The 57,671-nt window shown below is 40.4% G+C and carries 55 protein-coding genes and 3 tRNA genes (2 of these 58 cut by a window edge); 39 read left to right on the top strand and 19 right to left on the bottom strand.

Annotation, left to right across the window (positions count from 1 at the left end):
- From FUA25_RS12805 to FUA25_RS12760, 10 genes are all read left to right on the top strand, one after another.
- On the top strand, positions 1 to 918 hold the 3' portion of the coding sequence (locus FUA25_RS12805; RefSeq protein ID WP_147757304.1) for an iron-containing alcohol dehydrogenase. 243 nt of this gene lie to the left of the window's left edge; the window shows 918 of its 1,161 coding nt (coding positions 244-1,161); its start codon lies beyond the left edge, outside the window; its stop codon occupies positions 916 to 918.
- 35 nt (positions 919 to 953) lie between these two features.
- Positions 954 to 1,634, top strand: coding sequence for a type 1 glutamine amidotransferase domain-containing protein (locus tag FUA25_RS12800; RefSeq protein WP_147757303.1), 681 nt, complete (start codon positions 954 to 956; stop codon positions 1,632 to 1,634).
- Positions 1,635 to 1,855: 221 nt separating this feature from the next.
- Positions 1,856 to 3,169 carry a sigma-54-dependent transcriptional regulator gene (locus FUA25_RS12795; RefSeq protein WP_147757302.1) on the top strand — a complete coding sequence of 438 codons (1,314 nt, stop codon included), beginning with the start codon at positions 1,856 to 1,858 and terminating at the stop codon, positions 3,167 to 3,169.
- A 261-nt stretch (positions 3,170 to 3,430) separates the two neighbouring features.
- A complete protein-coding gene (gene kdpF, locus FUA25_RS13515; protein ID WP_147757392.1) occupies positions 3,431 to 3,508 on the top strand; it encodes a K(+)-transporting ATPase subunit F in 78 nt (25 codons plus the stop codon).
- Positions 3,509 to 3,519: 11 nt separating this feature from the next.
- Positions 3,520 to 5,214: a potassium-transporting ATPase subunit KdpA gene (gene kdpA / locus FUA25_RS12785; protein WP_147757301.1), complete on the top strand. Its 1,695-nt coding sequence runs from the start codon at positions 3,520 to 3,522 to the stop codon at positions 5,212 to 5,214.
- A 17-nt stretch (positions 5,215 to 5,231) separates the two neighbouring features.
- Positions 5,232 to 7,274, top strand: a complete 2,043-nt coding sequence (gene kdpB, locus FUA25_RS12780) for a potassium-transporting ATPase subunit KdpB (protein WP_147757300.1) — start codon at positions 5,232 to 5,234, stop codon at positions 7,272 to 7,274.
- 24 nt (positions 7,275 to 7,298) lie between these two features.
- On the top strand, positions 7,299 to 7,856 hold the full coding sequence (gene kdpC / locus FUA25_RS12775) for a K(+)-transporting ATPase subunit C (RefSeq protein WP_147757299.1): 558 nt from the start codon (positions 7,299 to 7,301) through the stop codon (positions 7,854 to 7,856).
- Between the two features lie 44 nt (positions 7,857 to 7,900).
- Positions 7,901 to 8,983: a porin gene (locus FUA25_RS12770; protein ID WP_147757298.1), complete on the top strand. Its 1,083-nt coding sequence runs from the start codon at positions 7,901 to 7,903 to the stop codon at positions 8,981 to 8,983.
- 43 nt (positions 8,984 to 9,026) lie between these two features.
- Entirely contained in the window at positions 9,027 to 10,139 is a 1,113-nt protein-coding gene (locus FUA25_RS12765) for a sensor protein KdpD (RefSeq protein WP_147757297.1), read from the top strand.
- Between the two features lie 58 nt (positions 10,140 to 10,197).
- Positions 10,198 to 11,907: an ATP-binding protein gene (locus FUA25_RS12760; protein WP_147757296.1), complete on the top strand. Its 1,710-nt coding sequence runs from the start codon at positions 10,198 to 10,200 to the stop codon at positions 11,905 to 11,907.
- An 11-nt stretch (positions 11,908 to 11,918) separates the two neighbouring features.
- Here the strand turns inward: FUA25_RS12760 and FUA25_RS12755 are convergent, their stop codons facing one another.
- Positions 11,919 to 12,671, bottom strand: coding sequence for an alpha/beta hydrolase (locus tag FUA25_RS12755; protein WP_228411708.1), 753 nt, complete (start codon positions 12,669 to 12,671; stop codon positions 11,919 to 11,921).
- A 241-nt stretch (positions 12,672 to 12,912) separates the two neighbouring features.
- Here FUA25_RS12755 and FUA25_RS12750 point away from each other — a divergent pair, with 241 nt between their 5' ends.
- Positions 12,913 to 13,098 carry a hypothetical protein gene (locus FUA25_RS12750; protein WP_147757294.1) on the top strand — a complete coding sequence of 62 codons (186 nt, stop codon included), beginning with the start codon at positions 12,913 to 12,915 and terminating at the stop codon, positions 13,096 to 13,098.
- Between the two features lie 86 nt (positions 13,099 to 13,184).
- Here the strand turns inward: FUA25_RS12750 and FUA25_RS12745 are convergent, their stop codons facing one another.
- The gene (locus FUA25_RS12745; protein WP_185146714.1) at positions 13,185 to 14,138 is read right to left on the bottom strand and encodes a M23 family metallopeptidase; all 954 of its coding nucleotides are present in this window, start codon (positions 14,136 to 14,138) and stop codon (positions 13,185 to 13,187) included.
- A gap of 210 nt (positions 14,139 to 14,348) precedes the next feature.
- On the opposite strand from FUA25_RS12745, the gene FUA25_RS12740 reads away from it, so the two are divergent.
- The 4 genes from FUA25_RS12740 to FUA25_RS12725 are packed head-to-tail and all read left to right on the top strand — an operon-like array spanning position 14,349 to position 17,929.
- A complete protein-coding gene (locus FUA25_RS12740) occupies positions 14,349 to 15,347 on the top strand; it encodes an NAD(P)H-dependent glycerol-3-phosphate dehydrogenase (protein ID WP_147757293.1) in 999 nt (332 codons plus the stop codon).
- 11 nt (positions 15,348 to 15,358) lie between these two features.
- Positions 15,359 to 16,864 (top strand): malate dehydrogenase (quinone), encoded by a 1,506-nt coding sequence (gene mqo / locus FUA25_RS12735; RefSeq protein ID WP_147757292.1) that lies wholly within the window; start codon positions 15,359 to 15,361, stop codon positions 16,862 to 16,864.
- Positions 16,865 to 16,907: 43 nt separating this feature from the next.
- Positions 16,908 to 17,297 (top strand): hypothetical protein, encoded by a 390-nt coding sequence (locus FUA25_RS12730; RefSeq protein ID WP_228411707.1) that lies wholly within the window; start codon positions 16,908 to 16,910, stop codon positions 17,295 to 17,297.
- A 17-nt stretch (positions 17,298 to 17,314) separates the two neighbouring features.
- Entirely contained in the window at positions 17,315 to 17,929 is a 615-nt protein-coding gene (locus tag FUA25_RS12725; protein WP_185146713.1) for a DUF1684 domain-containing protein, read from the top strand.
- A gap of 2 nt (positions 17,930 to 17,931) precedes the next feature.
- On the opposite strand, the gene recO is transcribed toward FUA25_RS12725, so the two are convergent.
- The 4 genes from recO to FUA25_RS12705 are packed head-to-tail and all read right to left on the bottom strand — an operon-like array spanning position 17,932 to position 22,570.
- Positions 17,932 to 18,618 (bottom strand): DNA repair protein RecO, encoded by a 687-nt coding sequence (gene recO, locus FUA25_RS12720; RefSeq protein ID WP_147757290.1) that lies wholly within the window; start codon positions 18,616 to 18,618, stop codon positions 17,932 to 17,934.
- Positions 18,618 to 20,858, bottom strand: a complete 2,241-nt coding sequence (locus tag FUA25_RS12715; RefSeq protein WP_147757289.1) for a hypothetical protein — start codon at positions 20,856 to 20,858, stop codon at positions 18,618 to 18,620. Before FUA25_RS12715 ends, recO begins: the two co-directional genes overlap by 1 nt.
- A 1-nt stretch (position 20,859) precedes the next feature.
- Positions 20,860 to 21,810, bottom strand: a complete 951-nt coding sequence (locus FUA25_RS12710; protein ID WP_147757288.1) for a bifunctional metallophosphatase/5'-nucleotidase — start codon at positions 21,808 to 21,810, stop codon at positions 20,860 to 20,862.
- A complete protein-coding gene (locus tag FUA25_RS12705; RefSeq protein ID WP_147757287.1) occupies positions 21,803 to 22,570 on the bottom strand; it encodes a 5'-nucleotidase C-terminal domain-containing protein in 768 nt (255 codons plus the stop codon). Before FUA25_RS12705 ends, FUA25_RS12710 begins: the two co-directional genes overlap by 8 nt.
- Positions 22,571 to 22,678: 108 nt before the next feature.
- Between FUA25_RS12705 and dapA the strand changes: the two genes are divergently transcribed.
- From dapA to FUA25_RS12660, 10 genes are all read left to right on the top strand, one after another.
- Positions 22,679 to 23,551, top strand: coding sequence for a 4-hydroxy-tetrahydrodipicolinate synthase (gene dapA / locus FUA25_RS12700; RefSeq protein ID WP_147757286.1), 873 nt, complete (start codon positions 22,679 to 22,681; stop codon positions 23,549 to 23,551).
- A 54-nt stretch (positions 23,552 to 23,605) separates the two neighbouring features.
- Positions 23,606 to 24,100, top strand: coding sequence for a GNAT family N-acetyltransferase (locus tag FUA25_RS12695; protein ID WP_147757285.1), 495 nt, complete (start codon positions 23,606 to 23,608; stop codon positions 24,098 to 24,100).
- A gap of 303 nt (positions 24,101 to 24,403) precedes the next feature.
- Positions 24,404 to 24,961: a helix-turn-helix domain-containing protein gene (locus FUA25_RS12690; protein ID WP_147757284.1), complete on the top strand. Its 558-nt coding sequence runs from the start codon at positions 24,404 to 24,406 to the stop codon at positions 24,959 to 24,961.
- Between the two features lie 28 nt (positions 24,962 to 24,989).
- The gene (locus FUA25_RS12685; RefSeq protein ID WP_147757283.1) at positions 24,990 to 25,442 is read left to right on the top strand and encodes a response regulator; all 453 of its coding nucleotides are present in this window, start codon (positions 24,990 to 24,992) and stop codon (positions 25,440 to 25,442) included.
- Positions 25,443 to 25,519: 77 nt separating this feature from the next.
- Positions 25,520 to 27,223 carry an ATP-binding protein gene (locus FUA25_RS12680; RefSeq protein ID WP_185146712.1) on the top strand — a complete coding sequence of 568 codons (1,704 nt, stop codon included), beginning with the start codon at positions 25,520 to 25,522 and terminating at the stop codon, positions 27,221 to 27,223.
- 39 nt (positions 27,224 to 27,262) lie between these two features.
- On the top strand, positions 27,263 to 29,461 hold the full coding sequence (locus tag FUA25_RS12675) for an ATP-binding protein (protein WP_147757281.1): 2,199 nt from the start codon (positions 27,263 to 27,265) through the stop codon (positions 29,459 to 29,461).
- A gap of 1 nt (position 29,462) precedes the next feature.
- On the top strand, positions 29,463 to 30,008 hold the full coding sequence (locus FUA25_RS12670) for a biliverdin-producing heme oxygenase (protein WP_147757280.1): 546 nt from the start codon (positions 29,463 to 29,465) through the stop codon (positions 30,006 to 30,008).
- 256 nt (positions 30,009 to 30,264) lie between these two features.
- Positions 30,265 to 30,438 (top strand): DUF5670 family protein, encoded by a 174-nt coding sequence (locus FUA25_RS13510; protein WP_410493483.1) that lies wholly within the window; start codon positions 30,265 to 30,267, stop codon positions 30,436 to 30,438.
- 10 nt (positions 30,439 to 30,448) lie between these two features.
- The gene (locus tag FUA25_RS12665; protein WP_147757279.1) at positions 30,449 to 30,682 is read left to right on the top strand and encodes a hypothetical protein; all 234 of its coding nucleotides are present in this window, start codon (positions 30,449 to 30,451) and stop codon (positions 30,680 to 30,682) included.
- A gap of 92 nt (positions 30,683 to 30,774) precedes the next feature.
- The gene (locus FUA25_RS12660; protein ID WP_147757278.1) at positions 30,775 to 31,467 is read left to right on the top strand and encodes a hypothetical protein; all 693 of its coding nucleotides are present in this window, start codon (positions 30,775 to 30,777) and stop codon (positions 31,465 to 31,467) included.
- Positions 31,468 to 31,475: 8 nt separating this feature from the next.
- Here FUA25_RS12660 and recG read toward each other — a convergent pair whose 3' ends face one another.
- The 6 genes from recG to FUA25_RS12630 all read right to left on the bottom strand — a co-directional run bounded on the left by recG (position 31,476) and on the right by FUA25_RS12630 (position 41,327).
- Positions 31,476 to 33,566 (bottom strand): ATP-dependent DNA helicase RecG, encoded by a 2,091-nt coding sequence (recG, locus tag FUA25_RS12655; protein WP_147757277.1) that lies wholly within the window; start codon positions 33,564 to 33,566, stop codon positions 31,476 to 31,478.
- A gap of 128 nt (positions 33,567 to 33,694) precedes the next feature.
- Entirely contained in the window at positions 33,695 to 34,228 is a 534-nt protein-coding gene (locus FUA25_RS12650) for a thioredoxin family protein (RefSeq protein ID WP_147757276.1), read from the bottom strand.
- 38 nt (positions 34,229 to 34,266) lie between these two features.
- The gene (locus FUA25_RS12645; RefSeq protein ID WP_147757275.1) at positions 34,267 to 35,778 is read right to left on the bottom strand and encodes a peptide MFS transporter; all 1,512 of its coding nucleotides are present in this window, start codon (positions 35,776 to 35,778) and stop codon (positions 34,267 to 34,269) included.
- 104 nt (positions 35,779 to 35,882) lie between these two features.
- Positions 35,883 to 37,388: a peptide MFS transporter gene (locus FUA25_RS12640; RefSeq protein ID WP_147757274.1), complete on the bottom strand. Its 1,506-nt coding sequence runs from the start codon at positions 37,386 to 37,388 to the stop codon at positions 35,883 to 35,885.
- A 132-nt stretch (positions 37,389 to 37,520) separates the two neighbouring features.
- Complete coding sequence (locus tag FUA25_RS12635; RefSeq protein ID WP_147757273.1) at positions 37,521 to 39,182, bottom strand: peptide MFS transporter; 1,662 nt, start codon at positions 39,180 to 39,182, stop codon at positions 37,521 to 37,523.
- Between the two features lie 18 nt (positions 39,183 to 39,200).
- Positions 39,201 to 41,327 carry a S9 family peptidase gene (locus FUA25_RS12630; RefSeq protein WP_147757272.1) on the bottom strand — a complete coding sequence of 709 codons (2,127 nt, stop codon included), beginning with the start codon at positions 41,325 to 41,327 and terminating at the stop codon, positions 39,201 to 39,203.
- A 118-nt stretch (positions 41,328 to 41,445) separates the two neighbouring features.
- Between FUA25_RS12630 and FUA25_RS12625 the strand changes: the two genes are divergently transcribed.
- Together FUA25_RS12625 and FUA25_RS12620 are read left to right on the top strand one after the other, a co-directional pair.
- Entirely contained in the window at positions 41,446 to 41,910 is a 465-nt protein-coding gene (locus tag FUA25_RS12625) for a hypothetical protein (protein WP_147757271.1), read from the top strand.
- Positions 41,911 to 41,921: 11 nt separating this feature from the next.
- On the top strand, positions 41,922 to 42,107 hold the full coding sequence (locus FUA25_RS12620) for a DUF6496 domain-containing protein (protein ID WP_147757270.1): 186 nt from the start codon (positions 41,922 to 41,924) through the stop codon (positions 42,105 to 42,107).
- Positions 42,108 to 42,175: 68 nt separating this feature from the next.
- Here the strand turns inward: FUA25_RS12620 and glgP are convergent, their stop codons facing one another.
- Positions 42,176 to 43,831, bottom strand: coding sequence for an alpha-glucan family phosphorylase (gene glgP / locus FUA25_RS12615; protein ID WP_147757269.1), 1,656 nt, complete (start codon positions 43,829 to 43,831; stop codon positions 42,176 to 42,178).
- 95 nt (positions 43,832 to 43,926) lie between these two features.
- Entirely contained in the window at positions 43,927 to 44,763 is an 837-nt protein-coding gene (locus FUA25_RS12610; protein ID WP_147757268.1) for a DUF3667 domain-containing protein, read from the bottom strand.
- 126 nt (positions 44,764 to 44,889) lie between these two features.
- On the opposite strand from FUA25_RS12610, the gene FUA25_RS12605 reads away from it, so the two are divergent.
- On the top strand, positions 44,890 to 45,690 hold the full coding sequence (locus tag FUA25_RS12605) for a hypothetical protein (protein ID WP_228411706.1): 801 nt from the start codon (positions 44,890 to 44,892) through the stop codon (positions 45,688 to 45,690).
- A 4-nt stretch (positions 45,691 to 45,694) separates the two neighbouring features.
- On the opposite strand, the gene FUA25_RS12600 is transcribed toward FUA25_RS12605, so the two are convergent.
- On the bottom strand, positions 45,695 to 46,054 hold the full coding sequence (locus FUA25_RS12600; protein ID WP_147757267.1) for a nuclear transport factor 2 family protein: 360 nt from the start codon (positions 46,052 to 46,054) through the stop codon (positions 45,695 to 45,697).
- 196 nt (positions 46,055 to 46,250) lie between these two features.
- Here FUA25_RS12600 and mtaB point away from each other — a divergent pair, with 196 nt between their 5' ends.
- Complete coding sequence (gene mtaB / locus FUA25_RS12595; protein ID WP_147757266.1) at positions 46,251 to 47,600, top strand: tRNA (N(6)-L-threonylcarbamoyladenosine(37)-C(2))-methylthiotransferase MtaB; 1,350 nt, start codon at positions 46,251 to 46,253, stop codon at positions 47,598 to 47,600.
- Here the strand turns inward: mtaB and FUA25_RS13290 are convergent.
- Positions 47,597 to 47,752: a hypothetical protein gene (locus FUA25_RS13290; protein ID WP_185146711.1), complete on the bottom strand. Its 156-nt coding sequence runs from the start codon at positions 47,750 to 47,752 to the stop codon at positions 47,597 to 47,599. The two genes, mtaB and FUA25_RS13290, sit on opposite strands and share 4 nt — an antisense overlap.
- A gap of 31 nt (positions 47,753 to 47,783) precedes the next feature.
- Entirely contained in the window at positions 47,784 to 48,509 is a 726-nt protein-coding gene (locus FUA25_RS12590; RefSeq protein ID WP_147757265.1) for a hypothetical protein, read from the bottom strand.
- Positions 48,510 to 48,566: 57 nt separating this feature from the next.
- Between FUA25_RS12590 and FUA25_RS12585 the strand changes: the two genes are divergently transcribed.
- On the top strand, positions 48,567 to 49,001 hold the full coding sequence (locus FUA25_RS12585) for an RNA-binding S4 domain-containing protein (protein ID WP_147757264.1): 435 nt from the start codon (positions 48,567 to 48,569) through the stop codon (positions 48,999 to 49,001).
- Here FUA25_RS12585 and FUA25_RS12580 read toward each other — a convergent pair.
- A complete protein-coding gene (locus FUA25_RS12580; protein ID WP_147757263.1) occupies positions 48,979 to 49,494 on the bottom strand; it encodes a shikimate kinase in 516 nt (171 codons plus the stop codon). The genes FUA25_RS12585 and FUA25_RS12580 overlap by 23 nt on opposite strands.
- A gap of 101 nt (positions 49,495 to 49,595) precedes the next feature.
- Here FUA25_RS12580 and FUA25_RS12575 point away from each other — a divergent pair.
- The 3 genes from FUA25_RS12575 (at position 49,596) to FUA25_RS12565 (ending at position 49,930) form a co-directional block, all read left to right on the top strand.
- Positions 49,596 to 49,668: transfer RNA gene (locus tag FUA25_RS12575), tRNA-Lys, on the top strand.
- A 39-nt stretch (positions 49,669 to 49,707) separates the two neighbouring features.
- Positions 49,708 to 49,790, top strand: a tRNA-Leu gene (locus FUA25_RS12570).
- A 67-nt stretch (positions 49,791 to 49,857) separates the two neighbouring features.
- Positions 49,858 to 49,930: transfer RNA gene (locus FUA25_RS12565), tRNA-Lys, on the top strand.
- A gap of 95 nt (positions 49,931 to 50,025) precedes the next feature.
- On the opposite strand, the gene panC is transcribed toward FUA25_RS12565, so the two are convergent.
- Entirely contained in the window at positions 50,026 to 50,874 is an 849-nt protein-coding gene (gene panC / locus FUA25_RS12560; protein ID WP_147757262.1) for a pantoate--beta-alanine ligase, read from the bottom strand.
- Between the two features lie 171 nt (positions 50,875 to 51,045).
- Between panC and FUA25_RS12555 the strand changes: the two genes are divergently transcribed.
- The 6 genes from FUA25_RS12555 to gldM all read left to right on the top strand — a co-directional run.
- Entirely contained in the window at positions 51,046 to 51,816 is a 771-nt protein-coding gene (locus tag FUA25_RS12555; RefSeq protein ID WP_147757261.1) for a glycogen/starch synthase, read from the top strand.
- Positions 51,817 to 51,827: 11 nt separating this feature from the next.
- Positions 51,828 to 53,360, top strand: coding sequence for a DUF4270 family protein (locus FUA25_RS12550; protein ID WP_228411705.1), 1,533 nt, complete (start codon positions 51,828 to 51,830; stop codon positions 53,358 to 53,360).
- A gap of 30 nt (positions 53,361 to 53,390) precedes the next feature.
- Positions 53,391 to 55,244, top strand: coding sequence for a glutamine--fructose-6-phosphate transaminase (isomerizing) (glmS, locus tag FUA25_RS12545; RefSeq protein WP_147757260.1), 1,854 nt, complete (start codon positions 53,391 to 53,393; stop codon positions 55,242 to 55,244).
- A 108-nt stretch (positions 55,245 to 55,352) separates the two neighbouring features.
- Positions 55,353 to 56,765: a gliding motility lipoprotein GldK gene (gene gldK, locus FUA25_RS12540; protein ID WP_147757259.1), complete on the top strand. Its 1,413-nt coding sequence runs from the start codon at positions 55,353 to 55,355 to the stop codon at positions 56,763 to 56,765.
- Positions 56,766 to 56,797: 32 nt separating this feature from the next.
- Positions 56,798 to 57,490 (top strand): gliding motility protein GldL, encoded by a 693-nt coding sequence (gldL, locus tag FUA25_RS12535; RefSeq protein WP_147757258.1) that lies wholly within the window; start codon positions 56,798 to 56,800, stop codon positions 57,488 to 57,490.
- 46 nt (positions 57,491 to 57,536) lie between these two features.
- Positions 57,537 to 57,671 carry the beginning of a gliding motility protein GldM gene (gene gldM / locus FUA25_RS12530; RefSeq protein ID WP_147757257.1) on the top strand. It continues 1,434 nt past the right edge of the window, so the window shows 135 of its 1,569 coding nt (coding positions 1-135); it begins with the start codon at positions 57,537 to 57,539; its stop codon lies off the right edge, out of view.

Below are 57,671 nucleotides of genomic sequence, written 5' to 3'. Positions count from 1 at the left end.
AAAGAAGAAAACATCACTTATCTTTTAGCAGTTGGTGGCGGTTCCGTAATCGACGGAACTAAATTTTTATCCGCCGCAGCTTTATACGAGGGCGAAATGCCGTGGGATTTACTGACGAATAAAAAACCGGTGACCGAAGGATTGTCTTTTGCAACCGTGTTGACACTTCCTGCGACCGGTTCTGAAATGAATTCGGGATCCGTAATTACGAGAGCGGAAACCAAAGAAAAATTGGCTTTCGGCGGACCGGGAATGTTCCCGCAGTTTTCTGTTTTGGATCCGGCAGTCATTAAATCGATTCCACAGCGTCAGTTGGCCAACGGAATTGCAGATGCATTCACGCACGTAATGGAACAGTATATGACGTATCCGATTGGCGCAAAACTGCAGGACCGTTTTGCCGAAAGCATTATGCAGACTTTGATTGAAGTGGCGCCTGCCGTTATGAAAAATCCTGCAGATGAAGAGGCAGCAGCTGATTTTATGTGGAGCTGTACGATGGCGCTGAACGGTTTGATTCAGCAGGGCGTTCCCGGGGACTGGGCAATCCACTCCATGGGACATGAATTAACAGCAATGTACGGAATTGATCACGCACGGACTTTGGCAATTTTAGCCGGAAATCATTACCGCTACAATTTTGAGACTAAAAAAGAGAAATTGGCGCAGTACGCAGAACGCGTCTGGAAAATTACAGAAGGAACTTTAGAGGAAAAAGCCCACGCCGGAATCGACAGAACTGACGAATTCTTTAAATCCTTAGGTATTGATATTCAGCTATCAGAATACACAAAAAAATATGCAGAAACCGGCGCTGCTGTTGCAAAACGTTTTACAGAACGGGGTTGGTTGGGACTTGGTGAACATAAATCACTCGCACCTGCTGATGTTCAGAAAATCATCGAAATGAGTTACTAGAAAACTTCTTTAAAAATATAATCAAAAAAATACTTATGAAAATACTGTTTGTTCTTACTTCCCACTCAGAACTGGGAAACACCGGCGAGAAAACCGGATTCTGGATCGAAGAATTTGCAAGTCCTTACTACTATTTGGTGGATAAAGGCGTTGAGGTGATCTTGGCTTCTCCAAAGGGCGGTCAGCCACCAATTGATCCGACGAGCGATAAACCGGAAAATCAAACGGAATCTACGGTCAGATTCAAGGCGGATGCTGAACTTCAGGAAAAATTAGGCAATACGCACAAACTGTCGGAAGTTTCTGCAGCAGATTACGACGCGGTATTTTATCCCGGTGGGCACGGACCTCTTTGGGATTTGGCCGAAAGCGCGGATTCTGCAAAACTGATCGAAAATTTTTACAACAGCAATAAACCCGTAGCATTTGTATGTCATGCTCCTGCCGCTTTGAAAAATGTGAAATACACTTCAGGTAAACCATTGGTAAAAGGCAAGAAAGTAACAGGCTTTACGAACACCGAAGAAGCTTTGGTAAAACTGACTGACGTAGTGCCGTTTTTGGTGGAAGATATGCTGAAAGAAAACGGCGGAATCTACAGCAAAGCAGGCGATTTTGAAACGTATGCTTTGGAAGACGGCTTGTTGATCACGGGTCAGAACCCCGCTTCGTCTGAAAAAGTAGCAGAATTATTATTGAATCAACTTCAGAAATAAGCTGGTTTGATTTAATGATGCATAAATGTTCCAAAGTGAAAATCGCTCTGGAACATTTTTTTGAAAGGTAAAACCACGTTGCGTTACTTCGTTATACTTTGCCGAGTCGGAAACCCCCACAATGTAATTCTTCCATTAGAACTTCCGTGACCCCTTTGCGCTTAGCGAGGCCGAAGTTTTTGGCTCAAAATCATTACTTTTGTTCTAAACTGATTGCTGCCGTGAAAAACAAAATTCTTATCATCGATGATGAACTAAAATTGCTGAAACTTCTTGGAATGATTCTTTCCAACGAAGGCTACGACGTCTTTCAGGCATCTTCCGCAAGATCCGGAATCAATATGCTAGGTAATCACTCAATCGATTTGGTGCTGTGTGATGTTCGGCTGCCTGATGCATTTGGCGTTGATTTCGTAAAAGAAATTAAAACAAAATATCCGCACATCGAAATTATATTGATGACGGCTTACGGAAACATTCCCGACGGCGTTCAGGCCATGAGGAACGGTGCTTATGACTATATTGTAAAAGGCGACGACAACGAAAAAATTATTCCGCTGGTTTCTAAAGCGCTGGAAAAAGTGAAAGATAACATCAGAAATCAACAGGAGGATAAAGCCGGTTTCAAAACCGATTTTTCTTCCGTCCTGGGTAAGTCCGAAAGCTTTCTTTATGCAAAGATGCTTGCGGAAAAAGTTGCCCATACCGATACAGCAGTGCTTTTAACTGGGGAAACCGGCACAGGGAAAGAAGTGTTTGCTCAGGCAATTCATCATGAAAGTTCCAGAAGGAACGGTCTTTTCATGGCCGTCAACTGTTCTGCCTTTGGAAAGGAAGTCCTCGAAAGCGAACTGTTTGGTCATAAAAAAGGCGCTTTTACGGGAGCGGTTTCCGATAAAAAAGGGTTGATTGAGGAAGCGCAGAACGGAACTTTATTTCTGGATGAAATCGGCGAAATGCCTTTGGAGCTGCAGTCGAAAATGCTGCGGGTTTTGGAAAGCGGAGAATTTATTAAAATGGGGGACACGAAAATTTCAAAATCAAATTTTCGGCTGATTGCCGCTACAAACCGCAATTTGAAAGAAGAAAGCCGCCTTGGAAATTTCCGCGAAGATCTCTATTTCCGTTTGAACGTCTTCGAGATTCACCTTCCGCCGCTGCGCGAAAGGAAAGAGGATATCCGGGATCTCGCCAACTTTTTTATCGGTAAATTTTCTGCCAAAATGAATTTGAAAAATATAAAAATCACTCCTGATTTTTATAAAAAGCTGGAAAATAATCCGTGGAAAGGGAATATCCGCGAATTAAAAAATACACTCGAGCGCAGCCTTATTTTAATGGAAAACAATCAGCTTTCAGCCGACAATCTGCCGCATTCTGAAAGCATGAATTCCTTCGCGATGTCTTCTGTGGAAAAAGAGCATATTCTGAAGGTGCTGCAGTACACCAAAGGAAATAAAGCTGAAGCGGCCCGCCTTTTAGATATCGGGATTGCTACTTTATATCGGAAACTCGAGGAATACCATTTAAAATAATATCCCGAAACATCTCTCAAATTGAGAATCAAGCCTGTCATTTTGATAGGCTTTTTTGTGTTTGGCAAGCTGATTATTTTTGTTAATATTTTATTAACCATGTAGTTATGTGTTTTAGGACTTGTTTTTGGCATTAGGGTTATCATAAATTTAAAATCTAAAACTTAAAAAATGATGATGACTGTGTTATTAACCGCCGCCGGAATATTAATTTTCTTCCTCCTGGCAAAATCTGTTAACTTTTTTGATAAAATCTAAACCATGTGGACCTTGTTTATCCTTTCAATCGCAGCATTCGGATACATGTGCTATGTTTTGCTCAAACCCGAAAAATTTTAAATTAATACAAGATGAATACAGAATTACTGGGACTCGTCCTGATGTTCGTTGTCACGTTACTTTTGGCAATCCCGCTTGGGAAATATATTGCTAAAGTATACGGTCACGAAAAAACGTTTTTGGATTTTATACTGGATCCTGTTGAAAAATTCTTTTTCCGTCTTTCCGGGGTGGACCCGCTGAACGGCTGGAACTGGAAAAAGAATATGAGGGCTTTAATTGCCATAAATTTTGTTTGGTTTTTACTGGGCATGGCCATCTTAATGAACCAGCAGTGGTTGCCTTTAAATCCCGACAATAATCCGGGAATGAGTGCTGATTTGGCTTTTAATACCACGATTTCTTTCATCGTCAACTGTAATTTGCAGCATTATTCCGGAGAGAGTGGTTTAAGTTATTTCGGTCAGCTGTATTTAATGTTTTTACAGTTTGTCTCCGCAGCAACCGGAATGGCCGCGTTGGCGCATGTTTTTGTTGCTTTCAAGGAAAAAACGACTGAAAATTTAGGAAACTTTTTCGATTTCTTCATAAGGTCAGTAACGCGGATCTTAATGCCCCTTTGTTTGATGGTAAGCTTGATCATGTTGCTTAATGGAAGTCCGATGACTTTCAACGGAAAAGATCAGATCACGAATGTGGAAGGAAAAAGTATCGAGGTGTCTACAGGCCCCGTTGCCGCCTTTGTTCCAATCAAGCATTTGGGAACGAATGGGGGTGGTTTTTTTGGAGCAAATTCCGCTCATCCTTTGGAAAATCCTAACTACATGACCAATTTCACCGAAATGGTTTCGCAAATGCTGATTCCTTTTGCTTTGGTTTTTGCTTTTGGATTTTTTATTAAAAGACGAAAATTAAGCTGGACAATCTTTGCAGTCATGTCCATTGGGTTTTTATCGTTGATGGCGATGAATGTTGCCTTCGAAAATGCAGGAAATCCGGCGCTGAAGGAAATGGGTGCAAACATTTCACTGGGAAACATGGAGGGAAAAGAAATTCGTTTTGGCTCCTCCGCCTCGGCCTATTGGAGCATTGCCACAACCGTCATTTCGACGGGTTCGGTAAATTCCATGCACGACAGTTACATGCCGCTTTCGGGAATGAATATGCTTCTGGCCATGATGATCAACAGTTTTTATGGCGGAGTAGGCGTGGGAATTCTCAATTATTTCGTCTTTATAATTCTGGCTGTTTTTATCAGTGGTTTAATGGTCGGACGAACTCCGGAGTTTTTAGGCAAAAAGATAGAAGCCAAGGAGATGAAAATTGCCATGGTGATTGCGCTTTTGCATCCGCTCCTAATTCTGGCAGGCACGGCACTCACGGCTTATCAACCTGCGTTCGGCACTGCCACTTTAAACAATCCTTCCTTCCACGGATTTAGTGAAATGCTTTATGAATTTACATCAGCCTCCGCCAACAACGGTTCCGGATTCGAAGGATTAGGGGACAATACCCCGTGGTGGAATATTTCCACAGGAATTGTCCTCGCGCTGTCAAGGTTTCTTCCGATAATCGGCCCTGTGGCGATTGCGGGACTTTTGGCTCAGAAAAAATATATTCCGGAAGGTGCCGGGACTTTAAAAACAGATACGCCTACTTTTGGGTTACTGACTTTGGGAGTGATATTGCTGATCGCTGCTTTAGCCTTTTTCCCCGCATTAACATTAGGACCAATCGCAGAATATCTGACCGCGGTCGCCAAATAATTTTTGACAATAAAAAAATGAAAACAAAAAGTAACCAAAATCTTTTTCAAAAAGATTTAGTCAATGAAGCGCTGAAACAGTCTCTTATAAAATTGGATCCACGGGTGATGATTAAAAATCCGATTATGTTTTTGGTGGAAATAGGAACGGTGGTAATGGGCGTTGTTTCTGTCTGGACATTATTGGGAGAAAAAAGTCAGGGGAGTTTCGGCTACAACTTCACCATATTCCTGACACTCTTTTTAACAGTTTTATTCGCAAATTTTGCTGAAGCTATTGCCGAAGCGCGCGGAAAAGCTCAGGCCGATACTTTAAGAAAAACCCGCGAAGAAACGCCGGCAAAATTAATACTGGAAAATAAACGTGGCTTTGATGTGGAAACCGTTCAGAAAATGTCCGCAGAAATGCAGCTGGGCGACATATTTCTTTGTGTTGCAGGTGATCAGATTCCGATGGATGGAGAAATCATCGAAGGTTTGGCGACCATTGACGAAAGTGCCATTACCGGAGAAAGTGCTCCGGTGATCCGTGAAGCGGGTGGTGATAAATCCTCCGTTACAGGGGGAACAAAAGTACTCTCCGACCGGATTAAAGTTAAAGTGAATACAAAACCCGGCGAAAGTTTTCTGGATAAAATGATTGCGCTGGTTGAAGGGGCATCCCGCCAGAAAACACCGAACGAAATCGCCTTGACCATTTTATTGGCCGGATTTACGTTGGTCTTCATCATCGTCACAGTAACATTGAAACCATTTGCTGACTATTCCCAAACTCCCATTACCATTGCAGCTTATATTTCTCTTTTCGTCTGTTTGATTCCCACAACGATCGGCGGATTGCTTTCAGCAATCGGGATAGCAGGAATGGATAGGGCACTCAGGGCAAATGTGATTACAAAATCGGGTAAAGCCGTAGAAACTGCCGGCGATATTGATGTATTGCTGTTGGATAAAACGGGAACAATCACAATTGGAAACAGAAAAGCCACAGAATTTTATCCCGCAAACGGAATTTCATTGGAAGAATTCATAAAGGCTGCCGCTTTGAGTTCAATGGCAGATGAAACGCCTGAGGGAAAATCTATTGTGGAACTCGCCGCTTTGCCACCGGAAAATCTGGTTGTAGAAAATCCGACTTTTATAGACTTTTCTGCGGAAACACGAAGTTCAGGAATCAATTTTAACGGAACGGAAATAAGAAAAGGAGCCTTCGATTCCATCAGAGACCTGACGTTAAAGGCAGGAAATACTTTTCCGGAAGAGACCGAAGAAGCGGTTAAAATGATCTCCAGCAATGGCGGAACGCCTTTGGTGGTGCTGAGAAATGGGTTGGTGTTGGGCGTGATCGAATTGCAGGATATCATCAAAACAGGAATGAACGAACGCTTCCAAAGACTAAGAAAAATGGGGGTGAAAACCGTAATGGTGACAGGAGATAATCCATTGACCGCAAAATTTATCGCTGAAAAAGCAGGAGTTGATGATTTTATCGCAGAAGCCAAACCGGAAGACAAAATGAATTACATTAAACGTGAACAGGAAAGCGGAAAATTAGTAGCCATGATGGGCGACGGAACCAATGATGCTCCCGCTTTGGCTCAGGCCGATGTTGGGGTAGCCATGAACAGCGGAACTCAGGCTGCAAAGGAAGCCGGGAATATGGTCGATTTGGATAATGATCCCACAAAACTCATCGAAATCGTAGAAATTGGCAAACAGCTTTTAATGACTCGTGGTACGCTAACTACTTTTTCAATTGCCAATGATGTCGCCAAATATTTTGCAATTATTCCTGCACTGTTTATCACGTTTATTCCGGCCCTGCAGTTTTTAAACATCATGAATTTGCACAGTCCCCAAAGCGCAATTTTGTCCGCGGTTATTTTTAATGCCGTCATTATTCCGCTTTTAATTCCGCTTGCTTTGAAAGGCGTAGCATACAAGCCGATTGGTGCCAGTGCTTTGCTGCGGAGAAACCTTTTGATCTACGGCCTTGGTGGCATCATCGTACCATTTCTGGGAATTAAACTCATCGATATGATGGTTTCACTCTTTATGTAATTTCTAAAAATTAACTTTAAAAAAATGAAAAAATATATCAGACCAATTTTGGTGCTTACTGTTGGCATGATGATGTCAGTAGGAGTTTATACCGTGATCGTCTTTGGTTTAGGGAAAATTACGCCCGATAAAGGGTTGGGCGAACAGATGAGCGTTAATGGCAAAAGACAGTATGCTAACGTTGGTCAGCAGTTTACGCTTCCCCAATATTTTCACGGCCGGCCATCTGCCGTACATTATGATGCTGCCGGAAGCGGTGGAAGCAATAAAGGACCCAACAATCCGGAGTATCTCGCGGAGGTTCAAAAAAGAATTGACACTCTAATGATGGAAAATCCCGGCATGACGGAAGTTGAAATCCCGGTGGATTTAATAACGGCCAGTGGCAGCGGATTAGATCCCGATATTTCTGTAGAAGCAGCAGAATTTCAGATCGATAGAGTGGCAAAAGCCAGAAATATTTCCCCGGAAAAAGTGAAAGAATTGATTCAGCAGACTGCCGCAGATGAAAATCTTATTTTCTTTGCGCCACAGAAAGTCAATGTATTAAAACTGAACGCAGCTCTGGACAATCTGAAATAAAACCAGACTTAAAATAAATTTAAACAATATACCTTTTGTTACTAATGAAAAAATTAATTGTATCAGCATCTCTTTTGACTTTCGGAATTTTTGCAGCGCAGGAACAAACAGAAACTGCAGCTCCTAAACTGACTTTTTCCGGTTATGCAGAAATCTTTTACACCTATGATTTCAATCAGCCCGAAAGTCATATCCGCCAGCCATTTTTGTACACGTACAACCGTCATAATGAGTTTAATTTGAATTTAGGATTGGTGAAAGCAAATTACACTTCAGAAAATACACGCGCAAATCTGGCATTAATGGCCGGGACATATGCTCAGGACAATATGGCTGCGGAACAAGATCTATTAAAAAACATCAGTGAAGCAAACATTGGTTTCAAAATTTCAAATAAGAAAAATATCTGGATCGATGCGGGCATTATGCCTTCTCATATCGGCTGGGAAAGTGCCGTTGGGAAAGATAATTTAACGTTGACCCGAAGTATCGCTGCCGAAAATTCGCCTTATTTCGAGACCGGTGCCAGGATTTCCTATACCTCCGACAACGGTAAACTCTTCCTCAGCGGCCTGGTTCTGAACGGCTGGCAAAGAATAGCCCGTGCCGAAGGAAATCAGACTTTAGGTTTTGGGCATCAGATTACCTACAAATTTTCGGATAATTTCAGTCTGAACAGCAGTTCATTTATTGGAAATGATAAACCCAGTGCCGAAAAAAAGATGCGGTATTTTCACGATTTATATGCTAATTTTAATCTCGGACAAAAATGGTCCGGAATTGCCGGTTTCGATATCGGTGCAGAACAAAATGCCAAAAGAAGCCACAAATACAATACCTGGTATTCTCCGAATCTATTGTTGCGTTACGCAGTAACTGACCGTACCCGGATTGGTGGCAGAGTAGAATATTTCAACGATGCTAAAGGGGTGATCATCGGAACAGCTGCGCCAAATGGTTTTCAAACGTTCGGGTATTCCTTGAATATCGATCATGAAATTTATAAAAATATCTTGTGGCGAACGGAAGCGCGCGGATTTTCTTCAAAAGATGCTGTTTTTGTAAAGGACGGTTGGCCGGAAAAAACAGATTTCTTTGTGACAACAAGTCTTTCTGCCTGGTTTTGAAACTGAAAAAACTAAAACTTAATTTCTTAATACCAATGTAACCATGTCTTCAGCTGAACATTTCCTCGAACTCATTCAGCGGTCCAAACGCGGTAAATTCAAGATTTACATTGGAATGAGCGCCGGTGTGGGAAAAACGTACCGCATGTTGCAGGAAGCACATGCTTTGCTGAAGCATGGTATTGATATTAAAATTGGTTATATCGAGCCTCATCTCCGCGAAGAAACCATCGCTTTGGTGGAAGGTATTCCCGAAATCAAACGGAAATCTATTTTCTACAAAGGAAAATATTTGGAGGAAATGGACGTTCAGGCCATCCTCAATGACCATCCTGAAATTGTTATCGTGGATGAATTGGCCCATACCAATGTTGAAGGAAGTTCCAACAAAAAAAGATGGCAGGATGTGCTGGAACTTTTGGAAGCCGGGATCAATGTCATCAGTGCCGTCAACATTCAGCACATCGAAAGTCTGAATGAAAGTGTTAAAGGCATCATTGGAATTGAAGTGACAGAAAGGGTTCCTGATAAAATTTTAGCATTGGCAGATGAGGTGGTGAACATTGATTTAACCGCAGATGAGTTGATTTCCCGTTTAAAAGACGGAAAAATTTATCCAAAAGATAAGATAGCAATTTCATTGCAGAACTTTTTTAAAAGCGACCATATTCTGCAGTTGCGCGAACTGGCGCTGAAAGAAGTTGCCACTCACGTGGAGAAGAAAGTGGAAAACGAAGTCACGCGCTCCGTTGACCTGCGTTCCGAAAAATTTCTTGCCTGCATAAGCAGCAATGAGAAGACGGCAAAATCGGTCATCCGGAAAACAGCCCGTTTGGCAAGCTACTACAACAGCAGATGGACGGTTCTGTACGTGCAGACACCAAAGGAAAGTCCGGATAAAATTGCGCTGGACAGGCAAAGGCATTTGATCAATAATTTGAACTTTGCGCGGGAAATGGGAGCCGACGTTGTGCAGCAGAACGGTCAGAATATTTCAAAAGCCATTCTGGATTTTGTGCAGCATAATCAGATTACAACCGTTTGCATCGGCAAACCGCATCTTAATTTTTTTCAGCAGATATTTAGAATGAACTGGTTTCATAACTTTGTAAATGATATGATGCGGGAAAAGGTGGATATTATTATTTTATCCTGAGCAGGAATGGTGCAGCTGAATTCCCACAAAATCCAAATAATTTCTTTTGATTTTTAAAATGAAAATTAAAACCAAAATCACCCTCGGTGTTGGACTTTTATTTCTGATGATCGTAATATTATCGGTCATTAGCGCGGTTTATATTTCAAAACAGAAATCCGACACGCAAAAGATTCTTACCGCCAATTACAATTCTTTGGAATACTCCAAAAACATGATGTTGGCTTTGGATAAAATCTCGGCAGATGCCACACAGATTCAGACCTTCAGAAAGAATTTGGCGCTCGAAAGCAGGAATATTACGGAAATCGGCGAAAAGGATTCTTATCAGGATGCAGTGGCTCATTTCGAAAACTTTTTAAAAACGCGGAACCCCGAAAGTGAAAAGTTGATCAGAAATGATCTGGCGGAAATAATGCGCCTCAATATGAACGCCATTGTACAGAAAAGTGATAAGGCCATTGCTACTGCACAAACCGCTACCACCTGGGTAATATCCCTGGGAACGATATGTTTTATCATCGCCTTTACTTTGCTCTTTAATTTACCCGACAATATAGCACGTCCGATCCGCGAACTGACCGAAAGTATAAAGCAGATCGCCAGCGGGAATTATCATGAACGCGTTCATTTTCGGGGAAGCGCTGAATTTGAAGATCTGGCCAATTCCTTTAATTCCATGGCCGAAAAACTGGATGAATATCAGAGCAGCAGCTTATCTAAACAGTTGATGGATAAAAAACGCGTCGAAATGCTGATTTCAAATATGCATGATCCGGTGATTGGTCTTGATGAGAAAAATCAAATCAATTTTATTAATGATGAAGCACTAAAGATTTCGGGTTTGGTCCGCGAAGAGTTGATCGGAAAAACCGCTCCGGAAATCGCCGTGAATAATGACTTATTAAGAGAATTATTGCGGAATGCTGCATTGGAAGAGAAATCAGAAGCACCAATGAAAATTTTCGCCGATAATAAAGAGAGTTATTTTGAACAGGAAATCATTCCGATCAGCATTATTCCGACAGGTGAAACGGAAAAAAAAGACGCCGGGAAAGTTATTTTACTTCGGAATATTACAGCGTATAAAGAGCTGGATTTTGCCAAGACCAACTTTATCGCCACGGTTTCTCATGAACTGAAAACACCCATTTCTTCAATGAAAATGGGAACACAGTTGCTGAAAAATGAAAAGTTTGGAATGCTCAATGAACAGCAGAAAGAACTGCTGAGAAGTATTGAGGAAGATGGAGAAAGGTTGCTGGATATCACCGGGGAACTCCTGAATTTGTCGCAGGCAGAGAGTGGCAATATCCGGTTGAATTTTACAGATTGTAACGTTTCAGCATTGGTGAACGCAGCAATTTCAAATAATGCGGTCATCGCAGAAAATAAGGAAATTGAAATTCTTACCGATTTCAGAACCCGCGAAAGCGACACCGTAAAAGCCGACTTTGACAAAACAGTGTGGGTACTCAATAATTTTCTGACCAATGCCATAAAACATTCTGGCGCCGGACAAAAAATCATTATTTCAACGGAACGCATCAAGGATAAAGTCAGGTTTTCTGTTCAGGATTTCGGCAAAGGCATTGATCCGAAATACCATTCCAGAATTTTCGATCGGTATTTCCAGGTTCCCGAAGATTACCTTAGTGGTACAGGGTTAGGTTTGGCCATCAGCAAAAATTTCATTGAAAAACAGGGTGGCGAAATAGGCCTGGAAAGCGAAATCAATAAAGGAAGCACTTTCTGGATGATGCTGTAATTGCAGTACTGCTAGCGTGCAGGTTTTTTTATAAAATTCGTGGTTTCTGTAAAGCGTTTGCTCCAGGGCCAGAAATACTGCAGGATCATCGGAATATGGCTTTTATTGATCATCACAGGTTGTACCTCCGGTTGAAATTCATGCAGTTTTTTCAGAAAACGCTTGTTCGCTGTTTTAATGGAAGGGTAGGTATTGGACCCAACGTAAATGAGAAAGGGCGGTGAATGTTCCGTCAGGAAATAAATGGGAGAAGCTTCATACCATTTTTGCGGGTCCTTGCTCCAGGTTTTCACATAATCGTTTTGGTTCTTGGGTGGATTTCTTTCCAGATAGTATTTCATATCGATTCCGGCGGCATCATTTAAAATAATCCCTGAGATGGTATGGTAGGGAATCCCGAATTTTGGATTTAAAACCGCCGATCCGACTAACTGTCCGCCTGCCGAATGGCCGGTGACAAAAATCTGTGTTTTATCGCCGTGATACTTGTCGATATTCTGCTGTACCCATTTTATGGCCGCCGCGATTTCCATGGTCATTTCATTTACATTGGCTTCCGGACTTAAAGTGTATTCCGGAATGACCGTCACCACATCTTTCTTTGCGAAATTCCGGCCGAAAAATCCGTAGGTATTTTTGTTTCCTGAGTTCCAGTTGCCGCCGTGAACAAAAATCAGCACAGGGAGTTTCTTGTTTTCGGAATGACTGGGAACAAATATATTGAGTTTAAGATCTTTCTTTTGTGCAGATTGACCATAAATCACATCTTTATGTTTTAAAGACTGGCAGCTGATGAAAAATAAAAAGCAGAAGCTGAGATAAAAAAATTTGCGCATGTCTAAAAATACGGTAAATCTCTGAATTTGGTTTTAATTGCGGGGAGACGGAAACGCCGATGAAGCAGTCACCTAATAACAACCTCAATAAGATCAGAACTAAAAGCAGCGGCCAATGTAACAATGGTTGAGATTTTGACACAAATTGTTAGCCTTTAAACAGAAAAAGATGAAAAAATTAACAAGAAGAAAGTCACTGATCCTCATATCAATTGGAATGTTCGTCACTGCAGCATCGCAGATCTTCTTTCACTTTGTAGGATTACCGGACTTGGCCAAAGGTTTATTTTTTGGTTTCGGAATTGGAATATTGCTGGTGGCGCTGATTTTTGGCAGTTTTAAAGCTGCCAGATAAAGTTACGTTTTCAATCGCTGACGATGGGACGGGAGCCCAAAAAACGCCCCGCAACTGCGGGGCGTTTCACTCTTTATCTCAAACGCTTATAAATTCATAAAAAGTTTAGGATTCACCGGCCTGTTGTTTTTATGCACTTCATAATGAAGGTGTGGCCCGGTGGAACGCCCCGAGTTACCGGATCTTGCAATCACCTGGTTTACTTTTATCACATCATTGGTCTCTACCAGAAGTTCAGAAAGATGTCCGTAAAGTGTAGCAAGACCGTTTCCGTGCGACACAATCACGCAGTTGCCGTAGCCGCCTTTTGTTCCGGCAAAGATAACAGTTCCGGATGCAGCACATCTTACATCCGACCCATACGGAACCGCAATGTCCAGACCTTTATGAAACTGCATCTGATCGGGCTCGGCAGGAGCATTATCGGCAGCCTGTACTACCGATTTGGAGGAGACGGTTGCAGCATTTGTGCTTTTTACCACCTTCACTTCTTTAATGACTTTCCCCAGGCTGTCTTTGATCTGAACCACTTCGGTAACGGGTTCTGCGGCGACCGCTAATCCCGGAACAATGGATTTTACGGACGCCAGCATCACTCTTTTAACAGGAATCGGGTTCTTTCTCGTACCGAAATTGGAGGAAATATAGCCGTCAGTCGGCAAGCCTAATGGAACCTGCTGCAGTTTGTTCTGAACGTCAACCAAATACTGACTGTAACGGTTGCTCTGTTTGGCAAGATAGACCGAGTTTGAAATGCTGTCCTGCGCAAGAATGGCGATTTTTCCGTCGGTAATATTTTTGGAAGCGAGGAAGGAATTCAGCTCCCGCACGGTATTGTCAACCAAAGAAAGGTCGGTCTTTATTTTCTGATAATCTACACTGTCTTTCTGAGTATTGATCTGCACGAGGTTCACTTCATAGGACTTGTCATTTTTTTCGGAAAATAGTTTTGCCAGTAGCAATCCCTGTATAAAAACCACGGCTAAAAGTCCGCCCAAAATCAGATTGATGTTCTTTTTATTTTTTAAGTAACTTTTCATTTCTTGTTTAACGTTATGGTAAGTTTCAGTCTGCAAAATTAATCAAAATGTTGAAATCCGAAACGCACGTAAAGTAAAACGCAGATTTATCCTTAAAATTACCGCTTTCGGCGTTAAATTTTTCATAAAAAAAGATGACGCCGGCATTTCAATATGAAAACGTTTTTTTCACCGTAACACTTTTGTATATTTGTATTTCAAGGAAATGTTATGACAAAAAAAGGGGACCAGAAAGTAGGGGTAGTAGGGAGCGGAAGTTTTGCCACAGCCATTGTAAAAATGCTTTTGGAAAACTGCAAAACGGTACACTGGTGCGTGCGGAATGAATTTGTAAAAGGTGCTATTCAGCTCAGAGGCCACAACCCAACCTACCTGACGTCGGTGAGTTTCAATGTCAAAAATCTCGTGCTCACTACCGATATCAACGAACTCGTTTCAGAATGTGATACAGTGGTGTTGGCAACTCCTTCCATCTACTTATCGGATACGCTCGAGAAAATGACCTGCGATTACACGAATAAAATCTTCGTTTCGGCGATTAAAGGAATTGTACCGAAAGTGAATGATGTGGTTGCCCACTATCTCCGGGATGAATTTAAAATCGGTTTCCGGAGCCAGGCCGTTATTGCTGGTCCGTGTCATGCGGAAGAGGTCGCCATGGAAAGGCTGTCTTACCTCACGATTGCCACGGTTGAGGAGAACCAGAAGATGCTGAACAGCATGTTTTCTTCCGATTTTATTAAAGTGAACTCGAGTGTGGATATCCTCGGAAACGAATACAGTGCAATCCTTAAAAACATCTACGCCATCGGTGCCGGCATTGCGAGCGGTCTCGGGTACGGCGATAACTTTACCGCGGTTTTTGTTTCCAATGCCATCCGTGAAATGGAGGTTTTTCTTGAAAGTATTTATGAAGAACCGCGCGATGTTAATGAAAGTGCTTATCTAGGCGACCTTTTGGTTACCGCGTATTCACTTTTTTCCAGGAACAGGAGTCTCGGCAACCTGATTGGCAAAGGATACACGGTGAAGTCCGCCATCCAGTCTATGAACATGATTGCTGAAGGATATTACGCGGCAGATTCCATTTACTGCACGGCGAAAAGCAAGAAAATGAATACTCCGATCATCAACACGATTTATGAGATTCTTTATGAAGAGAAAAGCGCGGAAAAACTCTTTCAGAAACTCACCGCCAAACTGAATTAACTTCTTTTTTAATGAAAAAACTTTCAGCAAACAAAACTCCGAAACCAACATACGATGTGGTTTTAATTGGCGGCGGAATAATGAGTGCTACGCTCGCCACTTTACTTCATGAATTTGAACCCGAGCTTAAGATCGCTATTTTCGAAAGGCTCGGAAGATTCGCCAAAGAAAGTTCAGCTGCCTGGAATAACGCCGGAACAGGCCATTCCGCTTTTTGTGAACTCAACTATACGATTGAAAAGGAAGACGGCAGCATCGATATTTCAAAAGCCGAAAGCATCGCCGAGCAGTTCGAGATTTCGAAACAGTTCTGGTCTTACCTTCTCGATAAAAAATATATTGATGATCCTAAAGGTTTCATCAATTCCTGTCCGCACATGAGTCTGGTTTTTGGAGAAAAAGACGGAGCTTTTCTGAAGAAACGTTTCGAGAAAATGACGCAGTCTCCCCTTTTCAGACAAATGCAGTTCAGTGATGATCATAAAACGCTGAAAGAATGGATTCCTTTGATCATGCATCAGCGAAATGAAAACGAAAAACTCACCGCCACCAAAATGGATCTGGGAACCGATGTAAACTTCGGAACACTGACCAGAAAAATGGGCCGCTATCTGGCAGATGATTCAAACGTTGAGGTTTTTCTGTACCATGAAGCCAAAGATCTGGATTTATTGGAAAACGGAAAATGGAGAATTGATATTAAAGACCGTATTCAGCATCATGATCAGGAAGTTACTGCGGATTTTGTATTTATAGGAGCCGGCGGATATGCGCTGCCGCTACTGGACAGTTCAGATATTCCTGAAAGTGAGGGTTATGGCGGTTTTCCGGTTTCCGGAGAATGGCTCGTGTCGCATAATCCCAATCTAATTGAAAAACATCAGGCAAAAGTATACACACAGGCCAGTGTAGACGCGCCTCCAATGAGTGTTCCGCATTTGGATTTAAGAATTATCGACGGTAAAAAAGCGCTTCTTTTCGGACCCTTCGCAGGATTCTCTACAAAATTTTTAAAGAACGGCAGTTATCTGGACCTGCCTGAAAGTGTTAACTTCAGAAACATCCGGTCTCTTTTCGGAGCGTGGTGGCATAATCTGGAATTAACCCAGTATCTGGTAAAACAGGTGGTGCTTACGAAAGCGCAAAAAATGAAGCATCTTCGGGAGTTTGTGAAAGATGCCAGGGAAGAGGATTGGGAACTGAAAATCGCCGGACAGCGCGTGCAGATCATCAAAAAAGATGAAAAAGAAGGCGGTCGTCTCGAATTCGGAACTGAAGTGGTGGTGAATAAGTCCGGGACGATTGCTTCCCTTTTGGGCGCGTCTCCTGGAGCTTCTACAGCAGCGTATGCCATGATTCAGGTGCTTGAAAAATGTTTTCCGGAGAAACTTCAAAATGCATGGCGCGAAAAACTTCTCGAAATCATCCCGACTTACGGACAGAAACTTTCAGAAAACCCCGAACTCACCGAAAGAATCAGAAATTACACGAAAGACAAACTCGAACTGGACTATTAGCATAAAGAATGATCTCGCAACTGCTGATCATTGATCGCCGATCATGGAAACCCTAACCAAACCAAAAATTGCAGAAGAAATTCTGGAAGCCTTCCGGACTCAGGTGGAGCAGGAGAAACAGGTCATTGTGCATTGCTGTTTTCCAGCGACTCCTTTCTTTGGAAATCTCATCAGAATTTGGCGATCAACCGTTTTGATTGACCGGAATTCGGGCCACCGTTCGCATCTCATTCATACCGAAAATATCGCTGTGTTTCCAGACTGGACTGAAGTTCCGGTGATGAAGGATTACTGGTTTACGCTTATTTTCTCAGGACTTCCGCGCGACTGTGCAAATTTTGACCTGAAAGAAGAAATTCCGGAAGAAGACGGCTTCTATGTTCCGAATATCCAGCGGAATGGCACGGATGTGTACAGAATTACCGTTACTTAAATTATATACTTTTACTCATGAAAAAACTGACTATTTTATTTCTGTTTATAAGCATTTTCGGCTTTTCGCAACCCGCAAAAAAGCAACTTTCAGAAATTAAAAAATTCCAGACCGAACTTAACCGCGAATATAAAGATGCTAAGGAATCACCTCTGCGCGGCGACAATTTTACTGATTTTAAGGAGCATCCGTTTTTTCCTGTTAATTTGAAATATCGCATAACAGCTAATTTCATCAAAACTGAAAATGCAGTGCCATTTCAGATCCAGACTTCCTCAGGCAAGACAAAGCCATACAGAGAATACGGAAAAGCCACCTTCAAGCTGGACGGTAAAGAATATACACTAACCCTTTTCCAAAGTTTGGGGCTTATTACACAGAAAGGGTATGAGGATTATCTTTTTCTACCGTTCCGCGATGCAACCAACGGTAAAGAAACATACGGAGGCGGAAAATATATGGATCTAAGAATTCCGAAAGGCAAAGAAATTATTCTGGACTTCAATAAATCCTATCAGCCGTTTTGTGCGTATAATGCATATGATTACAGCTGTCCTGTTGTGCCGGAAGAAAATACTTTGCCGGTAAAGATAGAAGCAGGCGTGATGTATGAGGATGTTTATCACCATTAGCGTTATTCAAACATTTGCTGCACAATTTCAAGAGAAGTTGGGATCCTGAAATCGGTGTAATGATAGTGATAGTAAATCAAAATGCTTTCGAGAAGATCTTTACGGGCGGTGCTGCTCAGCGTCACGAAATAGGGATCTTCAGCTGAAATTAAAGCTTTCCAAAGATCTGAAATTTCAGTACCAAAAACAGGATGCAGCTGTTCGCTGAAAAAACTTCCGGTCTCAGGATCCAGATAACTTTCCTGTGTGACCAAGGGCAAAAGCCCCTGAATTTTCAGGATTTTAATTAAAAAGATGAGATGCGAACGGTAATTTTTTTTCTCAAGCTCATCCAGAAACCTTAAAATTTCATCATAAATATTTTTCTGTTGGTTTTCATTGCGCAGGACCTGATTCAGGAAATCAGCGACAAAAAAAACCATCATATTGGCTTTTACATCAGTGTAAAATTCAGGATTTTCAAGCAGTTCAATTTTTGAAACCGTTTGAATGGACCCGTTCCTATGAGGACTGAGCGTAAAATTAAGCTCGTTTAAAGGCAGGAGATAGGCTTTCTTTTTATTTTTTGATGAGTAGATTCCGCGGGCAAAATAGCTCTGAAATCCTTTTTCTCTTGTGAAACAATGCAGAACGGCATCGTTGTCGCCATATTTTATATACGAAAGCAAAAATCCGTTTTGCGAATCCATCAGTTCACAACCGCAATTTTTGCAGTGGCCTTGTCGGTTCCATCTTCATTTGTCATCAGCACAAAATAAATGCCCGAAGCAACCCGTCTTCCTTTTTGGTTGTTCAGATCCCAGCTGTAAAAGCCGCCTCTTGCCACTGCCTGATGAACGAGATTTCCGGCTGCATCGGTAATGCGGATATTGGTTTTCATCGCCAATCCTCTTATTGTGACATTTCCTTTGTAATTGGCAGTTACCACAGGATTCGGATACACCAATACGTTTCCGAAATTGGAGTTTACACCAACTACATCACTTTGGTACACCACAATTCCGTCTAAAGTAACGAAATATACTTTACCGCTTTTTGGATCCACTTTTATGTCGGTAATGCTGTTGGTAGGAATCGGGGAATTTTCTTTGGTGAAATGTTGAATGGTCTGTTCTCCGTTTGGGCTCAGCATATAAGCGCCACCGCCGTCAACAGAAATCCATTTGTGGTTTCCGGAATCCACTTCGATCTGGAGAATAGTGCTGTCCCTGAATACTTCTTCAGCAACACCATTCTGTTCGATAACAATAGCCTCAGTTTGAGGTAAGGCATCTGAAACAACACTTGAAGGGTCAGAAATCACCCTGAGCCCGGATCTGGTTCCAATCCAGATGTCATCATTTTGATCTACGGCCACCGACACAGTCCCGTTGGAAGGTAAATTGTTGTCGGTTCTCAAGATTTTAAAGGGAGCAGCCGGATTTGAAGGATTATTATCATATTTTTTGATGATTAAGCCACCGTCTCCAAAATACGGGCATGGAATGTAGAGGAAGCCATCTTTTGTCAGAGGTTTCTGTACACCACCTGCATTCACCACTTCAATCAAAGAGAAATCATCAGCTGAAGGGTTGTAAAGGTAATAACCGGCGTTTGCTGTAGAGTTTTCAATAAGGGTTACACTCACTATCAGATTGTTGTTTTCGTCGAAAGCAATACCCCCTGGTCTGTTGTAGACTGGGTTGGAGTCATTGTTTTTATATACTTTTTTAAAAACATTATTTTCCATTTTGTAAATCCCTTTTTCATTTGGGAAAAATGAATAATTGGTAAAATACACCAATTCTGGATTTACGGGATTGGGTACAGCATCCAAAATATTAAATGTGATAGGATTGTTTAAAAAATAGTCGGGATAATTCCATTTGCTACCGTCAAAATGGTAATAGCCTAAATCTCTGTAAATACCAGTGTTGTATGCATCTCTTCCCCCAGAGGAAACCCAGAGCTGATCATTCAGTAAAGAAATTTTATAGGACTCATTTTTATAGGGACCATCAGGACGATACGATTCATTATTGATATTTTTTATCCCCGAAAGTTTGGTGCCTCCGTAAATTTTTCCTCCCGCCAAAATGCCCGTGTTGCAGTCTTCATTAATCGTGGAGGTATTCTGCAGTTGACCGGCAGTGCTGAAAGTGTAAATTTTCTGATTATCAGTAACAACTATATTCTGGCTCGTGACCACTACATCACCAATATTAGTAAACGTTTGAGGAATGGGGGAGAAAATTCCGCCGTTTTCATAATAAGCCACTGTAGCGGAAGAAGCGGCTGCAGTGCTCTCGGAATCTATCTGTTTGAAAATTCCGGCAACGGCAGTTGTCCAGGTTGAATATACCGGAAATGTAACGTTGATATCGTGACTTTTCAACCCGGTGTCTGTGGCCGAATATACTTTGTCACCTTTTATAGTCGCTTCATTAGAAGCTGTAAAAACGCCACCGCTGATAAAAAACGCCGATTGTGCGAATTCCTTCGTATTCAGATTAAATACAGAAACTCCGTAATTCACGGAAATCACTGCTCTGTCTCCTGAAATCGAAATATGATTGATTTTTTTGTCGCCGTTATATCCTGTAGCAATTGGAATATCGACCACATAAGTAATTCCTTCGGGAGTAATCACATCCATGGAGCCGTTCCGGTAGCCCACCAAACCTATTTTTGTATCCGGATTGTAATCAAAAGCCGAAATCTTTACTTCATGAAGACCGTTGGCTTTGGAAAGTTTGGTAATTTCACCTGATGAAGGCGTGTAGAAAAAGATTCCGTTTTCGGTAGCGGCAATAATTCTGCCGTGATCTTCTTTCATGGCCAGGACATTGTTGTAAGAGAAAAGATCTGCCCATCTTTTTGAAGAAATGGATTGAGCAGAGATTAAGCTGATACCTGCGAACAGGACAAAAAACAGAGTTGTATTTTTCATTTTAAACGGTGATGCTTTCATCAATAACTTGATTGTTCCACGAAATATTTTTCACGTTTTTATTTTCATCCAGATAAAAATCAATTCTCCCCAAAAGCAGGCCGGCCCAGCCTACCTGATTCACAAGAACATTTTTCCCTTTTCTGTTCATGAAAGTTTGCGGTTCCGGCAAAAAGGTGTGGGTATGACCGCCGAGAATCAAATCAATTCCATCGGTTTTTGCAGCCAGAATTTTATCGGAAATTTTTGTTTGATCTTCTTTATAATCATACCCCACGTGGGACAGGCAGATGACCAGATCACATTTTTTATCATTTCTCAGCATATCTGAATACTGCTGTGCAATTTCTATAGGATTATGATAGACGGTTTCTCCATAATTTTTTTTGCCCACCAAACCCGCAAGTTCAATGCCGACCCCGAAAATCCCGACCCTGATTCCGTTTTTATTAAATATTTTATACGGTTCAGTCGCTCCGTCTAAAATAGTGTTTTTAAAATCATAATTCGAGCAGATAAAAGGAAATTTTGCATTCGGAAGCACTTTTTTAAAGCCTTCCAAACCATTGTCGAAATCATGATTTCCCATTGTGGAAGCATCGTAACCCATCATTGACATGAGTCTGAATTCAAGCTCTCCGCCAAAAAAGTTGAAATACGGCGTTCCCTGAAAAGTATCTCCGGAATCTAGTAAAAGCAGGTTTTTCTCTTCTTTTCTGATATTCTGAATTAAAGCAGCCCTCCGCGCAAAACCACCCTGATTGGGATTTCTGGTGTAGGTAGAATCGAAAGGTTCAATCCGGCTGTGTTGGTCGTTTGTATGAAGTATCGTGAGCTTGTGTTCGGTGATTTTATTGGAAAACAGTGGGTTTTCTGCCAGAAGCAGATTCGGCAGCAGGCTCATTGCCAATGTTCCGCCGCCAACCGTTTTAATAAATTGTTTCCTATTCATTGGAGTTGTTCTTCTTGTTTCTGAAAATTAAACGGACATCTGTGGGAGCATTGATTTGGGGATTTTGTTGGAATTTATCCAGAAAAAGATCGCGCATCTTAATTCCGGTAACCATCATTTCGCCTTTCCCGAAAAAACTCATGTTGTCGCCGCCCAAAGCCAGATAATCAGAGGTTGCGATATAATAATCACGGTTCATCTCAATCGGTTTTCCGTTGATAGACTGTTTCAGTACAGTTCCGTTATCAGTTTCAATAGTAAGATGGGAAACAGGATTGTTCTTCTGGTTTTTTGCGTAATAATCAAAAAGCCCCTGCAAATCAGAACCTTTCATCTTTACTATTACGATCTCATTTTCAAACGGCATCACTTCGTAAATATGTTTTGTAAGAATATCGCCTTTGCCAATTGTAGAACGGATTCCGCCAACATTGATGACGGCTGCGTCAATAGCTGGCTTTTTGTTTTTCTGAGCCCATTCCTGAGCGCCTTCCAGCGTGTAGTCGGCCAAAAGGTTTCCGAGATTGCTGTTGTCGCCCTGTTTGTTCAGATCTACGGAAGTATAGGAAATTTTGGTGTTCATTTTCCCTTCCAGTTCAGCTTTATACGGAGCAATGACTGAAGCGAAAGCTTTGTCTTCCGGCAAATCTGCTGAAATGGAGATGTTTTTTTCGGTCTTGATGTTCGATACACTCAACGCCGTTTTACAGGAACTGAGCGACAATAACGCCACGCCGATATATAAAAATTTGTATTTCATGCAGTTGTAACTTCTCAGCAAATATAAAGATATGAATAGAAACTTATGGTTTTTTAACATTTTTTCTTGCATAAAATTTCCTAAATTTGAACTTTAATTTTAAGAATTATGACGAATTTAAAAGGAGTGGGTGTTGCACTGATAACGCCGTTTAGTGAAGATTTATCGGTGGATTTTGACGGTCTCGCCAAACTTATTGATTTCAACATTGAAAACGGCATCAGTTATCTGGTGGTATTGGGTACAACGGCAGAAGCAGCCACCCTTTCTGAAGATGAAAAAAAACAGGTAATCCAGCACATTATCAAAGTTAACAACAGCAGGGTTCCGTTGGTCTTAGGAATTGGCGGAAACAATACGCTGGAAGTTAAGAAACAGATCGAAAGCACTGATTTATCTGCTTTTGAAGCGGTTCTTTCGGTTTCTCCTTATTACAACAGACCGAATCAGGAAGGGCTTTACCAGCATTATAAAATGTTGGCTTCCACCGGAAAAAAGATCATCATCTATAATGTTCCGTCCAGAACGGGTCAGAATATTGAAGCTTCAACCACATTGCGTCTGGCTGAAGAATTTCCTAATTTAGTCATGATTAAAGAAGCGGCGCCGAATATTCTGCAATATTTCGATATCCTGAGAAAAAAACCGCAACATTTCAGTCTGGTTTCAGGCGACGATGAGTTTACGCTTCCCGTAACCCTTGCCGGCGGAAGCGGGGTTATTTCTGTAATAGGACAGGCGTTTCCTAAAGAATTTTCAACGATGGTTCAGCTTGCTTTCGAAGGAAAAGTGAAAGAAGCGTATGAAGTGCATAACCGACTGGTTGAAATAACGCGTATGATTTTTGCTGAGGGTAATCCTGGCGGAATTAAAACGGTTCTGGCTGAAAAAGGGCTGATAAAAAATTATTTGCGTTTGCCTTTGATTCCGTCGAGTGAAGGTCTGCAGAGACAAATACGGGAGGAAATGAATAAGATTTAATTTCAGGGTTGATATTTAAACTCCGGCATTTTCGGAGTTTTCTGTTTTTATTATATGATTCAATTTAAAAAGGCGGCAAAACAGGATATTCCTCTTATCCAGAATCTGGCGGAAGCCTCCTGGCTCAATGCATATGGTGAAATTCTTTCATCGGAGCAGATTAAATTTATGCTCGATACAATGTATTCTGAAGAAGAAATTTCAGCGCATTTAGGAAATCCAAATTATCACTATTATATCATTGATTATGGAGTTGCTTCGGTAGGGTTTCTGGGATTTGAAACGCATTATGAGCATTTAACCACCAAACTTCACCGTATTTATCTGATTCCGGAAGCAAAAGGGAAAGGTATTGGAAAAAGAGCGATGGATTTCCTTAAGGAGAATGTAACCATGGCTGGGGATAGCAGAGTTATTTTAGCAGTAAACAAAGCTAATCCTGCTAAAATATTCTATGAGTCGCAGGGTTTCAGTGTTTATGAGGAAGGGATTTTTGATATTGGGAAGGGTTTTGTAATGGATGATTTTTTGATGGAATATCTTTTCTGAATCAGATTCTGTCGGAGACCTGAGCTTAGTTATCAATTTGGGACAATATTATTTAGAAAAAACAGGTTTTCAATCCTTAAAAATTAATTTGCCCCCTTAAAACTCAGAAATCCATAGATTAAAATGTTTTATCTTTAGCATAATTATATTGCCTATATTTTAACTTTTTGGAATTATTTTATTAATAAAATTAATAAAAACAGGTTAAAATGTTTTTTATGTAAAAATAAAGATTAATTGCATAATATATTTTGTTTATTATTTAGCGTATCTTTGACGCCGGTAATTTTTTAATATTCATAGGTGAAAATATTTGTAAAGTTTGATTTCAATTCCGTGTGTAAAAAGGTGCTCGAAGAGCAGCTTAATTCTCTGGATCTGAAATACAGGTCTCTGAGTTTTGGGGAAGTGGAATTTATGGATCCGGTTTCTAATGAGCAGATGGAAATACTTACAAATAATCTTAGCGCATATGGCATCGAGATTCTTGAAAACCAGAAATCAGCACTTGTTCAGAAAATTAAAGATGTGATTACAGAGATGGTGTTTTCGGAAGTTGATGTAAACGTAAAAGCCTCGGTTTATCTTGCTGAAAAACTGAATCACAGTTACGGATATCTCTCCAATTTATTTTCCGAGATGACTTATACCTCGATCGAAAATTTTATCATTTTACAGAAAATTGAACACTCAAAAAACTTAATCATCAACAGTGAACTTACCTTGACTGAAATTGCGTACCGACTGAGCTATTCCAGCGTAGCGCATCTCAGTACACAGTTTAAAAACACAACAGGCTTTACCCCCTCGCAGTTTCAGAAGTTAATTTCAAAGAGGCGGGAACTGGCCAATAAAAAATAGAAATACGCTTTTAGCTCCCTTGAATAATATGAACAAAGAATATATCCACATTATTTTAGCAGATGATGATGAAGATGACCGCCTTTTTTTTACAGATGCATTCAGTGAACTGAAAATGTCAACAAAAGTACAGACTTTTAAAGATGGAGTGGAACTTCTGGACTACCTCAACGCGAAGGATTCTATCCTCCCACAGCTCCTTTTTCTCGATATGAACATGCCGAAAAAAAACGGACTGCAATGTCTTCACGAAATAAAGGCAAATCCAAAATTTAATAATATGGCTATCGCCATTTATTCAACTTCTTCTACCGAAGAACATATTGAAGAAACTTTTCTGCACGGTGCCAATATTTACATCAAGAAACCCAACGATTTCAAAATTCTGAAAAAAATCCTTGCCGATGTGGTCACAATCAACTGGCAATATCATACCTCAGGCCTTAATAAGGACAATTTTTTATTAAGATATAACGGATGAAACCCCGGAATATAAACACATCCTCCTTTTTCCTTATTTTAATCTTTGTTGCTTCTGCAGCATTGATTTTCTTTTTAATGGGTTTATCCTACAAGCAACTTGAAAAACTCTCCCATCACACCAGTTGTGTAAACCGTTCCTATGAAGTTTCTCTGACACTGGAGAGACTTTCCGCTAATATTAAGGATTTAGAGACGCAGAAGAGAAATTACATTCTGAACCCTAATCCTGCTATTCGTGCAGATATTAATAAAAAGATTTCAGAAATTAATGCAGGTTTTAAACGGCTGAAAACGGAAATTAGTGATAGTCCTGGGCAAATAAAAAATGAAAAAATCCTGTATGGTTACGTTCAGGATCAATATATAAATATTCATAAAATTTTCCAGAGAGATTTCCGAAACGAAGATCCGGCAGAACTGAAGCAGAATCTTTTGGAAGGAAAAAATGTGATGACAAAAATCAGCCGGAAAATAGAGAATATGATTGCTGTAGAATACAATCTTTTAAAGAAAAGAAAAAATGACTTCAATATTACCCAACAGTCAACTCCTCTTTTTATCTATTTAATTTCTCTTTTTGCTTTAGGTCTGCTGGCTTTTGCATTCTATAGAATCTTTACCGATGTTAAGGAGCAGGAAAAAGCAAACAGCAGGCTTCAGATTGCGTTAAATGCCTCCAATCTTGCGGAGATTGTGGGGGGCTTTGGAGTCTGGATTCTGAATCTCGAAACCCAGACTTACCAATTTTCCGATAATCAGTACCGCCTTTTGGGCTATTTACCTCAGGAATTCAAGTCGAATTTTGATTTTTTATTAGACCATGTTCATCCTGATGACCAGGCTGAAATGGAGCAGAAAACCAAAACGTTGACGTATCAGACAGATTCAAGCCCTTTTATATTCAGGGTGTATAAAAAAGACGGATCACTGCGCTATTTCCAGACCACGGGAAGAATTATCAACCAAAAAGGCGGCGAGAAAGTTTTCCTCGGAATCACCTCGGATATTACGCCCGAAATTGAGTCGAAACTTCAACTCGAAGAACAGAACAGGATCCTTGAAGCCAACAATCAGGAATTAATGGCCTTTAACTATGTGGCAAGCCACGATTTACAGGAGCCGCTTCGAAAAATAGAAACCTTCATATCCAGACTTACGGACAAAGACGGCATGAACCTTTCGGAATCCGGGAAGAATTTTCTCGGAAAAATGCACAGTTCGGCCGGAAGAATGCGAACACTTATTGAAGATCTGCTTCTTTTTTCCAGAACAACAAGGGCTGAAAAGATTTTTGAAAAAACGGATCTCAACAATGTAATGCATCATGCCCAGGAAGAACTTCAACACATGATCGAAGAAAAAAAAGCAGTAATTTCAGTGGATCAGCTTCCTGTAATGGAGGTGATTCCGTTTCAAATCAGACAGCTTTTTATCAATATCGTCAGTAATTCACTGAAATACTGTAAAGATGAGATTCCGGCATTTATAGAGGTGAAACATGAGGTAGTGCAAAGTAAGGATGAGGTGTTGCTGCCCAATAACAATCAGACTTTTCATAAATTTACTTTTTCAGATAATGGAATCGGCTTTGAGCAGAAGTATGCCGAGAAAATCTTTGATGTTTTCAACCGTTTGCATGGCCGCAGCGATTATGCCGGGACCGGAATCGGGCTTGCGGTATGTAAAAAAATTGTAGAAAATCACAAAGGATATATTTTTGCTAACGGAGAACCGCATTGCGGTGCTACATTCACCGTATATCTTCCGGAAAAGCGTTGATTTTTTGCAGGTAACTAATTATTTAATTGCTAACTTAGTATGATGAATTTTACAGCCTGCCACGAAGAGGAAATCCATATTCCCGGCCACATACAGAGCTTTGGCTTTCTACTCGGTTTGGATGCGGCCACGAAGACTGTGAAATTTTACAGTGAAAATTTACGCTTGCTGTTCAATCTGCAGGAAGAAATCTTCGGGAAAACCATCGAAGAACTTGCCGGAACTTTCCCACAGCTTATCGATTCTGGAGTCCTTGCAAAAATCAACGAGAACACTGGTGAAGAATATGACTGGAATATCTTTAAAATCAGCGTCAAGTGGGATTTTTTTCACTGTATCATGTACAGGGTTGGAGAAAATATATTTATAGAATTCGAAAAAATTATCGAACACCTGACCGTTAGAAGTTACATTTTTTCGAAATACGGAAAGGTAGGAACACCGGACAGTTCACAGAAGATCTGGAATAAACTCCTGGATTCGGTAGTAGAATTGGTAGATTATGAGCGCGTGATGGTGTATAAGTTTCTTCCCGACGGCAGTGGTAAAGTGGTTGCCGAAAAAATCAAGGACGGTATGGAAAGTTATCTGCACCTTCATTATCCGGAATCTGATATCCCAAGACAGGCACGCGAACTGTATCTCATGAAGAAAAATCGGCTTTTCTGCAATGTTTATGAAGAACCTGTACGGATTCTCTCCAAAACCGAAAAAAAAATTGATCTCACTTATTGTTCGGTGCGGGCCATGTCGCCGATTCACGGACAATATCTTAAGAATATGGGGGTATCATCCAGCTTCAGCACCTCTATTATCGTTGAAAATAAACTCTGGGGATTAATATCCTGCCAAAACAAAGAGCCTAAACATATTGATCTGGTGAATAGGGTGCGTGCGGAAGTTCTCACTTTTATGACGGCGAATAATTATTACGCCTTCAAAATAGAACAAAAACACAAGGACAGTATTGATCTCAGCAAAAGAACTGCGGAACTGAAAACAGAGTTTTTAAAATATAACAATTTAAAGGACTCACTCTTTAACAATATCGAACTGATTAAAAATACGGTCAGTTCTGATGGTTTGGCAATCATTACCGGTGGAGAATTAAAAACCTTCGGCGATGTTCCTTCTCCGGAAACTGTTCATAAAATCAGCGAATGGGTGATTGCGAATTCAAACGAGAATATTTATTCAAATTCCTCATTTGTTAAACAACACAAAGAAAAACTGGGTCTCGAAGAAAATGCTTCCGGCATTTTAGCTGCAAAATGGTACGCTACAAATAACGAAATGCTGATCTGGTTTCGGAAAGAGTATAATGAACATATTAAATGGGCTGGCTATGAGCAGACAGAACCAGAAAAAGTAAATTTTTACGGTGACGAAAGGTTGATGATCTCACCCAGAAAATCCTTTGAGGTTTTTCTGGAAGAAATAAAAGGAAAATGTAAACTGTGGCAGGATAAAGACCTTCTTGCAGCGGAAAGAATTCTCACCTTTATCCTCGAAACCTCCTACACTCAGACCATTCAGGTTAAAGAGCTGAATGAGACTTTACAAAACATGAATAATGAACTGGAAAGTTTTTCCTTCACCATTTCCCATGATCTCGCCACTCCGCTTTCCGTTATTAAAATGAATGCGCAGATGCTGAGCAATGCCTATCCTGAAGATCTGAGGATCAAGGACAAAATCCTTAAAATCACCCAGGAAATTGACGGGATGGAAGTGATGATGCACAATATTCTGGAATTGAGCCGCGTGAAAAATGCTGATCTGAAACTGGAAAGGATTTCAACTGAACAGATGATCCGGAAAATTTCCTACGATGCGAAGCTGAGTTTCAACAGCGAGCATGCTGAAGTGACCTTCAATAATTTTCCTGATATTCTGGCCGACAAAACCATGATTTATCAGGTGTTTCTGAATATCATCAACAATGCAGTAAAATATTCTTCTCACCGCGAAAACCCACAGATTGTCGTTACCGGAACTGATGAAAAGGACAGCGTAGTGTATGCCATATCAGATAACGGAATCGGAATCAGCGAAGAAGACAGTGAAAAAATGTTCAAAGTATTCCGCAGAATGGACAACGCGAAAATTTTCCAAGGCAGTGGGGTTGGGCTTTCGATCGTGCATAGAGCAATGAAAAGACTTGGCGGCAGTGTGACTTACGAAAGCAGAATTAATGAGGGGTCAACATTTTACCTGACCTTCCAGAAACCTTCATGAAATGATATCAGAACTTCTTAAAACGGAAACCAAAACGCTACATGATCAGGTGGAAACCAAATTTCTTTCCTATAAAATTTTTACCGGAACTTTCAGTGAAGACGATTACCGAAACTTACTCTATTCCAATTATATTCTTCATTCTCACTTCGAAAGCAGGGTTTTCAGTCTGCTTTCTCCAAACTTTTCCGAAAAACTGCAACTCCGGCATCGGGCAAAATTAAAATTGATTAAAGAGGATTTGGAATCTATGGTTCTTCCGGTACAAATTCCGAAACTTACTGTTTCCATTAAGAATGAAGCTCAGGCAATCGGCGTGCTGTATGTAATGGAAGGTTCTACATTAGGCGGAAATGTAATTGCGAAACAATTGGCAAAACTCCCGCAGTTCGCGCAGGTTCAATTCAACTATTTCGGCGTGTACAAAGATCAAACAGGTTCGCGATGGAAAGAATTTAAAACGGTTTTAGATTCGGAATTTACCGCAGATTATCCACATGTTTTGGAAGGAGTACAGAAAGCCTACCTGTTACTGTTGCAAAATTAATAAGGGAATATTGTATTCTGTAATTTTTTGCTGTAATTATGTAATATGTTTTTCATATTAATATACATCTTTGTTTGGAATTGCCCCAGTAGAATGCAACTGCTCATCATTACTTGATATTTATGATTTCAGAAAGCGCAGTGTTCATTAAAAAGGATTGTCAAATAAATAGAAAGTCTATGTTAAAAGTTCTAAATGCTGTAATGTCGATATTAAGGTGATTCGGAATTCTTGCAGCATATATTTATACCCCGTTATGAATGCTCGAATTTGTTCCTGTCTGTCAGTTATTTTTCTGTTAATTTGGATTTTGGGATACATTTTTTTTGATCTCGGCGGTGCAATTCATTATGTTTTTCTCGTGGGAATTTTATTGTTAATTTTCAAATTTGTGAAAGACTATAAAAGCGGAAGTACAAATAATAAATAAATATTAAAAAATGACAAAATTTAAATTGAAATTAGAAACATTTGCAATCTGTTTGCTTGCGGTATTTTTCGGAGTGAGAACTTTTGCACAGGAAAGTGCTCCTGACCTAAAAGTTGATGTAGATGTAGACAAAGGCGGCGCAATGGGAGGCGACTGGATGAGCAGTCCACTCGTTTGGGTAATCGGCGCACTGGTATTGATTTTAATTATTGCTTTGGTAGCCCGCGGTAACAATAACAAATAATCATCATTCACACTTAAATATGGAACACAGGAATTTTTTTCTGTGTTTTTTTTCTGGTCGAATATAAATAAGAAATATTGTAATTTGGTGAAATGAAAAAGATACTGCCGCTTATTACCTTGCTTGTTGGATTTTATGGCTCTGCTCAGGTTAAAGGCGTTACCGAGGACGGCAATGAAGTGATCCTGTTTGATAATGGGACCTGGAAGTTCGTGAATGAAAGCGATGCGCAGACTCTGGAAAAAATTGATGAAAACCCTGCCGTTTTTGGGAGAAACACAGACCAGTCTATTCTGCTCAAAAGCAGCAGGCTGGATGCAGGAATTTATTATAGCCCTAAAAAATGGGAAGTTTCCGCCCAGGCAGTCGGTTCACATATCGAATACTTTTTGCGAGATAAAAATCCAGATAATCCCCTATTCGGTTTCATGACGACCGAAAAACTTCAGATTCCCGATCTTAAAAGTTTAAAGAACCTCATGTTGGAAGGCATTCAGAAAAATGTTGATTATTTTCGTCTCAAACAATCGGAATATCGTACAGTAAACGGACTTAAGGTTCTTTATTTGAGATATGCCGCGAATGTTAAAGGATTGGATTTTGAATATGGAATCTATTATTATCTCACAGCTTCCGGATATTGTGCTGTAGTTTTTTACTGTGCTCAGAATGAATTTGTAAAAAATTCAGTGGCAGCCGAGCAGTTTTTAAATGGTATTGTAAAAACCGAAAAACAGAAACCAATAGAAATTATTTATACCTCCCCGCCACCCCCAATGCGGTAAAAAAAATACTAAGAAATTCGGCCCCATTTGTTTTTGCCCTTATAATGCCTGATGTAATAATCCCTTAAAGGAAAATTTTCGGGAGTCTGAAGATGCGGATCCGTTTTCAGCAAATGTTCAACAGTTTTTTTGGCTGCTTTAATAATATTACCGTCCGTAATCAGATCCAGTTTCTTGAAGTCCACAACACCGCTTTGCTGGGTTCCCAAAATATCGCCGGGACCGCGGAGCTGCATATCAACCTCTGAAATTTTAAAACCGTCATTGGTTTCCGTCATGGTTTTAATGCGTGTCCGGCTTTCTTTTGTGAGTTTATCTGAGGTCATCAATATGCAGTAACTCTGTTCCGCTCCGCGACCGACTCTTCCGCGAAGCTGATGCAGTTGCGAAAGACCGAACCTTTCAGCACTTTCAATGACCATCACCGAAGCATTCGGGACATTTACACCGACTTCAATCACGGTAGTCGCTACCATAATTTCCGCTTTCCCGGAAGCAAAATACTGCATCGCCGCCTCTTTTTCCGCAGGTTTCATTCTTCCGTGAAGCATTGTCACGTTTTTTCCTTCAAAAAACTCGGCGATATGCACGAAGTTTTCCATCAGATTTTTATAATCGAGCGTTTCAGATTCCTCGATCAGCGGATAAACAAAATATACCTGACGTCCTTTTTCGATTTCATCTTTTGTAAACCGGAAGACAGAAAGGCGGTCCTTTTCCCTCCGGTGCGCCGTAATGATGGATTTGCGGCCGACCGGCATTTCATCGATGACAGACACGTCCAGGTCGCTGTAAAAACTCATCGCAAGTGTTCTGGGGATTGGCGTAGCTGTCATCACCAGAATATGTGGCGGAATATTGTTTTTTGCCCAAAGTTTAGCGCGCTGGGCAACACCGAAACGGTGCTGTTCATCAATAATGGCAAGACCGAGGTTTCTGAACTGCACGATATCCTCGAGAACCGCATGTGTTCCCACAAGAATTGAAAGTCCGCCGTTCAGAAGTTCTTCGTGAATGATTTTCCTTTCCGATGTTTTTGCAGAACCGGTTAAGAGCCGGACCTTGATATTGGTATTCACCAACAGTTCTTTAATTGAATAGAAATGCTGCTGCGCCAGAATTTCAGTAGGAGCCATCATACAGCTCTGGAAACCATTGTCCATTGCAATCAGCATCGCCAGAAGTGCCACCATCGTTTTTCCGGAACCAACATCGCCCTGCAGCAGACGGTTCATTTGGATCGGTTTTTTCATGTCCGTCCGGATTTCCTTCAGCACCCGTTTCTGGGCATTGGTGAGTTCAAAAGGAAGTGCGTGATTGTAAAAATCCTTGAAATTTTCTCCAATTTTGAGAAAAGGATTCCCCACAACTGATGTTTTCTGATGCTGCTTCTTCAGGCCGTAGCCCAATTGAAAGAAAAAGGCTTCTTCAAACTTCACCCTTCGGTTGGCATGTTCAAAATGATGGAGATCTTTCGGGAAATGGATGTGGTAAAAAGCAGGAATACGGCCAATCAGCTTTAATTTTTTCATTAAAGCATCGGGAATGTTTTCCTGCATCAGTAAAGGAAGGTTCTTCGTGATTTCTGCCAGTACCGTCTGGAAAAATTTGTTGTTGATTCCTCTTTTCGAAAGTTTCTCGCTCCCCGGATAAACCGGTAAAAGTGAGCCGGAAAGGGCTTTCTTTTCATCCAGTTCAATTTCAGGATGGGGCATGGAAAAGTTTCCGTTAAAAAGATTGATCTTCCCGAAAATAAAAATATCACGGTTCAGCGGAATCTGGTCTTTCATCCATTTCGAATACCGGAACCACACCAGTTCCAAAGTCCCGGTTTCGTCGCGGAATTTTGCTGAAAGTCTTTTCTGACCGCTTCCGTAGGCAACTTCCTGAATATCCGTTATTTTTCCCTTCAGCTGGATTTCAGCATCGGGTTCCTCTTTCAGATCACCGATTTTATGGATTTTGCTTTTATCGATATACCGTAAAGGATAAAAGGTCAGAAGATCTTCCACCGTAGCAAATCCCAAGACATTTTTAATGAATTTGGCGCGTTCAGGACCGATTCCTTTTAAGAATTCTATGGAGGTGTCTAAAGTCAATGGAGTACAGCTGACTTTACTTGGTTACCGCCAGCAGGCGAATTTCGTGAAAATAAAAAAGACTTCCAAAAAATATTGAAAGTCTCTTTACTTGTTTCAAACCGGAAAACTCAGAACATTAGATGAGCTTAGTCTTTTATTGAAGATTTAAATTTCTTCTGGTAGTTTTCCCATTCTTCGCGGCTGTTGATCTTTTTATATTCATCATTTGATATAAGGATGAGATACGGTTCAAGCTCTTTTGCCGTAAGCGCCCCTTGCAGAATCGTGATCGGCATGCTTTGCTCATCCAGAAATACCAGAGAAGGAACGGCGTTAACATTCATGAATTTGGTGAATTCGTGCATGGAGTTTTTTTTCTTCCCTTTCGAGAAACCTTCATTAGCAAAAGTTCTTCCAAAAACCGTCAGTTTATCTTTCTGTTCTGCGTCAAATTTTACAGCATAATAATTTTGATTGATGAAATCTGCAATCACAAGATGCCCGTAGGTCTCTTTGTCCATGATCTTGCACGGTCCGCACCAGTCTGCGTAAAAATCGATCAGAATTTTTTTCGGAGTTTCTTTCTGAGCCTCAACTGCTTCTTCCAGCGTCATCCAACGGACCTGAGAATAAGCAAAAGACATCAAAAACAGGCAAATAAGTAGGGTAATTTTTTTCATCAGAGGTTTGATTGTTAAAAGAAGGGTTTGTTAAAGGGTTATCGCACTTCCTGCATGAGTTTCTTTACAAACGGCGAAATCAATATCAGCACGAGGCCGGCGATCACTGCATAAATTCCCAACTGTTTGTAGCCATCGGTGTAAGCGAGAAGCGCATCCATATTGGAGGAACCTTCTTTGGCAGTGGCCATATTTGCACCGATGATTCCTGCCACATACTGCCCGTAAGCCGAAGCCAGAAACCACATTCCCATCATCATTCCCTGCAGTTTTTCGGTAGAAAGTTTCGTCATGATCGATAAACCGATAGGAGAGAGGCACAATTCACCAAATGTAATGACAAGCAAAGCGATGGTGAAAATATTTAAAGAAGTGATACCCTGCAGATCAGCGAAAAATCTTGTAGCGAAGAGCACATAATATCCCAGGCCAAGAAATATAAATCCCAGTCCGAATTTTATTAGAGTATTCGGTTCCAGTCTTCTTTTACTCAGCCAGATCCATAACAATCCAACAACCGGTGCGAGAAAAATAATGAAAAATGCCCCGCCGGAATTGTTTACACCATTTGGATCCAGACCCAACAAATCCTTGTTCAGATTATTGGCAGCGAAAATACTCAGTGAGCCGCCTGACTGTTCGTAAATTCCCCAGAAAATGATTGAGAACATAATGAACACAAGCGCTGCCCAAAGTTTTTTTCTTTCACTTAATGTTACCTTGCTCATTTCATAAAAAAGGTAAATAAGCGTTAAGGGTCCTACCGTCCACATGAAATAATCGGTGTACTGCGGAACAGAGACCATTTTCATGATTAAGGGCACAAAAACCAGCGTTAAAAGGTAAACACCGTAAATTTTCCATTTTTCCATAGGAATTACGGTTCCGTCGGCGAGAATTTTTTGCGGCATCAGACCTATAGGACCAAGCCGTCTTTGCGTGAATATAAAATTGATGAGACTGATGACCATCACCACTGCAGCCAGGCCGAAGGCCACATTCCATCTTTTATCTTCGGGAATTAAATTTGAAAACATTTCTCCTTTTCCGATGGCTATACACAAGTAGCCACCGAGTAGCGCACCCAGATTAATCCCTGCATAAAACAGCGAAAATCCAGCATCAGTCCTGCTGTCGCCGGGCCTGTAAAGTTTCCCGACCATCGTGGAAATATTCGGTTTGAAGAAACCGGTTCCCACTACGGTAAAGGATATGCCGAGGAAGAAAAAATCGTGTGGATTGGTGGCCAGAATAAGACTTCCGACAATCATCAGCAGCCCGCCCCAGAAAAGTGATTTGCGGAAACCCAGGATTTTATCAGCAAAAAGTCCTCCTACAAAAGTAAAAGCATATACGAAAGCCTGAGTGGCGCCGTACTGCAGGTTGGCTTTCTCCCCGTCAAATTTCAGTTCAGAAATCATGAAGAAAACGAGCATTCCGCGCATTCCGTAGAAGCAGAAGCGTTCCCACATTTCAGAGAAAAAGAGTGACCAGATCTGTTTCGGATATTTTCCTTTGAAATCCTGTATTTGTTCGAGAGTAAGATTCATAATAATTTTGGGGACTTTAATAATGAAAAGCCAGATTAAGCGTTACGAAAATAAAAAAAACCACCGAATAAACGGTGGTTTTATAGAATTATCTGTCGTTTCGTTTAGTTTACTCCGTGCATTTTCTTTTCCAGCCAACGGCTCATAATGAAAAGAATTAAAGCTGCAACACCACACATTACAATAAATACCAGGAAGAAATCGAAAAGGTTTGCAATCTCGAAACCTAAAAAGTAGGTAACTTTTGCGCCTTGGCCGTCTTCTCCGCTACCCGGAATAAGTGCTGACAATGTTCCGGCGAACTTGTTGGCTGCCGCATTTGCAAGGAACCAGGTTCCCATCAGTAATGAAGAAAATCTCAGTGGCGAAAGTTTTGAAACCATCGACAGTCCGATTGGAGACAAACAAAGCTCACCCATGGTGTGAATTACATATAAACCAATTAACCAGAACATGGAAACTTTATCCATAATTCCGAGACCGTATACTGCAAATGCAATTACGACATATCCTAAAGAAACCAAAGCAAGACCAATTGCCATTTTCTTTGGTGAAGAAGGCTCTTTTCCGCGGTTTCCTAAACGAAGCCATAAAGATGAAAATAAAGGAGCCAAAAGGATAATTGCCAATGGATTTACTGACTGGAAGTAACTTGCCGGCATTTCCCAGCCAAACAAATTTCTGTCCGTCTGTCGGTCTGCAAAAATAGTTAACGAAGCTCCAGCCTGCTCAAATGCACCCCAAAAGAAGATGACAAAGAATGCCAGGATGAAGATCACCATTATTCTTTCGCGTTCCTCTTTGGTAAGCGATTTATCGGTTAAAACAATCAGCGGCATTGCAATCATCGCGCCGTAAATCAGATATCCAATGATGTCCATATCGCTGTTGAACATTGTTTTGAAATTCATCAGAAAGAAAATCACACCAATGGAACCTAAAACCAATCCAATTTGGGCAATTCCGAATTTGTTGGTAGGCATTCCGATAGGTTTATTTTCGTCATCTACCAGTAATTTATTTTTCTGCATCATAAAGGTGATTAAACCGATAATCATCCCGATTCCGGCGGCAAAGAATCCCCATTTGTAATCTACTTTTTCTGCCAAGGTACCACAGATTAGCGGTGAGAAAAATGCGCCAAGGTTAATCCCCATATAAAAAATGGTGAAGGCAGAATCTACCCTTCTGTCGCCTTTGGGGTAAAGCTGGCCCACCATTGTTGAAATATTCGGTTTAAAGAAACCGTTTCCGATGATCAGCATCGTTAGACCGATCCACATTAAAGTTATGGCAGCAGGACCTGTTGTTGAAGCACTGAAAAACATAATGAACTGACCGAGTGCCATTAACACACCACCGATCTCTATACTTCTTCTGTTTCCTAAAAAACGGTCGGCAAGATAACCTCCCAAAAGCGGTGTAAGGTAAACCAAACCGGTATAACTACCGTAAATTTCGGAAGCTTCGGCGTCGCCCATTAAGAGCATTTTCGTCATATACAAAACGAAAATCGCACGCATTCCGTAATAAGAGAAACGTTCCCACATTTCCGTCATGAACAAAAGATAGAGTCCTTTAGGATGCCCTTTCTGCACTGCTGTATCCATATTTTTTAAGTGTTAAATATTTGTTAAGAGGCAAATATAGTTTTTTTTCCTTTTTATGAAGAGATTATTTTAATTAAAAAATAAAAGTGCTGAAATTCTTCAGCACTTTTATTGAAATTTTTAAATTAAGGATCAGTTGACGCCTTTTTCTTTCATGATAACATTAAGCCTTTTCAGGATCAGTAAACCAAGAAGCGTTGCCAGTAGCAGCAAACCGAAATTCACGATGAAGAAGTTGGCCTTGTTCTCATAATCGTACCAGAAACTGGCCAAAACGCCCGAAAGTTTGTTGCCAATGGAAGTGGAAAGGAAAAACCCTCCCATCATTAAAGCGGTGAGCCGCGGAGGGGAAAGTTTTGAGACCAAAGACAGCCCCATCGGTGAAAGACACAATTCCCCGACTGTTATGACTCCGTAAGCGGCAATGAGCCAGAGCGCAGAAACTTTAAACAGGCCGTTCTGACCGGCATACACTGCTCCAACCATAACAAGACAGGAGAGTGCTGAAATAAACAGGCCGAGAACAATTTTGGTGGGTGTAGTAGGTTCTTTTCCTTTCCGGCGCAGGAACATGAAAAATCCTACCACCACAGGCGTGAGAACAATGACCCAGAATGGGTTTACAGACTGGAATAACTCTGTATTGTACAGATATACTTTCTTCTCAGGATTGGCTTCCATCGTTGTTTTCTTTTCCGGCAGTTCATTCCGGAAATAAATATCTTTACCTGGTTCTTTTAAAAGATCTCCGGCTTCGTTTTTCTGCGCCTGATACTGATCATCATAAACGCTTACTTCTTCAGTCTGGTAATCCTTTGCGTCAACCAAATAAATCGCTTCCAGCGGTTTTTCTGCGACAGCGGGAACACTTCGGTCGGTGTAGTATTTTGCCCAACGCGTCAGTGCAGTTCCGTTCTGTTTAAAAACTGCCCAGAACATCAGACTCACCGCAAAAATGGCGAGCAAGGCGCCGATCGGTCTTTTATCCTCAGCATTGGCTTTTACATACAGCATCACATAAAAATAAATGACCGGCAGACAGGCAAAAATAAAGGCATCGGTAGAATCACTTCCAAAGATACTTCCGGGAATAACCCATCCAATAATTCCGGCGACCACTGCAGGTAGAAAAACTTTAAGAAGGACATCCGAAATTTTGGTATCTCCTTCCTGCGAAGGTTTGAGGATGTTTGCTTTCAAAATATGTTGTCTTCCCATCGTGAAAACAATGAGTCCAATGAACATTCCGACTCCGGCGGTCATAAAAGCCGGTCCCCATCCGTATTTATTCCGCATAAACGCTGCAATGATGTTGCAGATAAAAGCCCCGATGTTAATTCCCATGTAAAAAATGTTGTACCCTGCATCTTTATTGGCTTTGTAAGGTTCCTCATTATACAGATTTCCTAAAAGTGTAGAGATGCTCGGTTTAAAAAAGCCGTTCCCAATGATGATGAGTGCCAGTGAAGCATAAAACATGGGTAAATCCTTAAAAAATCCGACTCCCAAATATCCAAGTCCCATCAAGAAACCCCCAATATAGATTGCTTTTACATAGCCAAGGATTTTGTCGGCCAGAAAACCTCCCAGAAATGGCGTCAAATAAGTAAGTGCGATAAAAGTTCCGAAGATATCATCGGCGTTTTTGTCGTTGAAAGCGAGACCGCCTTTTTCACTGTCGATCATGTACAGAACAAAAATTCCCAGGATGAGGTAGTAGCCAAAACGCTCCCACATTTCCGTGAAAAAGAGATAAGGTAAGCCTTTCGGGTGCTTGCTGTTGGTGTTTGCCATCGGATGTTTTTGAGTGATTTATAAATTTTCGAGGATGAAATCGGTCATTTTCTGATAAAGTTGAGGTCTTGTCTGTCCACCGAAGATGCCGTGGTTTTTGTCAGGATACGCCATAAACTCAAACTGTTTTTTGTTCTGAATCAAAGCCTCCGAAAATTCCATTGAATTCTGGAAATGAACATTGTCGTCCGCAGTTCCGTGGATCAGCAGGAATTTTCCTTTTAATAATTTTGCATATTCAGTCGGTGAATTTTCATCATAACCTGCCGGATTTTCCTGTGGAGTTCTTAAAAATCTTTCGGTGTAAACGGTGTCATAATATCTCCAGTTCGTTACCGGTGCTACTGCAATTCCAGTTTTGAAAACGTCGGCGCCTTTGGTCATCGCCAGACTGGCCATATAACCGCCAAAACTCCATCCGAAGATCCCGATTCTGGATTTGTCGATATAACTTTGGTTCCCGAACCATTTCGCTGCTGCAATCTGGTCTTCAATTTCGTATTTACCAAGGTTCAAATAAGTTGATTTTTTATATTTTGTGCCTTTGTAGCCGGTTCCGCGTCCGTCAACACACGCTACGATGTAGCCTTGCTGTACCAAATGATTGAACCATAATCCATTCCCCTGATCCCAGGAATTGGAAACGGACTGCGAGCCCGGACCGGAGTACTGGAACATGAAAAGCGGATATTTTTTATTCTTGTCGAAATTTTTCGGCTTCATGATCCAGGCGTTCATCTGATCGCCGGCTTCATTCGGAATGGTGAAAAATTCGCGTGTAACCATATTATCGGCCTGCAATTTCTGCAGCTGGCTGTTGTTGTTCTGGAGTTCTTTTACCGTTTTACCGTTGCCGTCTTTGAGCACAAAAGTGTAAGGTTTTGCTGCGGAAGAAGAGGTCTCAATGAAATAATTGTAATTGCCACTGAAACTGGCGCTGTTGGTACCATCTGCATTTGAAATTAGAGTTGATTTTCCATTTTCAATATTCACTTTTGAAACCACTTTGTTAATGCTTCCTTTTTCGGTGGTCTGAATCAGGAGTTCCTTGGTTTTCGGATTAAATCCGTAATAATCGGTAACCTCCCAGTTGCCTTTTGTAATCTGCTTTTTCAGTTTTCCGTTCTGGTCATACCAGTAAAGATGGCGGTTTCCGTCGCGTTCTGAACCCCAGATAAATGAATCGTCCTCCAGAAATTCAAGGGTTACATTATCAGTATCGATCCATTTTTCGTCGGTTTCTGTAAACAATTTCTGCACAGCACCGGTTTTGGTGTTCACTTTCAATACGTCGGATGCATTTTGCGTTCTTTCAGAAGTGATAAGAACAATCTCATCTGCTTTTGCCGTTTGATACACATTCGGAATGTAATAATTTTTAAAATCCGAGAGGTTCAGAGGGATTGTTTTCCCGGAATCCAGACGGTACAACTGTGCTGAAACCACTGAATTTTTTTCGCCTGCTTTTGGATATTTGAAACGCATTTCCGAAGGATAAAGCTGTTTGCCGTATATCGGAATGTACATTTCCGGCACTTCCGTTTCATTGGATTTTATAAAAACAATGGCATCCGAGTTCTTGGTCCATTGATATTGCTGCGCATGCCCGAATTCCTCTTCATAGACCCAGTCTGCTAGTCCATTCAGGATTGAATTTTTCTTGCCGTCAGTTGTAATCTGGGTGATCTTCCCGGAATTTAAATCCTGATAAAAAAGGTTGTTCTCTGAAATAAATGCCACTTTGGTTCCGTCCGGAGAAAAAGAGGGCTCCTGAACAGTATTTCCGTTATTGAGATTTAAGATTTTTCCGGTTTTCAGATCTTTCACATCGAATTTTCCGAGGAAGGAATGCCTGTAAATGGGTTGGCTTTCCTTCAAAAGCAAAATTCTGGATTCATCATCATTGAAGGTATACGATTCAAAACTGCCGTCTACAATATTACCTTCTTTTTGAGAGGTTTTGTATGAATATTTTGCGATTCCTGTCGGCTCAATGACGGCGTAATTCTCACCGTTTTTCAAAGAGGCGATTCCGGCAATCCCTTTCCCTCTGTAATATCCGGAGTAAATTTTGTCCAGGGTAATTTCCTGTGAGAAAACCGAAAGCGAAGCAATAAGGGAAAGTGATAAGAGTATTTTTTTCATGAATTGATTTTGATAATATTTCAAAGATAACAAATTTCTTAAAAAAGAGCGTTAAAAGTTGATTTGCACACCCTGTTGGCAAAATAATTGGACTCAGTGTTTAACTAAAATCAGCGTTATGGAAACTTTCAATTCAGAAAAGTTAAGCATTTACCGATTGAATAATCAGAAAATTGTAACAGGGTTTGCAAAATTTGCAGACGCAGAAAGTTATGCGGAAAAATTTGGGGGAAAAGTGGTGGAGATAGGCTTTAAAGACGGAAACGACAATCCTGAAATCACAGATGAAGGCGGACTCATTGAAAAAAAACTCCATTTTTTTGTAGAAGCAGGACCGGACTATAAATTCATTCATTCTTCTGATCCCGGCTTCCGGCATTATGCGGATGACCTTCAGAAGATGAAGTCCAGAGCCGACCGGTTAAGCCCGGAAGAAAAGTACATCTCGAATGCCCAAATAGAGATTGCTGAAGATCCCATTATTGTACTGAAGAATGACCAGTTTGAATCGGTCACTTCAAGGGAAAGATGCAAATATCTGAAACAGGCAAAAGTGTATGAAATTGCAGTGATAAAACCTTAAAATTTAAAAAAATGGCAGAAAAGAAGTATTCGCCAAAGGCGGAAGAGAAAATCGGTAAGGTGATGAAAGAATTTAAGGACGGCAAATTAAAATCTGGTTCCGGAGAAAAGGTAACCAACCGTAAACAGGCCATCGCTATAGGAATTTCCGAAGCCGAAGAAAAAGGCCTGAAAGTCCCAAAAAAACCTAAGAAGTAGAAATTTATAGGCTTGATATAAAGAATCCGGGAACACTTCCCGGATTATAAGATATTGAGCGCTTCACATCATTCGTAAATCTGTTTGTAATATTCATCAGCCATTCGGTCACTGTTGAACTGTTTTTTTACGTCATCCATCGCTGTTTGCTGGATTTTTCTCCATTCGTCCGGCCGGTCATAATACATCGGAATAATTTCATTTTCCAGAATATCATAAATGTTTCCGAGATCAAAATTGTCCTGATCGTAAATGCTTTTATTCTCATAATCAGCCAATGGTGCCACAAAACTGTTTACGCCGTGTTTCGCAAATTCCGGAATCCAGCCGTCATCCGTTGAAAGATTTACGGATGCATTCATAGCGGCCGTCATTCCCGAAGTTCCTGAAGCTTCTCTCGGCACCCTTGGATTGTTCAGCCATAAATCGGATCCCTGTTTGAGAGATTTACTTAAAGCCAGTTCATAACCCGTAAGAACTGCCATGTTTTTGTAATATTTGCTTTCCTCTACCAGGGTATTAAACATGGAAATGGCGGTATAATCCATTGGATAAGGCTTCCCAGCCCAAATGATCTGAACCGGAAATTTTGGATTGTTCAGCAGTTTTTCGAATCTTTCTTTGTCATGAAGCAGTAAATCCGCTCTTTTGTAGCCGGCAAAACGACGTGCCCAGACAATTGTAAAAATATTCGGGTCGAAGAGGTTTCCGGTTTGGTCGGCAACAATTTTAAACATTCTTTTTTTAAGATGTTTTTTTCTGAAATCAAAAAGCATTTTATCATCTTCATCTTTCGCCTCGTAAAGCGGCTTGTCGGCCCAATATTTAAATTCCTGAGCATTGGTGATCGCTTTAATTTCACAGATTCCGGGATATTTGCTCCACATTTTCCGGGAAACCTCCCCGTGCAGCTGTGAAACCCCATTCGCAATCCTCGCCATTTTTAAAGCACAAAGCGAATGATTGAAACGGCCGTCCTGAAGTCCACCGATTGTTTTTACTTCCTCTATCGTAAGTCCTGAAAAATAGGACATATTATGACAAAGATAAATGTCGTGTTTTTCGTTCCCAGCCTCTTCGGGAGTATGGGTTGTGAAGACAAGTTTTTCCTTTACTTTTGCCAGATCGCCCTTGAATTTCTTCAATAAATAAAAAGCTGCAGGCAATCCGTGTGCTTCATTTAAATGGTAAACTTCCCGTTCCAGATTCAGTTCATCCAATAATTTCGCACCTCCTTTTCCGAGAAGAATGTACTGCGCTATTTTTGTTGATTCGTTGGCGTCATAAAGGCGGTGGCAGATCGTTTTGGAGATGTGGTCATTTTCTGGAACATCAGTAGACAGGAAAAACATAGGTGCTGTATGGAAGATTTCCGGATTCAGATAATACACTTTAACCCAAACCGGTGCTGAATGAATTTCGATCTGATATTTAATTCCGGTATCTTCAAGAAATGAATACATTTTTTTGGTCCAGGTAGGCTGCAGGGTCTGATCGTGGTTTCGGGCCTGATCGTAATAACCGAATTTCCACAGAATCCCGATTCCTACCAAGTCCTGTTTCAGGTTGTAGGCGCTTTTCATGTGTGAACCCGCAAGAAATCCAAGCCCACCGGAATATATTTTCAACGCCTGATCCACAGCAAATTCCATTGAAAAATAGGCAATTTGTTTAGAGTATTCCGGGTTAATGCTGTAAGGCATAGAAAAGTTTGTAAAATCCATGTTTCGCTGTTCGTTATCAGTTAAGGCGCAAAGGTATTGATTTTAAAAGCCGCGGTAATTTATAATTGCCAAATTTAACAGAGATTAATTTGCGGTTAACCGTTGAAAAGATCGGGAATAATATTATTGTATCCGTATCTGCAGACACCAATGAGGAGAATCACGGTAATGGCGAAAAATAAATAAACCAGCGAGAGCATATAGGTAAGAAACATGGACCACATTGACCGGAAAATCACGTTTCTTTTCCGCTTGTCATTAAAAAACTGCATAAGTGAAACCGTGATCATTCCCCAGGAAACCCAGTAGAACAAGCTATTATCAATTCCGGCAAAATGATTCAGAAAAATAAATACAATATACACTGCGAGAGACTGCCCCGTTAAAAACAACATGATGACCAGCCATTCCGGATAATTATAACGGTATTTCCGGAATCCCAGATAGAATGCTAATGCCGCCACCGGAATCATTAGCAGAACGGTGAACGCGAAGTGATTCGCAAGCCACTCATAAATTTCTTTGCAGTACTCAACAAGTCCTTTCAGATCAATGTATTTTGAAGCATCCTGTTGCGATAAATTTGTTGAAATGTTACCGCTTGGATCAGCTTGTTCCTTTTTCCCTTTTAAAAAATATTGAAATAAGGCGCAAAGTGAACCCAAAATCAAAACAAGTGTGAGGGGTTTAAAGTGCTGCTGTCTTTTTCCGGCTAAATATTCGCGTAAAGTGTGTCCCGGTCTCGTGAAAAGTTCTTTCAGGGTATAGATAATTCCGCCGTCAACATGAAAAATGCCGTGCTGGATTTCATGGATCAGAAAATGAAAGTCAATGCGGTGTGTAGCGGTTTTTTGGCCGCATTCGTGGCAGAATTTCTGATGCAAAAGCAGGTGCTGACTGCAGTTTTTACATCGCTTGTCCGGCTGATTCATCGTTTTAGTTTTTTCAAAATTATAAATTCCAATATTAATTGTATTTAAATTTTTGAAAATATTTTCATCTGTATTGTTTTTTTATGTACTTTTATTTCATAAAATATTGATTTTCAAAAACTTTGGATGATGAAAAAAGTATTTTCAGAGGAGGATTTGATCAAAAACCTATCGTTGTATTACCTTAACCGGCATTTAATTAAAAAACCGATTGAGCGCTATCACCGCGAAATTGACGGTTCGGGGCTGCACGACCGTGACAAATACCGTAAAAAATCGGAAATTTTACTTCTGAATGCTTTTCTCCACCATTTTCCGAATGTGATCTTCGAAAATCTTACCTGCGAAAGCCCGGATTTTATCGCCACCATCAACAATAAGAAGATTGGGATCGAGTTGACTGAAGTCATCAACCATCTCGAAATCAAAAAAATAGAAAGTCAGCTCAATAAAATATTTCGTCAGGCCGAAATACTGCTCGAAATCGAAGACACTGCGGAATTCCGTGGTGTTTATTTTTTGGAATTCCGCAATATTTCGAAAATCGATTTGCTAGAAAAGCAGGTAGAAATTGTACAGAACATCTGCAGTTCCATTAGACGGAACAAACCGTTTGGCTGCGTGAAAAAAATCCGCAAGTCGCCGCACCGGCGTAATGTTTTTATCACCCACGATTTCAATCTGGGCCTTTTTGATGAATTGAATTCAGAGAAAATCATTGAACTCATTGAAAAGAAAAATGAGAAATTTCCGTATTATGACAGAAGTGTTGATGAATGCTGGCTCGTGATCGTTTCGGATATGAATTCGATAGCCTCGCGCTATACTTTCATTCAGGATAAAGAAAACCTGAAGCAGATACAATCACCTTTCCACAAGATTTTCCACCTCGAAAACATGTATGGGAGCATGACAAATATTAAATAAAGTTTTAATTAAAAACCTCAGTGTTTTTAAAATAATCGGAAAGATGGAGGATTTTGCCTGATTCTGAAAACTGCACAACGGTAGCAATATTGTTTTTATAAAAACCTTTTCCGGAGAGAAATCCCTGGGAAACTGTTTCGTAAAAAAACTTATGATTTCCAAGATCATGAACAGTGGAAATTTCCCACACAATATTTTCATAACGCCTGAAAATAGCCCGGAAAAGCGCTAAAATTCTGTTGGCGCCGGAAATTTCTTTGGATGGTGGTATCCAGATCTGACTGTCATCATTGAACCACTTTTTTAGATTTTCGGTATTTTTCGTATTAAGATCCTGCATAAAAGCAGTTATTTTGCACTCCATGTTTGGGTTTTTACTTATTTACGATAAAATATAAAAAAGGGTTTTTTAAATATCATTTCAATAAACAATTCTATTTATAAATGTTGAGACTCCTGATGAAAATATTCTGCAAGTTACGCAAATTCAGATACCTTCTTGTTTTTTAGCTTAAATTTTTGAAAATCATTATCTTTGCAGTTCGAAAATCCTATACTCAGTGAACTTATCTCCCAAAAAAACCGCCGCATTTCATACCCTTGGCTGCAAATTGAATTTCGCCGAAACTTCCACCATTGCACGTCAGCTGACTGATGCGGGTTATGAAAAGGTGAGTTTTGACCTTCCTGCAGATATTTATGTCATCAATACCTGCTCGGTGACCGAAAATGCAGACCGCGAATGTAAACTTCACGTAAAACGCGCCATGAAAGCCAATCCGGAAGGTCTGGTGGTCGTTTTAGGGTGTTATGCACAGCTGAAGCCGGAAGAAATTTCGGCAATTGAAGGTGTTGATCTGGTTTTGGGTGCAAAGGAAAAGTTCAATATCCTGAGCTATCTTTCTGATCTTCAGAAAACCGACACTGAGGGAATTATTCACTCATGCGAAATCGGCGAAACCGACTTTTTTATAGGAAGTTATTCCATAGGAGATCGGACGCGGGCTTTTTTAAAAGTCCAGGACGGCTGCGATTATAAATGTACGTACTGCACCATTCCTCTTGCGCGTGGGATTTCCCGTTCCGATACGATAGAAAGTGTCGTTCAGAATGCGAGAGAAATTGCTGCTAAAGGAATCAAAGAAATTGTGCTGACGGGCGTGAACATCGGAGACTATGGTAAGGGTGAATTCGGGAATAAAAAACATGAGCACACTTTTCTTGACTTGATTGCGGAACTCAATATGGTTAAAGGCATCGAAAGGATCAGGATTTCCTCTATTGAGCCGAATCTTCTGAAAGACGAAAGCATAGAACTCGTTTCAAAAAGCAGGAGTTTTGTTCCGCATTTTCATATTCCCCTGCAAAGCGGAAGCGATGAAATACTCAAAAAAATGAAACGCCGTTATCTGACTGGATTATACCTGGAACGTGTTTCAAAGATCCGTGAAGTAATGCCGGATGCTTGTATTGGCGTTGATGTGATTGTAGGTTTCCCAGGAGAAACCGAGGAAAAATTTATGGAAACCTACCGGTTCCTAAACAGCCTTCCGCTGAGTTATCTGCACGTTTTCACCTATTCTGAAAGGGAAAATACCGAAGCTGCAACAATGGAGGGGATTGTACCCATTCCGGAAAGAAAAAAACGCAATAAAATGCTCAGAATCCTTTCAGAAAAAAAGAAAATGGCTTTTTACCAAACCCAAATCGGCAAAACACTTCCCGTTCTTTGGGAACATGAAAATAAAAACGGCTTGATGTTCGGTTTCACCGACAATTATGTTCGGGTACAAAAACCGTACGACGGAAACTCAGTCAATCAGATTGAGATGTTAAAACTCCACCGACTTGAGGAGGGTGGAGCAGTATCTGTAGTGCCTGTTTTCGAAGAATTTCTGGCCCGGATCTAGTCCTGAACCGGCTGAACGCTTCCCGTATTCATGCTTTGTAGCAGATCAGGAAAAAATGCAGTGATGATGAAATAGAAAATAATCATCAAAGCAATCAGAGCAATTGCAACGATTACAAGTGGGCTGGGGGTATTTTTTTTGGACGGTTCCATTTTTTTGTTTTAATAAAGTTAATCCTTTTTACTATAATTCACCTGCAGGTCGGTCAGAAGTCTTATAAACTTGGAAATTGAAAACGAAACTCCTGTCGATGAATTTGTACGTGCTTGAATCGAAAAAATTTGAATTCCGTGCGTAGGCGGCTCTGGAAGGCACAATAATCACTCCCTGAAGATTATAACTGGCAGAATCATCCAAATCATAACTTTTAAAATGCTGTAAAGCTTCCCGGAAACCTTCAATTTCGTAATATTCATGAGGTTTATCTGCCGCCCGCAATGATGATTTGGCGTAATAGAAAAATGGGTCAACATCTGGAACGCCAGTACTTGCCATGGTGTTACGAATGCTGAAGGGAGATGTAAAAGAGATTGTGTTTTCAGTATTTGTTGCCATATAACTAACTGTTTTATGCATCAATCGCAGAATATCTGTAGACCCAATTGTTTTTCCCGGATTTGGCTGAACCCCGCTGCGTACAATGTAAACCACTCCTGAAGGAAGGGTAACCTGGTTGAGATCTTTCAGTTTCGGATAGTTATCATCTGCTGCATCTGTACTGCTGAATGCGGTAATATTTCCCTGCGTGTCTAAATAATTTTCGTTGAGATATTTTTGGATTGCCTGATCATCGTAGGTATTCTGGGTTTCAATGCTTACCTGCTCAGCTTCTGAATCGGTAGAATCATTCTTACAAGAATTCATGAATGGTAAGCTCAGTACCGTGATATAAAAAAAGATTTTCTTCATTTTGGATATTATAATTAAATTGCTGGAAATTAATTCAGGCAAAAGTAAAAATAAATTATGAGAATCGATAAGTTTTTATGGAGTATTCGTTTTTATAAAACGCGTAATATCGCTTCAGAAGAAATAAAGAAAAACAGAGTCTCGATAGGAGAGAATCCGGTAAAGTCATCGAAAGAAGTAAAAGAAGGAGATCTCATCAAGATTAAAAAAAATCAGATTGTTTACCGTATCAAAGTACTGCAGATCCCCAAAAGCAGGATTGGCGCGAAACTCGTTCAGCTACATGTTACCGACATGACTGAAAAAGAACAGTATGAAATACTGAATCTGCGAAAACAGGAACAAAGCTATTACCGGATAAAAGGAGAGGGAAGACCCACTAAAAAAGACCGCCGCGAGATCACTGATTTTCTGGTGGAGGGAAATGATGATGATGAAATTCTGACTGAAGAAAGCTGGGATCTGTTTTTTAAAAAGGAAGATGATGCATAATCTCCTCAGCGATTTCTTCCGGTGTTTTACCATCTATATCTACCGTGAACTGCGCTTTTGAATAAAAGGCGTTTCTCTCAAATAAATGCTTGGCAATAAACTCAGGCAAATCTTCGTCATTTATTTTCGCGATTAACGGACGCGTATTTTTTTGTTTTAAAAGCCTTTGCGACAGTGTGTTGACGGAGCTGCGTAAAAAAAAACTGAAAGAATTCAGGTTGATGACTTCCATGTTGTTGTAATATGCCGGCGTGCCGCCTCCCAAACTTAAAACCACATCGTTTTTTGAGGCTAAATACTCTTCGAGCAACTCTCTTTCCTGTTTTCTAAAGTATATTTCGCCGCTCATCTGAAAGATTTCTGCAACCGAACGCTTATTTTTAAGCATTATTTGTTTGTCGAGGTCAATAAATTCAAAATTAAGTTTCTGGCTCAATAATCTCGCAATGTGAGATTTACCACTCCCCATGTACCCCAGTAAAGCAATTACCATTATTTTATTTTGCACAAATCTCCTAAAAAATTTTGAGACTCTAAAAAAAGTTTTATCTTTGCACCACTTTTGAAACGGACATTATCCGTTGCAAAATGACCGACTCGGTAGCTCAGCTGGTAGAGCAATACACTTTTAATGTATGGGTCCTGGGTTCGAATCCCAGCCGGGTCACATAGCAGGAAAACCCGTATTTTTTTACGGTTTTTTTTTGCCTGCGTGGTGAAATTGGTAGACACGCCATCTTGAGGGGGTGGTTTCCTAAGGATGTGCTGGTTCGAGTCCAGTCGCAGGCACAAACTCAGCAATGAGTAACATTTTTATCGGCAGTTTAATATTGCCAATACTTTAATTTTCAAGACCGACTCGGTAGCTCAGCTGGTAGAGCAATACACTTTTAATGTATGGGTCCTGGGTTCGAATCCCAGCCGGGTCACTATTTACTTTTGTGAGTAAATTTTTTTCATATTAATATTTTGTGATTTGGTGTTCAAAAGCCTTCCTTACGGGAGGCTTTTGATGTTTTAGTGTTTAGTCGAGATGAAGATTATCGATAAGTCTTACGTCGTTTACATTCACCACTATGAAGGCACGGTAGTTCCTATCTTTATAGAAGAAATCGGTTTCCTTTAAAGTCTCTTCGTCTGCAATCTTAAAATATTCCAGTATCATTACGGGTTCTTCCGAAAAAATTTCTGAGACTCTTTTCTTGATTTCAGGAATGGAGACCACCCGGAACCAGCCGTTTGCTTTCTGAAGCGTTTCATAAATAAGTTTTGATGCTGCTCTTTCCGCTGGGCTGAGCCTTTCGTTTCTGGAGCTCATGGCCAGTCCGTTTTCTTCCCGGTAAATTCCCACACCGTGGATTTTAACTGGAAGCTTAAGCTGCGCGGCCAGATTCCGGATGATCGCAAGCTGCTGGAAATCTTTTTCACCAAAATAGGCATTGTCTGGTTTTACCTGTCGGAAAAGGGTTTCAACAACCGTTCCAACTCCATCGAAATGTCCCGGTCTTGCAGCGCCTTCCATCTCCTTTTCAAGTCCGTTAAATTGATAGGATTTGCTTGCGGTTTTTTCGGGATAAAGGTCTGCGACTTCCGGAATATAAACAGCATCTATCCATCCCGAATTTTGAAGAAAATCTATGTCTTTTTGAATGTTCCTGGGATATTTCTCCAGATCCAAAGCATTGGTGAACTGCGTTGGATTTACAAATATGGAGGAAACCACCAGATCGTTTTCCTTTCTTGCTGCTTCATAAAGAGAAAGATGGCCTTTGTGAAGCGCGCCCATTGTGGGCGCAAAACCGATTCTTTTCCCCATCTCTTTCTGTCTTTCCACATAATCTTCCAGGGATTTTTTATTTTTCAGGATTTCCATAGTTTGTTTTTTTTGAAAATCAAATTTAACAAAAATATGTTTCCGATAATTTCTTTTATAGCCGCGTCTGGTTCGTAATTGATAAAAAAATGTTAATTAAAACTAATTACATTAAATTTTTGTAATTTTGCAGCCAAGTACTATACTTTAATTGAATGAAAATATAAATTTATGCCGAATCAGAAGATTTTGTACATTACCACAGAAATGCATCCGTACCAGGAAGAAAGCAATATGGCTGCGATGGTAAGTAAAATGGCACTCAAAATGCACAGTGAAGGCAATGATGTTCGGGTATTCATGCCCCGATTCGGTCAGATCAGTGAGCGGAAATTTCAACTTCATGAAGTGATTCGTCTTTCCGGGATGAATATTATCATCAACGATATTGATCAGCCCCTCATTATTAAAGTAGCTTCATTGCCCGGAGAAAGGCTTCAGGTTTATTTTATTGATAACGAAGAATATTTCAAAAGAAAGCAGTATTATTTTGATGATGAAGGTAAGGCTTTTGATGATAACGATGAAAGAGCGATCTTTTTTGCCAGAGGCGTTATTGAAACCATCAAAAAACTCAACTGGGTCCCTGATGTTATTCACATCAATGGCTGGATGGCTTCTTTTGTGCCGATCTATCTGAAAACTTTCTATAAAACCGATTCTTACTTCAAAGATGCGAAAATGGTGATGTCTCTTTACAACGAAAAAGATGCAGAATTGAGCGCAACAATCAACGAGAAACTCCAGTTCGACAATATCTCCGAATTCAAACACCTCAAAAAACCTAGCTTCAACAGTTTTGTAACTGAGAGTATGAATTTTGTGGATGTAGTTATTAAAGGAGACGAATTTCTGGAAGATGAACTGGACAAAGAATTCCAAAAAACCAAAACTGAAAAATTTGAATATTTGGATGTTGATTCGATAAACAAAATATATTAAAAAGAATTTAAATGATTAAAAATATTAAGAAATTATTCAATATTTCTTTAGTAGTGTTAGGCAGTATTTTATTGTTAAACTGTGAGCCGGAAGCGGATAAGCTGGGCGAGCAGTTATTTTTAGACGGGGCAGCGCAAGGAAATGAAAAGCTTTTTGATCTGGTTGCCTATAACATCAACAACGGCGATAAGGTGAGGAGCGATGCTTCCCGCCTTCAATATGCTGTTTTGGGGGCTTTTAATGAGCCTGTATTTGGAAAACAGAAGGCAAGCTATATCACTCAGTTGAGAATGCAGTCTTATGCTCCCGATTTCGGCACAAATCCGGTCTTGGATTCTGTAGTCCTTGTTATGAAGCCAGTATATGCATCTGATTCTGTTACAACTACGACTGATGAAAACTTTGTTTATGTAGACGGAAATGTACCTGCTAAACTTGTGAAAAACACTTATCCGGTTAAAAAATACGGCAAAACGAAAATAAACGGAAAAACCATTTTCAACATTCGGGTTCATGAAGTAAATGATTTTCTGAAAAGCCCTGCAGATTCAGTTTATTCAAATACTGCATACAACTACAGTTCGCTTTTAGGCTCAAAAGAGTTTGATGGAACCATATCTTCATTTAAAATCACGAAAGATTCTGATAATTCAGAACTTTTAAATCGTGATGCCAATATCAGAATAAAACTTGATAACAGTTTTTTCAAAACAAAAATAATCGATCATCAGGGATCCGTGGATCTGAAAGATGCTGCAGGTTTTATCCGGTATTTTAAAGGAATAAGACTCTCTGTCGATGAAAATGATGGTTATCTGTTCACCTTTTCCCCGAATGCAGGCGAAATTGTCATGTATTATAAAAACGATAAAACCGAGAACGGGGTCACCACCAGACCGCAGTCTTCCTTTAAATTTACAATGGGAAGCGAAAATGTTCATGTCGGTCAGTACGAGTATGTGAGAGCGGGTTCAGCTCTACAAAATGCGTTGGCCACAAGTAATGAAAATACTGGCGATCTTAAGCTTTTTGCTCAGGGAATGGGGGGGCCTGGAATCGGTATTAAAATTTCACCTGCTGATGTTACAGTACTTAAAGATCTTTATCAAAACAAAAAAGCCGGCATTATAGGCGCGAGAATAAGATTATACAGTGATACTGAACTGTGGAATAATAATTACGAAAAACCGTCAATATTTACGGTACTTCAAAAAAATGTGAATGCATTTCTTCCGGAAATGAATGTGCTGAGCCAGGCGAATGGTTATAGTCTTGTAAAACCTTATGATTTGGATAAAAATCCTGCTTACTATGATTTCACTATTACAAAAACTTTAAAAGACCTTATTGAAACTGAAGCACCTAAACATGACTATATCATCAATATCGGCAGTTTCCTTTTGGATCCGAGTTCTACAACCGGTGAATTGGCAGGTTATAATATTACTTCCAATGCATTTACCCCGAACAGAATTGTGTTAGTGGGAACAGACGCTGATAATCCAAAAAGAGCGCAGTTAAGAGTCATTTACGGAACAAAATAGAAAACGATAATCTAAAAATAAAATTAAACTATGTGTGGAATTGTTGGTTATACCGGATTTCAGGATGCTTATGATGTAGTAATCAATGGACTCCGGAGATTGGAATACAGAGGTTATGACAGTGCCGGAATCGTTCTTGATAAAAAAGACAACAGTTTTGAAGTTGAAAAAACCAAAGGGAAGGTTGACGATTTAGTAGCCATCTCACATCATTTAAAAAACACAGCACATGTAGGAATGGGGCATACGCGATGGGCCACCCACGGTGTTCCGAGCGACAGAAATTCTCATCCGCATCTTTCTAATGATGGCAAAATAGCATTGGTGCACAATGGAATCATTGAAAATTATGATACCATAAAAACAATGCTCAAAGAAAAGGGCTTTACCTTCAAGTCTGAAACAGATACAGAAGTATTGGTCAACCTGATCCAGTATTTCATGGATACCACTACCGATATCGATTTTCCTACTGCAGTGAGATTTGCGCTGAATGAAGTGTATGGTGCTTACGCCATCACGGTAATGCATGAAGACCATCCCGGTGTTTTGGTTGTTGGAAGACTTGGTTCTCCATTAGCCATCGGTTTGGGAGAAAATGAATATTTTATTGCTTCAGATGCTTCCCCTTTTGTGGAATTTACAAAAGAAGCCATTTACCTGGAAGAAGGACACATGGCGACCATTTCTTTGCAAAACGGCGTCGATATCAGAACGATTAAAGACAATTCGAAGATTGAACCGGCTGTACAGCAGCTGAAATTGAGTCTCGAACAGATTGAAAAAGGCGGATACGAACACTTCATGCTAAAGGAAATTTTCGAACAGCCAAAATCCATTCATGATACGCTGCGCGGACGACTTCTCGTAGAAGAAGGAATCATAAAAATGGCCGGAATCTGGGACCATCTGGAAAAATTCACCAATGCACAGAAAATTACCATTATTGCATGCGGAACCTCATGGCACGCCGGATTAATCGGCGAATATCTTATTGAAGAATTCGCTAGAATTCCTGTTGAAGTGGAATATGCGTCTGAATTCAGGTACAGAAACCCAATCATCAATGAAAAGGACGTGGTAATTGCAATCTCACAGTCAGGCGAAACTGCAGATACAATGGCTGCATTGAAACTCGCGAAAGAAAGAGGTGCTTTCATCTACGGAATCTGTAATGTTGTGGATTCCTCTATATCCAGAATTACCGATGCTGGTTCCTACACCCACGCCGGTCCTGAAATTGGGGTTGCTTCAACGAAAGCATTCACGGCACAGCTTACCATTTTGGCACTTATAGCGCTGAAACTCGGCAAACATAACGGTAATCTCGGCAATGCTGAATTTATGAGTCTGATTTCGGAACTCAACGCAATTCCTAAGAAGATTGAAGAGGTTTTAGCCACTACCCACGATTTAATCAAAGAAATGGCGAAAGATTTCACGAATACCCATAATTTCCTATATTTGGGCAGAGGTTATAATTATCCTGCAGCTCTGGAAGGTGCTCTTAAACTGAAAGAGATTTCCTACATTCATGCTGAAGGTTACCCGGCGGCTGAAATGAAGCACGGACCCATTGCTTTGATTGATGAAAATATGCCGATTGTAATCATTGCTCCGAAAAGAGGACATTATGATAAAATTGTAAGCAATGTTCAGGAAATAAAGGCCAGAAAAGGAAAAGTGATCGCTGTTGTAAACAAAGGCGATGTGCAGGTGGCAGAAATGGCTGATTACGTGATAGAAATACCCGATACATCAGAATGTTTCTCTCCCATAGTTGCTTCCGTACCTTTACAATTGCTGGCATATTATATTGCCGTGTACCGAGGCGCAAACGTCGATCAGCCCAGAAATCTTGCGAAATCTGTTACGGTCGAGTAAAAAAAATGCCTAAAACAAAATAATTTAAGATTTTTTTCGTTTTTGAAAAAAAATCTTAAAAGTTTCTTAAAAAAATTATATATTTACCGCATAATTATAAAAATTAACATGAAAAGGATATTTCTTTTATTATTATCTGCATCTGTAGTTGTATCGTGTTCTGGAGGTGGAAGATCTTCCGCCGGAAAACCGGGAACAAAAGGAGAATTGATACCTAGAGAAAAATCGAAAACTTTTGTAGCTCAAAGACCGTACGGTATGGTGGCTATTCCAGCAGGTTCGTTTGTAGCTGGTCTTGCAGATCAGGATTTCACGAATATGGCGGAAAAAACCCCATTGAAAACAGTTACAGTACCATCCTTCTTTATGGATGAAGCTGAAACTACCAATGGCGAATACCGTGTATTTATCAACTACGTTAGAGATTCTATCGCCAGAACGCTTCTTGCAGAAGCTGCAGGCGAAGGAGGAGATGGTTCCGGAAGGGGCGAAAGCATAAGTGATTACGCTTACCGCGCTGCTCAGGAAGAAGATCTTACTCCTTATCAGGAATACCTTGAATCGCAGGGTGAGCGAGGAGACGGCTATGATGAAACAAAAAAATTAGACTGGGATATTCCTTTGCATTGGACCACTAACGATTATCCGGACGTAGAATATGCTGAAGTTCTGGAATCCATGTATCTTCCCGCTTCTTCAAGGGTGAGAAACGAAAGGATTATCGATGCAAGTAAACTGAAGTACTCCTATGTATGGGAGGATACCAATTCTGCAATAAGTGATAACGAAAGTGGAGCTGCTTACCTTAAGAAAGAGAGTATAGCAGTGTATCCTGATACTACAGTTTGGGTAAAAGATTTTCATTATGCTTATAATGAGCCATTGTTTGAACAGTATTTCTGGCATAATGCTTACAAAGATTATCCTGTAGTCGGAGTAACCTGGGATCAGGCAAGAGCTTACTGTAACTTCAGATCTAAATTAAAATCTGACTATAACGAAAGTCTGAGAAAAAAGAAACAAAGACCTATGCTTTTCCGTCTACCAACCGAAATTGAATGGGAATATGCTGCAAGAGGTGGAATGGAAAACGCTACTTACCCTTGGGGCGGACCTTATTTAATGGATGACAGAGGATGTTACCTTGCGAATTTCAAACCGAAAAGAGGTAACTATATGGAAGATGATATTAAAGGAACTTACATTTATACTGCTCCTGTGAAAAAATTCAGAAAGAATGGATTCGGACTGTTTGATATGGCAGGAAACGTAGCGGAATGGACAGAGTCTCAGTACAACAACTCATCTTACGGCTTCTCTTCAACATTAAGCCCTTCAACAAAAGATCAGACTGATCCTAAGAAATCTGTAAGAGGTGGATCTTGGAAAGATGTTGGATATATGCTGATGACCGGTGCGCGAGACTGGGAAAGAAAAGATTCTGCCAGAAGTTATATCGGTTTCAGAACCGTTCAGGATATTCCTGAAGCTTCCGTAAAGGCAAAAAGAAGAACAAACTAAAACAAATCTAAAAATTAAAAAAACCACACAATATGTTTAAGACAAAAGAGGCTTGGATGAATTTCTTTTATTCAATCGGGGCTGCAATCGTAATTCTAGGGGCTTTGTTCAAAATCACCCACTTCAGTATCGGATTCATTACAGGGAATCTTGCCCTAACCGTTGGACTGGTTGCGGAAGCGCTTATCTTTACTATTTTCGCATTCGACCCGCCTAAATCTGAAGAATCTTACGCTTGGGAAAATGTTTATCCTGAACTTTTAGACAAACATGCAAAACCAAACCCTCTACACTCTAATATTACTGCGGCAGGAAGAGCTAACCAAATGCTTGAACTGGAGAATTCCCTTTCAAACAAACTGGATAAAATGCTGGAAGAAGCTAAACTTGATGTGGGTTTATTCGAAAGACTAAGAACAGGAATCGATAAATTCTCAAATTCAGTTGACCAGATCAACCAAACGGTAGATGTTTCTGCTTCTACGCATAAATATAATGACCAATTGAATAAAGCAGCTCAGCACATGGAAAGCATGAATGCACTATATGCGCTTCAGCTTGAAAACGGTCACAGACAGTCGGAATATTCTAAAAAATATGTTGCCGATATGGAAAGATCTGCTGCGTATTCTGAAAAATTCAACGAAGAATTATCCGGATTAACTTCTAACCTAAATAATCTTAACAGAGTTTACGGCGGTATGCTGACTGCAATGAAGTCTTAATTTTCCATCATTTCTAAACTAATTTAATTAAAAACAAGAAAAGAGAATGGCACAAGGAAAACAGACTCCACGTCAGAAAATGATCAACTTGATGTACCTCGTGTTTATTGCCATGCTGGCAATGAATATCGATCAGGAAATCATTAGGTCATATTATGACTCTACCGAATCTTTAAAGGAA

Origin of the sequence: Chryseobacterium sp. (assembly GCF_008014695.1) — a bacterium.
In the GTDB taxonomy this organism is placed as follows: Bacteria; Bacteroidota; Bacteroidia; order Flavobacteriales; family Weeksellaceae; genus Kaistella.
The sequence above is the reverse complement of the archived record's forward strand: the minus strand, read 5'-3'. Positions and strand labels throughout refer to the sequence as shown.

Excerpts from the sequence above, each read along its gene's own strand:
- FUA25_RS12800 (WP_147757303.1), top strand. The coding sequence starts at position 954 with ATGAAAATACTGTTTGTTCTTACTTCCCACTCAGAACTGGGAAACACC.
- kdpF (WP_147757392.1), top strand. The coding sequence starts at position 3,431 with ATGTGGACCTTGTTTATCCTTTCAATCGCAGCATTCGGATACATGTGC.
- kdpA (WP_147757301.1), top strand. The coding sequence starts at position 3,520 with ATGAATACAGAATTACTGGGACTCGTCCTGATGTTCGTTGTCACGTTA.
- kdpB (WP_147757300.1), top strand. The coding sequence starts at position 5,232 with ATGAAAACAAAAAGTAACCAAAATCTTTTTCAAAAAGATTTAGTCAAT.
- kdpC (WP_147757299.1), top strand. The coding sequence starts at position 7,299 with ATGAAAAAATATATCAGACCAATTTTGGTGCTTACTGTTGGCATGATG.
- FUA25_RS12770 (WP_147757298.1), top strand. The coding sequence starts at position 7,901 with ATGAAAAAATTAATTGTATCAGCATCTCTTTTGACTTTCGGAATTTTT.
- FUA25_RS12765 (WP_147757297.1), top strand. The coding sequence starts at position 9,027 with ATGTCTTCAGCTGAACATTTCCTCGAACTCATTCAGCGGTCCAAACGC.
- FUA25_RS12760 (WP_147757296.1), top strand. The coding sequence starts at position 10,198 with ATGAAAATTAAAACCAAAATCACCCTCGGTGTTGGACTTTTATTTCTG.
- FUA25_RS12750 (WP_147757294.1), top strand. The coding sequence starts at position 12,913 with ATGAAAAAATTAACAAGAAGAAAGTCACTGATCCTCATATCAATTGGA.
- FUA25_RS12745 (WP_185146714.1), bottom strand. The coding sequence starts at position 14,138 with ATGAAAAGTTACTTAAAAAATAAAAAGAACATCAATCTGATTTTGGGC.
- FUA25_RS12740 (WP_147757293.1), top strand. The coding sequence starts at position 14,349 with ATGACAAAAAAAGGGGACCAGAAAGTAGGGGTAGTAGGGAGCGGAAGT.
- mqo (WP_147757292.1), top strand. The coding sequence starts at position 15,359 with ATGAAAAAACTTTCAGCAAACAAAACTCCGAAACCAACATACGATGTG.
- FUA25_RS12730 (WP_228411707.1), top strand. The coding sequence starts at position 16,908 with ATGGAAACCCTAACCAAACCAAAAATTGCAGAAGAAATTCTGGAAGCC.
- FUA25_RS12725 (WP_185146713.1), top strand. The coding sequence starts at position 17,315 with ATGAAAAAACTGACTATTTTATTTCTGTTTATAAGCATTTTCGGCTTT.
- recO (WP_147757290.1), bottom strand. The coding sequence starts at position 18,618 with ATGGATTCGCAAAACGGATTTTTGCTTTCGTATATAAAATATGGCGAC.
- FUA25_RS12715 (WP_147757289.1), bottom strand. The coding sequence starts at position 20,858 with ATGAAAAATACAACTCTGTTTTTTGTCCTGTTCGCAGGTATCAGCTTA.
- FUA25_RS12710 (WP_147757288.1), bottom strand. The coding sequence starts at position 21,810 with ATGAATAGGAAACAATTTATTAAAACGGTTGGCGGCGGAACATTGGCA.
- FUA25_RS12705 (WP_147757287.1), bottom strand. The coding sequence starts at position 22,570 with ATGAAATACAAATTTTTATATATCGGCGTGGCGTTATTGTCGCTCAGT.
- dapA (WP_147757286.1), top strand. The coding sequence starts at position 22,679 with ATGACGAATTTAAAAGGAGTGGGTGTTGCACTGATAACGCCGTTTAGT.
- FUA25_RS12695 (WP_147757285.1), top strand. The coding sequence starts at position 23,606 with ATGATTCAATTTAAAAAGGCGGCAAAACAGGATATTCCTCTTATCCAG.
- FUA25_RS12685 (WP_147757283.1), top strand. The coding sequence starts at position 24,990 with ATGAACAAAGAATATATCCACATTATTTTAGCAGATGATGATGAAGAT.
- FUA25_RS12680 (WP_185146712.1), top strand. The coding sequence starts at position 25,520 with ATGGGTTTATCCTACAAGCAACTTGAAAAACTCTCCCATCACACCAGT.
- FUA25_RS12675 (WP_147757281.1), top strand. The coding sequence starts at position 27,263 with ATGATGAATTTTACAGCCTGCCACGAAGAGGAAATCCATATTCCCGGC.
- FUA25_RS12670 (WP_147757280.1), top strand. The coding sequence starts at position 29,463 with ATGATATCAGAACTTCTTAAAACGGAAACCAAAACGCTACATGATCAG.
- FUA25_RS13510 (WP_410493483.1), top strand. The coding sequence starts at position 30,265 with ATGAATGCTCGAATTTGTTCCTGTCTGTCAGTTATTTTTCTGTTAATT.
- FUA25_RS12665 (WP_147757279.1), top strand. The coding sequence starts at position 30,449 with ATGACAAAATTTAAATTGAAATTAGAAACATTTGCAATCTGTTTGCTT.
- FUA25_RS12660 (WP_147757278.1), top strand. The coding sequence starts at position 30,775 with ATGAAAAAGATACTGCCGCTTATTACCTTGCTTGTTGGATTTTATGGC.
- FUA25_RS12650 (WP_147757276.1), bottom strand. The coding sequence starts at position 34,228 with ATGAAAAAAATTACCCTACTTATTTGCCTGTTTTTGATGTCTTTTGCT.
- FUA25_RS12645 (WP_147757275.1), bottom strand. The coding sequence starts at position 35,778 with ATGAATCTTACTCTCGAACAAATACAGGATTTCAAAGGAAAATATCCG.
- FUA25_RS12640 (WP_147757274.1), bottom strand. The coding sequence starts at position 37,388 with ATGGATACAGCAGTGCAGAAAGGGCATCCTAAAGGACTCTATCTTTTG.
- FUA25_RS12635 (WP_147757273.1), bottom strand. The coding sequence starts at position 39,182 with ATGGCAAACACCAACAGCAAGCACCCGAAAGGCTTACCTTATCTCTTT.
- FUA25_RS12630 (WP_147757272.1), bottom strand. The coding sequence starts at position 41,327 with ATGAAAAAAATACTCTTATCACTTTCCCTTATTGCTTCGCTTTCGGTT.
- FUA25_RS12625 (WP_147757271.1), top strand. The coding sequence starts at position 41,446 with ATGGAAACTTTCAATTCAGAAAAGTTAAGCATTTACCGATTGAATAAT.
- FUA25_RS12620 (WP_147757270.1), top strand. The coding sequence starts at position 41,922 with ATGGCAGAAAAGAAGTATTCGCCAAAGGCGGAAGAGAAAATCGGTAAG.
- glgP (WP_147757269.1), bottom strand. The coding sequence starts at position 43,831 with ATGGATTTTACAAACTTTTCTATGCCTTACAGCATTAACCCGGAATAC.
- FUA25_RS12610 (WP_147757268.1), bottom strand. The coding sequence starts at position 44,763 with ATGAATCAGCCGGACAAGCGATGTAAAAACTGCAGTCAGCACCTGCTT.
- FUA25_RS12605 (WP_228411706.1), top strand. The coding sequence starts at position 44,890 with ATGATGAAAAAAGTATTTTCAGAGGAGGATTTGATCAAAAACCTATCG.
- FUA25_RS12600 (WP_147757267.1), bottom strand. The coding sequence starts at position 46,054 with ATGGAGTGCAAAATAACTGCTTTTATGCAGGATCTTAATACGAAAAAT.
- FUA25_RS13290 (WP_185146711.1), bottom strand. The coding sequence starts at position 47,752 with ATGGAACCGTCCAAAAAAAATACCCCCAGCCCACTTGTAATCGTTGCA.
- FUA25_RS12590 (WP_147757265.1), bottom strand. The coding sequence starts at position 48,509 with ATGAAGAAAATCTTTTTTTATATCACGGTACTGAGCTTACCATTCATG.
- FUA25_RS12585 (WP_147757264.1), top strand. The coding sequence starts at position 48,567 with ATGAGAATCGATAAGTTTTTATGGAGTATTCGTTTTTATAAAACGCGT.
- FUA25_RS12580 (WP_147757263.1), bottom strand. The coding sequence starts at position 49,494 with ATGGTAATTGCTTTACTGGGGTACATGGGGAGTGGTAAATCTCACATT.
- panC (WP_147757262.1), bottom strand. The coding sequence starts at position 50,874 with ATGGAAATCCTGAAAAATAAAAAATCCCTGGAAGATTATGTGGAAAGA.
- FUA25_RS12555 (WP_147757261.1), top strand. The coding sequence starts at position 51,046 with ATGCCGAATCAGAAGATTTTGTACATTACCACAGAAATGCATCCGTAC.
- FUA25_RS12550 (WP_228411705.1), top strand. The coding sequence starts at position 51,828 with ATGATTAAAAATATTAAGAAATTATTCAATATTTCTTTAGTAGTGTTA.
- glmS (WP_147757260.1), top strand. The coding sequence starts at position 53,391 with ATGTGTGGAATTGTTGGTTATACCGGATTTCAGGATGCTTATGATGTA.
- gldK (WP_147757259.1), top strand. The coding sequence starts at position 55,353 with ATGAAAAGGATATTTCTTTTATTATTATCTGCATCTGTAGTTGTATCG.
- gldL (WP_147757258.1), top strand. The coding sequence starts at position 56,798 with ATGTTTAAGACAAAAGAGGCTTGGATGAATTTCTTTTATTCAATCGGG.